Origin of the sequence: Mycobacterium sp. MAC_080597_8934, assembly GCF_000523975.1 — a bacterium.
Lineage (GTDB): Bacteria > Actinomycetota > Actinomycetes > Mycobacteriales > Mycobacteriaceae > Mycobacterium > Mycobacterium avium.
The window spans coordinates 1-56954 of record NZ_JAOS01000049.1 but is presented as its reverse complement, the minus strand read 5'-3'; the positions used below and the strand labels follow the sequence as shown (position 1 = coordinate 56954).

The window sequence follows — 56954 nt, the reverse complement described above, 5'->3', positions numbered from 1 at the left end:
CACCATCGCCGGCATGCTCGGCGCCAGTTCCCCAAGGTCGAAACCATGTTGCGCGAGCCCGCGCCGACATCACCGCCTTCACCGACTTCCCGGTGGCCCACTGGAAAAAGATCTGGTCAACCAACCCACTATCCGTTAACCGGCTCTCCGGGGACACGGTTCGGGCTGCAGCGTGAGGTTCACGCACAAGCGCTGAGCACGGATGGATGCTGTCTGCATCTCGGTGGGGGAAGGCGGAGCGGCGATGCGGGTACTCAAGAGCGACAGCGGATATGTCCTGGAGGGCGACTGGGACGGGCAGGACGCGGTGAACGCGTTTCTCAACCATTTGGCGGGACGGGGGTTCAGCGCGGCCACGGTGCGGGCCTACGCATTCGACGTCGCCAATTTGAGCCGGTTCCTCGTCCAGCAAGCGGTCGGGCTCGCCGCGGTCGATGCGCCGTTGGTGTTCGACTGGATCGACTGGCAAGGCGTCCGCCGAACGGACCAGCCCACCGGCGGTCACCGCTCGTCGACCCCGCCGGCAGCTTCGACGGTGAGCCGCCGGGTCGCGGCAGTGCGCGCGTTATTCGAGTATCTGGTGATGACCGGTGTCTGCACCGACAATCCGGTGCCGTCGCCGCGGCGGGACAGGGGCTGCGCCAGTCGCAGCGGGGGTTGCTCGGTCATCTGGGTCCCGGCGTGCACGCAGTGGCGGTAGGTTGGTGCGTCAGCCGCAGCGTCTTCCGGAATCGTTGTCCACCAACGATGTCGACGCGTTCCTGGCGACACTGGCAACGCACCGGGACCGGGCGATGGTGCTGGTGATGCTACTCGGAGGGCTGCGTTCGGCCGAGGCGCGTGGCCTGCTGCTCGCCGACGTCGATATGGGCCGGCGCCGGCTTCGGGTGATCGGCAAGGGCGGCAAGGAACGTCATGTCCCGGTCGATGCGGCGTTCTTCACCGAGCTCGCCGCCTACCTGCGATGGGAGCGGCCGCCGGGTTGGCGACGCCGCAGTGCTTCGTAGTGCTGCGCGGCCCGACGACCGGTGCACCGGTCAGCGAGGCCGGGCTGCGCAGCCTGTTCCGTCGGCACCGGGAGACCTCTGGCGCCACAAGAGTCCGCCCGCACCGTTTACGGCATACCTACGGCACCGAATTGTCGGCGGCCGGAATCGATCTGCTGGCGTTGCGGGCGTTGATGGGGCATGTCTCGCCGGAGACCACGGCCCGCTACGTGCATTTGTCGATCGAGCAGCTCGCCGCCGAATACGGTGCTGCTCGTGCGACGTTGGCCGGAGCCCGGCAGTGACCACGGTGTTGGTCGGCCAACCCGTAGGCGCCGACGAGGTGGTGGCGGATTATCTCGACCACGTCGCCACCCTGGGTTTGAGCGGGCGGGCGGTACGCGACCGGATTCGGATCGCTCGCGACTTCACCGCACGCCACCGCGACCTGCACGCCTGGATGACGCTGCCGGCAGCCGAGCGGATCGCCGAGATACGGGACACCGGGGCGTGGCCGCTGATCTGTCACACGATCGGCACCGGCCGGTTACGGCTGGACGTCGAGCTGGCCGCGGTCAAACAGTTGACCGGGCTGGGCCGCGCAGTGGAGGACCGGGATCCGAGCGGATTCGCCGCGTTGCGGAATGCGGGAATTCGGTTGGGCTGGAGGAGTTCCTGGGTCGAGACGGTCCTCGGCGAATGTCTGGCGGTAGTGCTGGCACACCACGGCGGAATGGTCGCCGACCTGACCGGCGACGCGCTCGACGACTTCGACGCCGCGCTGTCACGTACCGTGGTGCCGCCATCGTCGCGGCGGGCATACAGGGGGCGGCTGGCCAGCCTGCGGCAGCTGTTGTTCGAGACCGCGGTCATCGACACCGCGCCGAAACGCCGGCGGTGGGCCCGTAGCCTCGAGCAGCGCTTCACCGAGGTGGAGATGCCCGACCCGATCCGTCAGACGTTGCTGCGCTACATCGGCGTGCGCGCGGCGGTGCTGCGGCCCAAATCGGTCGAGTCGCTGATCAACGACCTGCTGCCCTTCGCCGAATACCTCACCGCTCACCATCCCGACGTCATCAGCCTGCGTGAACTCGACCGGAGCTGCATCGAGGGCTACCTGAAATGGAATCGCACCCGGGGCTGGCGTGGTCAGCGCGCCGCCGCGGGCGCCGGGCGCACCGTCTCGGCCGCGGTGGCCCAGTCGGCAGTGCTCAGTCTGCGCAACCTGCTCGACGACATCACCGCCTGGGGCTGGGCGCAGGCCCCACCACGGCGGTTGGTATTCGCCGCCGACGTCCCCAAACTCGACCAGCCGTTGCCACGCGCGCTAGCACCCGATGTGGACGCGGCAGTGATGAACGCCGTTGCCCACCTGCAGGATCCGTTCGCCCGCATCGGCCTGACCGTGCTGCGTGGTGCCGGCCTGCGGGCGGGGGAACTGCTCGACCTCGAACTGGGCAGCATCATCGACTACGGACCGGCCGGAACCTGGCTGAAGGTGCCACTGGGCAAGCTCGCCACCGAACGCATGGTCCCGCTCTCCGCCGCGACCCTCGCCGCGCTCGACGAGTGGGTCGCCCTCCGCGGCACGCACCGGCCGCTGCCGCACCCACGCACCGGCGTGCTCACCGACTTTCTGTTCACCCGGCACGGACGCCGCCTGGGCTACACCCGGCTGCGCAACGGGCTGCTCACCGCCGCTGAATCCGCCGGGTTGCACCGTCCCGACGGCGGCGTCCTGATGGTCACTCCACATCAGTTGCGCCACACCTGGGCCACCGAACTCGCCAACGCCGGGATGAGTCTGCAGGCCTTGATGTCCTTACTCGGGCACGTCACTCCACAAATGACGATCCGCTACGCCACCCTGGCCTCGCCCACCCTGCGCGCGGCCTACGACGAAGCGATGGGCAAGATGCGCCGCCAGTTCACCCTCACCCCGGTCGGCAAACCGATCCTGCCCGACAAGGTCGGCTGGCTGCACAGTGAAATGCTGAAAACCCGCGTTGCACACGGATACTGCGCTCGCCACGAATCCGCGGGCGCGTGCCCTTATGCCAACATCTGCGAAACCTGCGACAACTACGTCACCGCCCCCGAATTCCGCGACACGCTCACCGACCAACTCGCCGACGTCCAGGCCCTCAGAACCGACGCCGAGTGCCGCGGCTGGACCGACGAAGCCGCCCGCCACGACCGCGTCGCCCACGCCCTTACCGACCACCTCCAGCGCCTCGATCGATGAACATCCCACCCCGACGGGTTGACCCGCCCCCGAGGGCCGGATAAAAGAACGACTCAACAAGGAAATCCGCCGGCGCACCGACGTCGTCGGAATCTTCCCCGACCGCAACGCCCTAATCCGCCTCGTCGGCGCGGTGCTGGCCGAACAACACGACGAATGGGCCGAATCCCGCCGCTACCTCGGCCTCGACGTCCTCAGCAAATCCCGCGCCGACCACACGCCATCAACAGAACAGGAGGACACCCCGGCGGCACTGACCGCCTAAACCACCAAGTCGAAGAATCACACGACGACGTCGTACACCACGTCCCTGGACTTGACCGCAATCTGCATCGTCCCTCCGCAGGTTCTTGCCTCCTGGACGACTGCAGATAATCACGTCCACCACGCAGAACCTGGGATCTGAACGCCTCGTGTCGGACATCAAGGACACCGCCCGGAGGACTCCAGATAACAATTGCGTTGGTGCTACACAGAACCCGCCGAATCTCGGTGTCGTAATCCAGGAACGGGATGAACTCATTCCAACACGACTGCCACAGTCGGATCAGGGCCGGATATCGGCTGCCCCAGCGGTCGGCGAGCGCCTCGAGCGCCGCTTCTGCGGCCGCCGCTGTCGGGGCGGTGTAGATCGGTTTGAGATCGCGGCGCAGGGCGTCCCAGTGCTGGCGCGGTACGTAGCGGAAGCTGTTGCGGATCAGATGCACGGTGCAGGCCTGCACGATGGTGGCCGGCCACACCTCACCGACAACGTCGGGCAGCCCCTTAAGTCCGTCGCAGATCAAGAAGAACGTGTCGGTGACGCCTCTGTTGCGCAGGTCGGTCAATACGGCGAACCAGAACTTGGCTGATTCCCCGGCGCCGTCGCCGGCCCACAGTCCGAGCACGTCCTTGTGCCCGGCCAGATCGACCCCGATCGCGGCGTAGAACGGTCGGTTGGCGACCTGACCGTCGCGCACTTTCACGCTCAGCGCGTCGATGAAGATTGCGGCGTAGACGGAGCGGCCGCGCGGTCCACTCCGCCATGTCGGCCAGGACCTTGTCGGTGATCCTGCTGATGGTGTCCGGGGAGATCTTGGCGTCGTAGAGCTCGTCGAAGTGGGCGGCGATCTCCCCGGTGGTCAATCCCTTGGCATACAACGACAACACGATCTCATCGACCCGGGTCAACCGGTGTTGATGCTTTCTTGACGATCTGGGGCTCGAAGCTGCCGCCGCGGTCGCGGGGCACGGCGATCTCGACCGGTCCGACCGTGTCGGTCAACACGGTTTTGGTGCGGGTGCCGTTGCGTGAATTCGGCGCCCCCCGCCCGGCCGGATCGTGCTTGTCATAGCCGAGGTGATCGGCGAGCTCCTCTTCCAGCGCGGTCTCGACCACCGTCTTGGTCAGCGCCTTAAGCACCCCGTCAGCGGTATCGGCGAACGACACCCCGCGGGCCTGGGCCGCCCGCACCAGCTCGCGGGCCGTCGCCAGCTCCTCCGGTGTCGGAGAGCTGACCATCACTTCATCATCGTGGACATCGGCTGTTGCTGTCACAGCCCTCATCGTTTCGGTCATCGTGGACCTTCCCCGCCAGGCTCACACCCGGCGTGTCGGGCCACTTACACCGAATTTCGGATACTCCCTCGCGGTGGTGTAGCGCCGCGCGGTGTTGTGGGAGATGCCGAAAACGAGAGAGACAGATGCAGCAGGTCGGGGCCTGCGGTCAGCGCTTCGTGAAGGATTCGGTCGGCACGGATGCGTTCGATCGTGAACCCATTGTCGCTCAACGATTGTTTCACCGATGTTTGACTCACCGGCGTTGTGCGCAATGCAGTTTTCGTCGTGAGTAGAACGTGCCGGTTCGGAGTGTGGGGCCATCTGTCCCGGCGGTGGTCGAGCCATGTGATCAGCGCTCTGTGGGTGAGCTCGCCGAGCCGTTGGTTGTCCAGCAAGGGTGATCCGCCGGTTCGGCAGGTCAATGTCGTCGAGCACCAGTTTGCGTATAACGCTTGTGCGGCAGGCATGTTCGACGCTCAATGCCACAACTAGGCGTGCACGCGGTTCGCTCGCGAGCTGTTCGATCGAGCGCACCTCATCATCGGTGATGGGCACGAGGTCTTGGTCTACTGGTTGGCTCTTCAAACCCGCTGTTGGGTTGCTGAAGACCAGACCATTCTTCTTGGCGTGCCGGAACAGCGACCGCAGCGCCTTGATCAGATTGTGGCACTGGTTTCCCTGAAACGGCCGCAGCGTCGCGTCGACGTCGGCCCTGGTGACCTCCCTGAGATGGTCGTAGGAGGTGGACCAGTGCGCGAGAAGGGGCCTGACCGCGCCGAAGTAGCTGTAGAGGGTCCTGGGCGATCGTGGGCGAGCACGTGCGCCGCCGACCAACAGGGTAAGGAGCCAGTGGTGCGACGGCTCGGCGAACCCTGGCGGAAGTTCCGCGGTGACGCGGTCGATCCAGGCACGGATCGGAGGTTCGGTGTCGTCTGTCAGCAGGTCGAAGTGGGAGAGGATTTCGACAAGCCTGCGACGGGACGCGAGCCGATGCGGCCGTGTTCGAACCTCTTTGAGCGGCACGCGATCACCGGGGGGCCGACCGGCCAGAAGGGTGACCAGGGCGTCGAGGCATCGGTTTGTGGTCTCACCGCACCAATCGTGGGCGGCAGCGCGTTCCCGGGCGTATACCGCAGCGGCCACGAGCACGGGGTCGTCGGATTCCAAGGCTGGATGCCGCCGGGGCGGGCGAGCAGGCAGTCCCGCCTTTCCGCGATAGTAGTGCGCTTTTTTTGAACAGCTTCTGCCGCAGTATTTTTGGTCGCGGCGACCGTTGGCTGGCAGTTCGGCTCCGCATTGCAGGCAATTCATCGCGGCGGCAGCGACCTTCCCGTCCGAGCGCGCGGGGTGACGGGACGTGCCTCACCGGCCGCAGCGGCGGCCTCCTCGCTACCCTTCGGCGTGGGTGCGGCCACGGTTTCGGGCTCGGGGATCAGCAGTTCGTCGATGGCGCAGTCGAGCACGGCGCAGAATACATCGAGATCGTGGAGCTTGATGGCGTTGGGGTTGCCCGACCACAAGCCCGACATCTTGCCGGCGCTGATCACCAGGCCGCGCTCGGCCAGCATCCGTTGGAGTTCGCTGGCCTTCCAAATGCCGCGGTTGGCCGCGGTCAGGCGTAGATTCCACTTCATTGAGCCAATCCTTAAGTTCGTAGGTGCAGTTACTTCGTGTTGTTACGTTGTGCTGTGACCCAGGCATCTTCGACGTGGGTGGCGTGGACGTGGATATATCGAGCCGTCGTGGCCGTCCAGGCGTGACCACATAATTCCTGGATGGCGAACAGGTTCATTCCGCCGAGGTAAAGCTGGGACGCGCAGAAGTGCCGCAGCACATGCGGGGTCAGCTTCCCCGACCACGCAGGCAGATGCCGGTCCGCCGCCTCCGCCAACGATCGGCGATAGACGTCAGCTGTCGCGCGCATGCACGTCCCGTCGATGTTCTTGCGTTCGGACGGAAACAGTGGCGCGGCATGGCTATTCGGGTCGATATCGAACAGTCCAAGCACGTCTTCGATGAACCATCTCAGGCTGCGGTCGGCGCCGTTGATCAGCGGCACCAGTCGCGGTTTGGGGCCTTTGCGGCGTGATCCCTTGCCGTGACGGACGTTCAGCTTGCCGAACCGCCCCAGCTCCCACCGCACATCGTCGAGGTCGAGCATCCGCGCCTCGTTGATGCGCAGTCCCACGTCGGCCGCCAGCCGGGCGACCGCGTAGTTGCGGGCGGCCGGGGCGAACTTGCGGCAGGTGACCAGGCTGGATTCAATCGGTCGTTGCAACACCGGCTTGCTGAAGTGAGTGTAGGTGTTCGTTGAACGCTTCGGCCGGGGTGCGCCATCCGAGGGTCTTGCGTGGTCGGGTGTTGAGGGTGTGAGCGATCGCCGCGATGTCGTCGGCGTTCCACCGGGATAGGTCGGTGCCCTTCGGAAAGCATTGGCGCAACAGGCCATTGGTGTTCTCATTCGTGCCACGCTGCCACGGACTCTTCGGGTCGGCGAAGTACACCTTGACCCCGGAGGCGATCGAGAACTGGGCATGCGCCGACAGTTCCTTTCCCCGGTCCCAGGTCAGCGACCGGCGCAGTTCCTCGGGCAGCGAGGTGATCGTCTGCGCTAGGGCGTTGGCCATCGTGAGGGCGCCGTAGCCGGCCAGAGCCGGCCCGTTCTTGGTCCGCGGAATCAGCCCGTATCCGGCCTCCCGCGGAAGATGGATCAACATCGTGAACCGACTGCTGCGCTCGACCAGCGTGCCGATCGCGCTGCGCTGCAACCCGATCAGCAGATCTCCCTCCCAGTGTCCCGGGACCGCGCGATCAGCGACCTCCGGCGGCCGAGCGCTGATCAACGTCTCCGGCGTGACGTGCGCCCACGCTTTCTGCCGAGACCGTGCCCGCGGCACCCGCAATGCCCGACCCCGGCGCAGGCAGGTGATTAAGTCCCGCTTGAGCGCACCGCGGCTTTGCACGTAGAGCGCTTGGTAGATGGCCTCGTGGCTGATCCGCATGGATTCATCATCAGGGAAGTCAAGCTTGATCCGATGGGCGATCTGCTCAGGACTCCATGCTGTCACCCAGGCCCGATCCCCTCGGTGCGGCTTGTTGCGTCCCTTCCACGGCGTCGCGGCCGGACCAGCCATGATCTGCCCGTAAGCGCCACGAACGACACCGGAGAGCTTGTCCTGGACGTACTGGCGCAGCCGGTCGTTGCCGACCAGCTTGGCCGTCTTCGGGCGCCTCGCCCGCCTTTCGGCATGCCACTGCGCGACCGAGGCCTTGTAGTCGAGCCGATACGTGCGCGTCGAGGCGTTACGGCGCAGCTCACGCGAGATGGTCGACGGCGCCCTGCGCAGCCTCCTGGCTATCTCGCGCACTCCGGCACCATGGGCACGCCATAAAGCGATGTCTTCGCGCTCATTCGAGGATAGGTAGCAGCCCGAAACAGTTTCTGGCAAGCGTGGATTCACGCCGCCAGCATGGCGGAACCAGCGGAACCCGACCGGCGAAGACACGCCCGCTTCGGTAGCGGCGTCCTCGGTCATCGCTCCGGCAGCGATCCCCGCCCAGAACCGGACCCTGTCCTGCCGCCAGGCCACCGACGGCCGCCCCGGGGAGGGCATCTGCCCCCGATACGCACGAACCTCCAACTGCCGCTTCCCATACGCCACCACACACCTCCGAGGAATCGAGGTGTTGCAACGACCGATTGAATCCAGCCAGTTCCTGGCGCCACCCGGCGAACAGCTGCTCCACCTCGTCGGCGGTCGGAGGGATACGCAGCTGCGGATCGACCGAGGCTCGCGGCCGGTTGATCTCGTCCAGCGGGCACTCGACGACCCGACCTGTCATGTTGTGCAGGTCGATCTTGTGCCGAAGCTCCAAGAACTGGAAGTACACGGTCAGTGCCGCCGCCCGCCCGGTGCGAGTCGAGGGGTTGGCGTCGCGCAGCACCTTGCCGAAATAGACGTCGACATCGGCGGGCCGCATCTCCCACAGCGGCCGGCCGAACCAGTCGTGGATCAGCTCGAGGTGGTTGATGTCGTTGCGGATCGTGCTGTCGACCAATCCGGCCGACGCCCGTGCCAGCACGAACCCGGCCAACACATCGGTCTCGAAGTCGGCAAGCTCCTCCTCGCTCGCCGGTACTCGATGTTCCCGCAGATCGCGGACCACAGCCAGAGCCAACCCACGCCTCCTCGACTTCACCTAAAGTGAAGAAACATCATCTGATCAACTATTCAGTCAGCAAGAATGATGCCGGTTCATCAGAGAGTTTTGATGGAGGGACACGCCAACAACGGCTGTTCCAGGCGTTGAAAGGGCTAACGGGCGATACCCGTGGGCTCAGGAACTCGTCGACTGTTGGCTAACGTGACTAAGCCTCTCTCTCTCCGACTCCGACTCGGAGTGACGAAGACGAAACTGCGTTCACGCTCGTTGCGCATCTTGCAACGCAGTGCCTGGCCCACCGATGCCACCACCCGCCGCTCGCTCAGCCGCGATTTTCCGTGTTCGTTCACATGGTCGACGACGACGCGGACACTGTCCTGCACGTTGATTCTCTCCTGGAGTTGTGGGATCCAATCAGCAACTCTGACGGCCGGACATCACCTCGGAGGCATCCGTACTGCGCCATCGAGACGGATCGTCTCGCCGTTGAGCATCGGATTCTCAACGATGGCTACGACCAGGTGTGCGTACTCGGCAGGATCACCGAGTCGGTTTGGGTGCAACGTCAGCGCCTTGAGAGCGGTTAGCGCAGCCTCTGGAAGTGAGTTGAGAAGCGGGGTTTCGAACAGCCCCGGAGCGATCGTGTTGACCCGGATCAAGTACGACGACAGATCACGCGCGATCGGCAGCGTCGCCGCCATCACACCTCCCTTGGAAGCGGAGTAGGCCGCCTGCCCGATCTGGCCGTCGAAGGCCGCGCCGGAGGAAGTGTTGACGATCACGCCACGCTCGCCGCCGACGGGGTCGTTCTGCGACATTGCGTATGCGCCCAGGCGCACGACGTTGAAGGTCCCGATCAGGTTGATCTTGATTACTTTCTCGAACGCGTCGAGCGGGAAAGGGCCCTTCTTGCTGACGGTCTTGGTGCCATCGCTGACGCCGGCGCAGTTGACGATGATACGCAATGTCTTGTCCGCGTTGGCGATCTCGATGGCCCTGGTCACTGCATCCTCGTCGGTGACGTCGGCGGGCGCGAACCGGACGGTGTCGCCGAGGAGGCTTAGCGCGTCCGTGTTTGCATTGGGCAGGTCGACGGCGACCACCCGCGCTCCGGACCGCGCCAGCGTCTCCACCGTCGCCAAACCGAGCCCGGACGCGCCACCGGTGACGACCGCGCTGCTAGCTGCGATGTCCATTCGGCTGCTCCTTTTGTGTGTCTGTCTACAGGCTTCGCGCGATCAGCACCTTCATGATCTCGTTGGTGCCGCCGTAGATCTTCTGCACCCGAGCCGCCGCATACATCTGCGCGATCGGGTATTCCATCATGTAGCCGTATCCACCGAAAAGCTGCAGGCACTTGTCAGTGACCTCTACTTGTTTGTCAGATCCCCACATCTTGGCTATCGATGCGGTTGCGGCATCGAGTTTTCCGTCGAGGTACCGGCCGGTGCAGTAGTCGATCAGCGCCTTGCCGGCCAGCACCTCCGCCTTGCATTCGGCCAGCACGAACTTGGTGTTCTGGAAGGCGAGGAGGGGCTTGCCGAACGCGGTGCGCTCCTTGACATAACGGATCGTCTCTACTACCGCCGCCTCCGCCATCGCGATCGCCTCGACCCCGATGGTCAACCGCTCGCGCGGAAGTTGCTCCATCAACTGGGCGAAGCCCTTGCCCTCAACGCCGCCGAGCAGGTTTGCGGCCGGCACCCGCATGTCGGTGAACGCAAGCTCCCGGGTGTCCTGGCCGTGCTGGCCGACCTTCTCCAGAACCCGGCCGCGCTGGAAACCCGCCAGCCCTTCGGTTTCGGCCACCATCAGCGACAGTCCGGACTCAGTTTTGGCCACGATCACCACCAGGTCGCAGTGGGAACCGTTGGAGATGAAGGTCTTCGAGCCGTTGATGACGTACTCGTCGCCGTCGCGAACCGCGGTGGTGCGAATCGACTGCAGGTCTGACCCGGTGCCCGGTTCGGTCATCGCGACGGCGATCACCATCTCCCCGCTGACCATCTTCGGGATCCAGCGCTTCTTCTGCTCCTCGGAGGCATACTCGGCGATGTAGTGGGAAGCCAGCGTCGAATGCACGGAGAAACCGAACGCGGTGTCGTGCGCGTAGGCGCGCTCCTGCATCACCACCGCCTCGTGACCGAAACTGCCGCCACCACCGCCGTATTGCTCGGGCAGGTCGAGGCCCAAAAGCCCGGCAGCGCCGGCTTTGTTCCAAAATTCTCGGTCCACCTTCTGCTGTTTCGCCCACCTGGCTTGGTTGGGAGTCGCTTCCTTGCGGAAGAACTCGGCGGCGTGCTTGCGCAGGAGTTTTTGATCCTCGGTCTCCCACGGAACGACGTAGTCCGGGAATAAGAGTCCGGGCATGCTTTACCTACTTTCCGGTGAACTGGGGCGCGCGCTTGGCGAGGAATGCCGCCTGGCCCTCGTGACTGTCGGCGGAATGCACCGCCACGTAGAAATTCCGTTTCTCGTGTTCGAGTCCCTGCGTCAGTGATGTCTGAAACGCGTGCACAGCGGCATCCTTGGCCAGCGCCACCGCTAGCGGGGAGTTCGTCGCGATCCGTTGCGCCATCGCCAGCGCCCGTGGCACGGCCTCGCCGTCGGCGACGACTTCGGCTACCAACCCTGCATCGCACGCCTCCTGGGCCTTGATGGAATCGCCCGTCAAAAGCATTGCCATAGCCTTGGATTTGCCGATCGCCCGAATGAGGCGTTGAGTTCCGCCAGCGCCAGGGATTGCGCCGATCTTCACCTCGGGAAGTCCGAATTGGCCCGACTCGCCGGCGATGACAATGTCGCAGGCCAACGCCAGCTCACAGCCGCCCCCGAGTGCGTATGTCTCGACCGCGGCGATGACCGGCTTCGGAAACGCAGCCAGTATCGACCAGAAGCTCTCATTGGACTCTCCGGTGACCAGTGGCCGGGCCCGGATCTCGTCGAACGCCGTGATGTCGGCGCCGGCGCAGAACATGCCGTGGGCGCCCGCGATGACCACGGCCAACACGGCCGTGTCGGACCGCAACGCCGCCAGCTCGGCCCCCATCGCGCCCAACAGCTCGTCGTTGAGGCTGTTCTTCGACTTCGGGCGATTGATCTCCAGCAGGGCCACCGCACCGTCGCGAGTCGATCGCAAAATTTGTTTGTTCACGTGACCGCATCCCGGTAAACGTCGGCGTGTTCGGCCCGCAGGATCTTCTTGTCCAATTTGCCGACACTGGTGCGCGGCAACGCCTCGACGAAGAGAACCGCGTCGGGCATCTGCCACTTGGCGAACTGCCCCTGCAGACAACCGACGATGTCATCGCGGGTCAGCACGCCACCTTCGACGGGCACGACGATGGCCAGCGGACGTTCCTGCCACTTCGGATGGCTGATCCCCACAACCGCGGCCTCCTTCACCAGCGGATGTCCGACGATGGCGTTCTCCATATCGATAGAGGAAATCCATTCACCGCCGCTCTTGACTACGTCCTTGAGGCGGTCGGTGAGCTTGAGATACCCGTTCGGGTAGATTGTGCCGACATCGCCGCTGCGCCAGTAACCGTCGAGGAAGCGGTCGGCGTTGTCGTCGTCGTCGAGCTGGTGGTATCGCTCGATGACCCAGGGCCCACGCATCAGTACCTCGCCGACACTCTTACCGTCGTGCGGCAGGTCATTGCCGTTGTCGTCGACGATCCGGATGTCGATACCGGAAGCGGGCAGCCCTTGAAAACGCTTGAAATCCCATTTCTCGTCGTCGGTGATCGTGCCCTGCAGGGACGGTTTGATGCCCATGTTCATCGTGATCAGCGGCGTCGTCTCGGTCGCACCGTAGCCCTGCACAAAATCGGCGCCGGTGAGCTCGTGGAAATCGCGCATCAGCGACTTCGCCGGCTCGGTCGCACCGGACAGCAGTCTCGTCCTGCTGAAATCTGGCTTCACAGCAAGGGTCTTGATGTAGTCCAGCATCGGCTGGAAAATCGCCGGTGCGCCGTTCGCGACGGTCACATTCTCCGCGATCATCACGTCGACGAGCATTTGCGTGTTCTCGGCCAGGTAGCGGCCGGGTAGGATCACCTTCGCCGCGGTCCACATCGCGGTGTGCGGAAGCCCCCACGACTGGCCGTGAAACATCGGGGTGATGAGCATCGCGGTGTCCTCGCGACGGAGATTGATCGCTGCTGCCATCGCCATCGCGTGTAGGTAGCTGCCACGATGCGAGTAGTAGACGCCCTTCGGCCGACCCGTCGTTCCCGATGTGTAACACGCGCTGTAAGCAGAGGTTTCGTCGATGACCCGCCAGTCGATCTCGGTGTCGGACTCGGCCATCAGGTCCTCGAGGTGAAAGACGTTTTCCAGCGTGGTGTCGATCTCGGTGAGCGGCTTATCCGACATTACGATCCAGCCCTTGACCTTCGGCACGTGTGGAGCCAACGCCTCGGCGACCGGAAGGAGTGTCTCGTCGACCAGGATCCATTGCGCCTCGGCGTGGTCAGTGACGTAGCTCAGGTCTTCGGTGGCCAGCCGCAGATTCATCTGCAGCATCACCGCGGCGATGCCGGGAATGGCCCAGCTGAGCTCAAAGTGCCGCTTGCTGTTCCAGTCGAGCACTCCGACTGTGTCGGCCGGGCCGATCCCTATTCCTCTGAGCGCGTTCGCCGCCCGCTTGACCCGAACGTACAAGTCTGCGTAGGTGTACCGCTGCCAGTCGCCCTCCGTGGTGCGGTAGACGACCTCTTGCTCGGGATAGGTGCGCGCCGCATGTCTGATCAGGTTGGTGGTGTTGAGCTGGTAGTGGTCGCCGTGCGTCGACGGCACGCCCTTCACGATTTCCCTGACCATGTCTGTGCCTTAGATTCGTTCGATGATGGTGGTGTTGGCGGTTCCGCCGGCCTCGCAGATGGTCTGCAGGCCGTAGCGCTGTCCGGTGCGCTCGAGTTCGCACAGCAGATCGGTGAGCATGCGGGCCCCGGTCGACCCGAGCGGATGCCCGATTGCGACCGAGCCTCCGTTGACGTTGAGCTTGTCATCGGGAATGCCGAACTCGCGTTGCACCATCAGCGGCACCCCGGCGAAGGCCTCGTTGACCTCGAACAAGTCGATGTCGCTGACACTCAGGTTGGCGCGCTCGAGCGCCCTGTGGGTGGCGTCCAGTACCGCGGTGAACTGCAGTACCGGGTCCGCCGCGGCGACCGTCATCGCCAGGAACCGCGCCCGCGAAACCAGCCCGCTGCGTTCTGCGTAGCCACGCTCGGCGATCAGCAACGCCGCTGCCCCGTCGCTGATCTGGGAAGAATTGGCCGCGGTTGTGCGGCCGTCGGCCGCGAAAACAGGCTCCAGCGACGCGATCTTCGCCGGATCCAACTGCTCACGGATTCCTTCGTCGGCACTGACGGGCGCCGCCGACGGATCCAGCGGATCGACGGTGATCGGCACCAACTGCGCGCGAAACTTTTTCGCCCGGGTCGCGGCGAATGCTCGCTCATGGCTTCGGATACTGAATTCGTCGAGTTCCTCGCGAGAAATACCGAACTTGGAGTTCAGCAACTCCGACGCCGCCCCTTGCGCCACCAAGTTGTCGTCGTAGCGGGCCAACTCCACGGGCGAGTACTGCGGACCGAGCGGCGCGCCCGGCATGAACGACGCAGGCATCGGCACCTGCGACATCGACTCCACACCGCACCCAATCGCCAGCTCGTAGATGCCCGCGGTGACGCCGAATGCAGCGAAGTTGACCGCCTGCTGACCGGACCCGCATTGGCGATCAATGGTGACCGCCGGCACCGATTCGGGTAGACCCGCAGCCAGCACCGCGTGCCGCCCGATATTTCCGGACTGGTGCTCATGCTGCATCGCACAGCCGACGATGACGTCATCGATGTCTTTGGCATCGATCGCACTGCGCTCCACCAGGTTTCGCAAGGTGTGACCGAGCAAGTCGGCCGGATGCCACCGGCTCAAAGCGCCACCTCGTTTACCCACCGGCGTGCGCACCGCCCCGACAATCACTGCTTCGCGCGCGTTCAATGTTCCACTCCTCCTTGTTCCGGTGTACGAATTCCAACGATGGGGATGTCAACCGTCTCGGCGACTTCTTCCCAGTGGCGCGTGCTTTGTCCGGCAAAGACTCGTGCGAGATCCTCGTGGGTATCTGCTGCGCCCAGGACCTCGAGGGTCCGCTTCTGGAAATGCGGTTCGATTGCGCCCAGGGCGATATAGCCGTCGGCACTGGCGTAGATCCCGTAGGTCGGAGTCGCGCCACCGAGCGGGTCGCCGGGCCCTGCGACGCCGTACCGCACGGCTGCGCCGGCGTCGGCTGCGGCGTCCGCCAGTACGATCCGGACGTGTTGGCCGGCACCGGAATTCGGCCTATCAAGCAGCGCCAACAGGGCCCCGGACACGGCACGTTCGGCACCCAGGAGGTCCACGACCGGAACCGCCGGCATCAACGGGGGCTGCAGGGTGCCGTGCGTGGCCTGATAGGTCAGGTCGTGGCCAGGACGCTCCTCGAGGTCACCGTCGTAGCCCACGATTTCGACGTGACAGAGCCCCGGATACCTGACATGCGCGTCGTCGAGCCCGAGCCTGCGTAGCGCCGAAGGGCGCATGGCGGTGAGCAACACATCGGCGGAAGTCAGCTCGACGTCCAGCTTGGCGCGGTCGCCGGCGTCCTTGAGGTCCAGAACCAAGACCGTCTGCTTGCTGGCGAGCTCTGCGTACCAGCCGGGCGCGACCGCGGCCAAGGGATCTCCGGTAGGGGGCTCCACCTTTGTTACCGACGCGCCGAAGCGCGCCAGCCGTGCCGCCGCGAGCGGGCCCGGGATGTTCACCGCAAGCGACACGATGCGAACGCCGTTCAGACTGCCCTGCACCATGTGGTCCTTCAATTGATACCGTACGACTGTACAGGAAGCTTCCTATCTGTACAAGAAGTGATGTTCACTGTACACTTGCCCGGAACGAAGGAGACGCATGGGACCGTTCGCCGATCCACGCGCAGGCGCAGACGACCTGACCGCGAAGGCGCGCATTCGCAACGCCGCGATGGACCTGTTCGCGGAGTTCGGGGAGGACCGCACGTCGATGCGAAATATCGCCTCGAGAGCCGGCGTCACGGTCGGGCTGGTTGTCCACCACTTCAAGACCAAGGACGGAATCCGCCGCGCCGTTGAACAACTCGTCGTCGACTACTTCGCGCAGACGATCGCGCAGGTCCCCGTTGATGGAACACCAAGACAAGTCGCCACGGCGCGTGACGTGGCTGTGAAGGAGATGCTCGAATCGAACCCAGCCGTCGTCAACTATCTGCGCCGCGCGCTACTGGACCCCGCAGGGTCTAAAGGCCAACTGCTCCAGCGATTGACAGAGCTGACCCGAACGGAGCTCATCAAAGCCCGCGACGCCGGTATCGCAAATGCGGAGCGAAGCGGATCCACCCAGATCATCGACATCATGGTCCGACAGCTGGGACAGCTCTTCCTGCAACCGATGATCGACACCATGTGGGATCAAGTCTCCCGCCCAGACGAGTCAGACGACGACAAACCGACACTGCACGTCGCCGTTCGCTCCAGTGGCCCAGCACCTTCAGCGCGTCATAGGAATACTTCGGCTTGCGCTGCCGGCGAGGTCGTTTGGCGACCTGCCGGCCCGCTCCCGGCGGCCGGGCCGCGGCCGTCAACCGGCGCCGAGCATTGTCACGCGACCAGCCGGTGACCTCCACCACCTGATCCAGAATCTGCCCCTTATTCGCCTTCGACGCCTTCACATACGCCTTGGCGAACTTCGCGGTGATCTCGGCACGAGACGACATCGACAGCCCACTCTCCATGCCTGGCGGGGATCACCGTTTCGCGGGCATTCTTACGTGATGCACCGAGGGCGTTTCGCGGGCACTTTTCGTGATGCTTGCCGGATGCTTGCCGACCTCGTGGATCCGCAGTAGCGTGGTTCCAACACCTAGTACTATTGGTACCTGGAACTACACGTCACACGTTCAAGGAAGGGGCTAGCATTCATGGCGAGTGACCACGCAAGGCAAGAGGCAAAGTCGGTGACCGCAGCGAGCGCTGGATCCCGTTATCCGAGGACCCGACGGATAAGCTTTCCGTTTGGCGGCGACGGCGGCACACACGGCAAGTACTTCGTCAACGACGACATCGTGTTCAGCCACTTCGTGGCGAACCTATCGGGTGCGTTCCCGTCAGGGGAGGAGTTGTTTATTCGGTCGGTGCGTCGATTCTCAGATGAGCCCCCTGTTTCCCTTCGGGTGACGCCTCGCAGGCGTGAAAATGGGGGTCGGGTTGCCTGCCGACGCCGACGTTAACTTGGGTTTTGTGAGCCTGTTGATGAGCCTGGTGCCGGGGCCCGACCTGGAAGGGTCACGCACTGTTGCTTCGAGCACGCCGGTCAGAATTTCGATTCCCTGAACCGAGGCCCCCGGGCGGCCCGCCTTGTTGAGAGCGTCGATGTTGATGGAGGGCAAGCGAGTTGAAGCAGCAGCAGCCGGAGGAGATTGCTGACACCGAGCATGAGTTGGTGATCGAGCGTGTGTGCGCGATCGATGTAGCCAAGGCCTCGGGCAAGGTGTGCGTGCGTGTGGGCAGCCGCGCGGGCAGGCGGGTCAGCAAAGTGTGGGACGTGGCCGCCACGTCCGGCGCAGTCGGTGAGTTGACCGACTACCTCGTTGACGAGCGGATTGAGAAGGTCACTGTGGAGTCCACGTCGGATTACTGGCGGATCTGGTACTACCTGCTGGAGGCGGCCGGGCTCGACGTGCAGCTGGTCAACGCCCGCGACGTGAAGAACGTGCCCGGTCGGCCCAAAACCGACAAACTCGACGCGGTCTGGCTAGCCAAGCTCACCGAGAAAGGTCTGCTGCGGCCAAGTTTCGTGCCGCCGGCGCCGATCCGCGAGTTACGCGACTACACCCGGTTACGGATCGATATGACTCGCGAACGTTCCCGGTACTGGCAACGGATCGAGAAGCTGCTCGAGGACGCGCTGATCAAGGTGTCGTCGGTGGCCTCGACTCTGGACACCCTGTCGGTGCGCGACATGCTCAAGGCGCTGATCGCTGGCGAGCGGGACCCGCGCCGGCTGGCCGGGCTGGCGCGCGGCAAGATGAGACCCAAGCAAGCCGCTCTGGTCGAGGCGCTGACCGGCAGATTCGACGATCACCACGCCGAACTTGCCCAGATGCTGCTCGATCAGATCGACGCGCTGGACGCCAAGATCGGCAGGCTCACCACCCGCATCGACCAACTGTTGGCTGCAATGGAGCCCGAACCTGTCAACGGTGGGGACGCCACCGGCGGAGCAAACCCCGCTTCGCGCAAAGCCGGCGAGTTGACCACGATCGACCGACTCGATGAGATTCCCGGCGTCGGCCCGGTGAACGCGCAGATCATTCTCGCCGAGATCGGGCTCGACATGAGCCGGTTCCCCACGGCCGGACACCTGGTGTCGTGGGCAAAACTGTGTCCACGCACCATCCAGTCCGGTCCGGTGCAACGTTCGGGCAAGGCGGGCAAAGGCAACCCATATCTGAAAGGTGCTCTCGGCGAAGCCGCGACAGCCGCTGCCAAGACCAACACCTTCCTCGGTGAACGCTATCGGCGCATCGTCAAACGCCGCGGCAAGCTCAAGGCCCTCGTCGCTGTTGCCCGATCCATCCTGGTCATCATCTGGAACCTGCTGCACGACCCCACGGCCCGTTTCCACGATCTCGGTGCCGACTACCACGCGACCCGCATCAACACCGAACGCCGGACCCGTAACCACGTCGCGCAGCTCGCAGCCCTGGGCTATCGCGTCACCCTCGAACCCGTCGCCTGACACCGGCCAACTCCCACAACACAACCCGACAACTGCGAGAAAGAACACCCGGCTGCGCCGGGTGGCTCCGCCGCGTCCGGTCACCTGGGTCTATTTTCCGGTCAGGTCACCGATCCCACGTTGAAGAAACGGGTGGCGGGCTTCATCGGCCAGGAATCGGTCCACGGACAGCAACACCGCCTGCTGAACGAGAAACTCATCGACATGGGTTACCCGATCGCTTGGTGGGATTCGAAGAAGTTTAACGACTGGGTCAAGCGACTGGAGGAGCGGCTGCCTGCGCGGCTACCCCTGGCGGTAACAGCAGCTGCAGAACACTTCACCGCCGTACTTGCTGAGCGCACGCTGGGCGAAGAGGAAATCCAGGCGATTCCGGGCGAGTTGCAGGTGTGGAACGTGCTGAACTGGCATGCCGTGGAGGAACTTGAGCACAAATCGGTCGCATTCGATGTCTTCCGCACGGTGGCGGGAGGTACGGAGCGGATGCGCAGGAGTGTGATGGCCGTGATGATTCCGACCCTGCTTCTCCTCATAGCCGTCACATTGGTTTACTCGCTGGCGCACGACCCGGATGGGCGTCGTCAGCCGCTACGGGTGATACGGGAGGCCTATCGGCTGTACCGTGGCCCCATCTTCCGGGGTTTGATCCCAGACCTTACGAAATATCTGCGACCGGGATTCCATCCTGACGACATCGACACGAACGCGTTGTTGGAGCACTGGCAAGAGGAACTCTTCGGCACCGACGGAGAACTCGTCGGCTACCTGAAGTGATTGCGAACATCCACAACAAAAGGGATTGCCATGGTAGCTAGTCAGGCAATGGCTGCGAAAAGCGGAACAGCAGCCGAAAAAGTAGCCGAGAGTACGTATCCTAAGGCTCGGCGGATTCGGTTTTGGTTCGGCGATCCCGAGCCGATGGACCACCATTTCGTTGAGGGCAATATCGTGTTCAGCCACCTTGTGGCGTTGCTGTCCGGCGTGTTTCCGCCAGGTGAGGAGTTGTTTATCCGGTCGGTTCGGCGCTTTGCCGATCAGATGACCGATCCGGTACTGATGAAGCGGGTGGCCGGATTCATTTGGCCAGGAGTCGGTGCACGGCCAGGAACACCGCCGGCTCAACGAGAAGCTCATCGAGATGGGCTACCCGATTGTCCGGCTGTTTATGTTCCCGCATGACAGCCGCCGGGAGCCGGTTGATCGTGCGAATTGAGAACCTGCTGCCAGCGCGGGTACCCCTGGCGGTCACGGCGGCGGCCGAGCACTACACCGCGACACTGGCTGAGCGCATGCTGGGCGAAGAGATACAAAAGATTCCTGGCGATCCCGAGGTGCGAAACCTGCTCAACTGGCACGCGGTGGAAGAGCTGGAACATAAGTCGGTGGCGTTCGACGTCTACCGGGCCGTCGATGGGCCGGAGTGGCTCCGGATCGGGGTGATGGCGGTGCTGTACATCCTGACGATCCCGGTGGTGTCGATCGGGGTGCTGTTGTCTATTTTGGCCGATCCGCGGGGATGGCGCCCGATCAAAGTGGCGCGTCAAACGCGTGCGGTGTTCCGGGACCCGTTGGTGCAGGGGCTGATGGCCGATCTGCGCATGTACCTAAAGCCGGGCTTCCATCCCGACGACATCGACACGACCGCGCTGGTGCAGCAGTGGCGGCAGGAGCTGTTCGGCGACGACGGTGCCCTTGTCGGTCATCTCAAGTAGCAGGAAGGCCATGAGTTCAAGTTGAGTACAACGATCGACATCGAGCAGTTACCGACTGTCGAGCGTGTCACTCCAGACCATGAAGTCGTGATCGTCGGCGCTGGATTCGGCGGTATCGGTGCTGGTATCTCCTTGCAACGCAGAGGCATTCACGACTTCGTGATTGTCGACAAGTGGGATCAGGTGGGCGGCACCTGGCATGCGAACACTTATCCGGGTGTGGCGGTGGATATTCCCTCGTTTGTCTACAGCTTTTCCTACGAGCAGCGTGGTGATTGGTCGCGGATCTTCGCTCCGGGTTACGAGCTTCGCGATTACGCCAGCGACCTTGTGGACAAGTACGGCCTAGCTCAAAAGTTGCGGCTGAACACTACGATCACCTCGGCGGTGCTCGATGAGCGCAATAGCCTATGGCGATTGACTACCGACGCCGATCAGGAGATTACCGGCCGAAATGTAGTCATGGCGGTCGGTGGCCTCGAACGCCCGAAGATGCCTGATATCCCGGGTCTCGACGAGTTCGGGGGTGTGCTCATGCACACCGCACTCTGGGACCATGACGTGGCGCTGGCGGGCAAGCGCGTCGCGGTCATCGGCACTGGCGCAACGGCGCTGCAGGTCGTCCCGGCCATTGTCGACGAAGTCGAACATTTGACAGTCTTCCAACGAACACCGATATGGGTGTTCCCAAAACCTGACAAGGAGGTCACGTCCGCCATCCGGTGGGTTCTGGGGCGTAAGCGAATCCGTTCGGGTATCCGCCTGGTGGGAACCGTCGCAACCGAGGTCGGCATGGCCGGGATGTGGGTCGGTCCACAGTGGCTGACGAACGCGAGCCGCCGGATGCTTGAGGTTCCTACCCGCCGCTGGATGCGCCGCCAGATCGATGACCCGGTCGTTCGGGAGAAGCTGATCCCACGCTACGGGTTAGGCTGCAAGCGCCCGTCGATGTCAAACGACTACTTGCGTACCTTCAACCGCGACGACGTCAGCCTGGTCACCGATGCGATCGAGTGCATTACCAAGAAGGGGGTACGGACGGCGGACGGCGTGGAGCACGAGATCGACGTGTTGATCTGCGCGACCGGGTTCAAGCTGTGGGAGGCGGGCGCGGTGCCTCCCTTCCCCGTCATCGGGCGGGGCGGCGTCGATCTCGGGCGGTTCTGGAGTGAGCAGAGATACCAGTCGTACCAGGGTGTTTCGGTTCCCGGATTTCCGAACATGTTCTCAATCACCGGGCCCTACGGATTCGTGCTCGGCTCGTACTTGTGGATGATCGAAGCGACATCGGCTCACCTGAGCCGCGCCATAGCCGAAGCGAAGCGCCGCGGTGCAACGGTCTGCGAGATTCGTCAGGAAGCCCACGACGAGTATTTTCGGAAATGCCTGAAGCGCCAACAGAATAACTTCCTGTTCACTCCGGCGTGTGCGGGTTCGAACACCTACTACATTAATAACCAGGGCGATTCACCGTTTCGGCCGTCGACGCACGGCGAAATGTACTGGCAGAACCGCTATTACAACCTTGATGTCTACCGATACAGCAGGGCCGTTGCGGTTCTGGACGCAGCCGCGGCCATGACGAAGGAGAGCCTGTGAAGTTCAACCGATTGCGACCGCGCCTGGTGGTGGTCACCGGGGCTGGAAGCGGCATTGGCCGGGCGACAGCGATCAGGTTCGCTAAGCTCGGCGCCCACGTCGTGGTCTCCGACATCGATCTGGATGCGGCACAAGCGACCACCGCGATGATCCGCGGTTACGGCCTCGGCGCGTCGGCGGCGCAGTTGGACGTCACCGACCCCGACGCCTGGGCGGTGTTCGGTCGCGATGTGTTAGCCGATCACGGTTACACCGATGTATTGGTCAACAACGCAGGTATCTTGGTGGGCGGCCACTTTTTGCAGCTGAGTCCCTCGGATTGGGACCGCCAACTCGGTGTGAACCTAATGGGTGTCGTCCACGGATGTCGTGTGTTCGGCGCCCAGATGGTTGAGCGCGGCGGTGGCCACATCGTCAACATCGCGTCAGCGGCGGCGTTCACACCCACGCCGGTGATGGCGCCGTACTCGGTGTCCAAGGCGGGCGTGAAGATGCTGACCGAGTGCTTGCGGCTCGAACTCGGACCGAGAGGCATCGGCGTCAGCGCCGTGTGCCCGGGTGTGATCAACACCAACATCGCTGATCGCGCGATCGTAGTCGGCGTCGATCAGAACCTGATCGAACAAGGAAAGCAGTTCACGAAGAAGCTCCAGGAATTTAGCGAGAAGTTTAGGGTCTCGCCGATGAGCTCGGACCTCGTAGCTCGTGCCGTCGTACGTGCGGTACGGTTTGATTTGGCGGTCGTGCCGGTGCGCACCGAGGCCTGGCTGGGCTATTTCATGCTCCGTATCGCCCCTGGTGTCAACCGCCGTATGATGCAGCCATTCTCGGTGGACGCATTTCAGCGGCTGGGTGCTCGCCTGTCAAAGACAGTGGGTGCTGCGGACCAGGGTGAGCTTGCCGCCGGTGGAGCCGAGGCGGCGGCACCGGTCACCAGCACGGGAAAGTAGGGTGCGGGCTGATCAGCGGCCAATCGTAGGTGCTCTGCCGTCAATACGCCGTGCAGCTCGGGTGAAGGGGTTCCCCTGATTCCGTGGGGACTTGACTTGTAGTGATCTTGATTCCTGCTGCCCCCGGCTAGGTGCGTGGGTCGGTAACGGATTTGTCGGGTCGGCAGGTGGATTTGTCCTGGACGGAGGGCATCGGGCGGCGTTTTGTTGGCCTGGTGGTGTGATCGGGCGGGCCGCATTCCGCGGGATGGCGGATCGGTGGCCGTAACTCGCTGCGCACGACCCTTTCAGCCGGCCGCAGCCTGCGCTGCAATGTTGTAGTAGGAGGGTTCGCAGGTTGTGGCAGGCGGCGAGCAGGCGCCATTCGGCGCGGGCGTGATGGTGGCCGCGGAGCAGGAGTCGACTCGCCCCCTGGGTGGTCTTCATCTGCCCGAACACCGGCTCGACGATCACCTTGCGCCGCGAATATGCGGCCTTGCCCTTCTTGGTGCGAAGTTTGCGGGCCATCCGCGCCTTTGGTGTCGCATTTTTCGGTGTCCGTCCCCGTGGCGCGTCGGGAACCTGCTCGCCGTGGGCGAGCCGGCCGGTCGCGATCAGCGGATCGGTGCCCGCCTTGTGGGCGGCGTCGATGTTGTTCTCACTGAAGTAGCCGGCGTCGGCGAGCGTCTGACGCGGTGTGGTCGCGGTGTTGGTGATGGTCTGGGCGAGCAGCTCGCCGAATGCGGGGTTGTCGGCGCCGGATTCGGCGAAGTCGGTCGCAACGATCACCTGATGTTCTTCATCGACGACGGCCTGCGCGTTGTAACAGTAGTGGAAGCTGCCGTCGGCGGTCTTCATGATCTGGGCGTCAGGGTCGGTGAAGTTGCGCTGCGCCTTGGGCTTGACGGTCGCGCACTGTGCTGCCTGCTCGGCGGCCCGCGCGGCCGCGTCGTCATCATGGCCGGCGTTTTGCGCCCTTGCCCGGGCCTTGTCCGCGGCCTGGTCTTTGGCGTGTTGTTCCAGGTCGGCCTTGGCCTTGCGGATCTTGGCCAGCCGGCTCTCACGGCGGGCCAATTCGCCCTGCAGGTCACCGCCACGATTGTCCGGGCCGTGGGCCTGGTCCTCGTCGATATCGACGCGTTCGGCCTCCCGCATGATCTGCTCGACCTGGGTTTGCAGGGCCGGCTCCGCCTCGCACATCCGGTCATAGCTCATCGCCTTGTGACGGGAGGCATTGGCCTTGACCTTGGTGCCATCGAGGGCCACCCGGCCCATCGTGACCATGCCCGCCTGCTGGCACAGGGTCAGCGCCTGCAGGAACAGGGCTTCCAGCGCGGCGAGGTGACGGCGCCGAAAGCGGGCGATGGAGCGAAAGTCCGGTGCGGTGTTGGCGGCCAGGTACCGAAACGCCACATCGTCATGGCAACGGGCTTCGATCTTGCGAGATGAACGAACCCCGCTGGTGTACCCGTAGAGCAGCAGCTTGAGCATCAGCCGCGGGTGATACGGCGGAAAGCCCCGGGCCTCGCTGTAGGAGGCGAAAAACACTGCCAGATCAAGCACCTCATCGACCAACTCGGACACAAACAACGCCAGATGATCGTCAGGCAACCAATCCCGCAACGACGGCGGCATCAAAAACGACTGATCCTGGTCATAGGCCCGAAACGTCTTGTCCACCGAAACCTCGCCCGGTGACGATGACGAGCGAGGCCGCGCGGACTCGGTCTCAAACAGCTGATCCTGGGCCGTCATCAAATCCATGGACACAGTTTTCCCGACCATCCACGTCGCCATCAGCGTGACACACCAACAACTCGTGGATACCGACCCACGCACCTAGGTGAGCGGGGGGGTAGGGCGCAGAGCGCGCTACCTGAGCAGAAGCGCGGCGAGCTGCTTCACGTGGGTGCGTCCGCGGTCGCCGTCTTCGAGTGCTTCGAGCCAGCGAGCAGGGATGGATTCAACGCCGTCGCGGGCGCCGACGATCGCTCCTGTCATGGCCGCTACACCCGCGTGGAACGCGAGCACCTGCAGTACTACCTCGACGAGTTCACCTTCAGATTCAATCGCCGCAGGTCAAAAGCCCGCGGAATGCTCTTCTACCGACTCCTGCAACAAAGCGTCAACACCGATCCCCACCCACTAGCCGACCTCATCGGCGCCGCCGAAGGCCAAGAGCAAACTCTGCGAGCAACTGCTAAACCACTGCCCGGCAGTACTTTTGACGAATTTTTTTAAGCAAACGAGTCCACTTAAGCAGATAAGCAATAAGTATGTTCGACTTAGGCGAGCTGTTTAACGGGTCTAAACACATTCTTAACGCTCCTGGCCTACCGCCCCGGAGGTCCCGCGCAAATACTGGTACAAGTGCGAGAAACGAGGGGCGGGGACTGCGCATGGCGCAAGCGATAACACTGGATACGGCGTACCTGAGAGCTCAAGATCCCGATCAGTACGCCAGCCTGGTGATCGGCGCGGTCGCCATCGTCGATGGTGGCGTCCCCGATTACGCACTGCTGAAACAGCTGCTGGCGGAACGGATTCAGTCGATACCGCGCTGCACACAGGTGCTGCGGACGCAGAGCTTCGAGTGGATCGACTGTCCCGGATTCGACCTGGCCCATCATGTGCGCTGGGTGGCGATTCCGCGCCCGGGCGACGACGCCCAGCTGTCCGGCGCGATCGCCCACGCCCTGGAGCGTCCCCTCGACCTGGACCGTCCGCCGTGGGAGTGCTGGGTGATCGAGGGCCTGAAAGGCGGCCGGTGGGCAATCTTGATGAAGATCCACCACGGCTTGGCCGACGGGAACTCAGCCGCCCACCTGCTCACCCGGCTTTGCGACGACGCCGACCACGATGCATTCGCGAACGGTGTTGGCGACAAACATGATTCGCCGCCGCAGGCCTCGAAGCGCGGCTGGCCCCTGGAGTGGGCTGGGGCACTCGCCGGCAACTTCGTCGGGGCGATCTGGCCGACGGCACGGCCCTCGGTCGACCCGGTCCTGCGGCGCTACAGCACGGTGCGCGTCCCGATTGCCGACGTCGAGTGCGTGTGCCGCAAATTCGGTGTGACCGTCAACGATGTCGCGCTGGCGGCCATCACCGAGGGCTTCCGAAGGGTTCTGCTACGCCGCGGCGAAGAACCGCGGGCGGACTCGCTGCGCACCCTGGTGCCGATGCCGGTACGTTCGGCACTACTGCCATACCTGCCCGTCGAGCATGACGACCCGGTCCAGCAATTGCGGACCGTGCACAGCCGGTGGAAAGCGCAGCACGCCGACAAATCTCCGCCCGGTATCGTGGAGTCTGCGATCAATTGTCTGCCAACTATGCTGCGCGGCAACCTCATACAACTGTTACCCAGGCTCCCGCAGCGCGGCCTCGTAACGCTGGCGAACCACGCGCCCGGGCCTCGCCATCAGCTGCGGCTGATGGGCCAGACGATGGAGCGCCTGCTGCCGATCCCCCCGATCGCCTTGCAGCTGAGCACCGGGGTCGCGATGCTCAGCTACGGCGACGAATTGGTATTCGGGCATCACCGCCGAATACGACGCCACGGCCGACGTCAAGCAGCTGGCAGCCGGTATCGAGCTGGGCATGGCACGGATGGTGGCGCTCAGCCAGGATTCGGTGTTGCTGTTCAGCAAGGACCGCCGGCGCACGCGCGCGGCGCGCGCGTTTCCGGGCCAGGCGCAGCGGCCGCGACCGTCGGCACCCACGCCGGCACGTCACTGACCCGCTCTCACCGGCGTTGAACACCGTGAGAAGGTTGGTCAATGCCGGTCACCATCGACCCGCGCCGCCATGACGCGGTGCTGTTCGACACCGCGTTGGACCGCACCCAGGCGCTGACCCGGCGATTGCGCGAAGCCGGCGTCGACACCGGCGTCTTCGCGTCGAACGGTAACGTCCGCGACACCCTGAGTGAGGCAGCAGACAAGCTGTCGGTCCGCCCGGGGCGATGCGCCGTCCTTACCGACAACGCGGCTTGCGTCCAGGCCGCGCGCGACGGCGGATTCGCGTTGGTCATCGGCCTCGACCGAACAGGGCAAAGTGACGCCCTGCGGCGCGTCGGCGCCGACGCCGTGGTCGGCGATCTGGATGAGGTCGCCGTGCGCACCGGGGACCACCGGATGTCCCAGCTACCCGATGCTGTGCAGGCCCTCGGTGCCCTCACCGACCGGAGGCCGGCCATATGTTCTTCGACTTCGACGGCACGCTGTCGGACATCGTCGACGATCCCGCCGCGGCCCGGCCCGTCGCCGCCGCGGTCGAGGCGCTGCGGAAGCTGGCCGCGCAATGCCCGGTCGCGGTTCTGTCCGGCCGCGACCTCGCCGACGTGTCACAGCGCCTCGGTGTGCCCGGGATCTGGTATGCCGGCAGCCACGGTTTCGAGCTGACCGCACCCGACGGCACACACCACCAGAACGACGCCGCGGCGGCGGCCACACCGGTGCTCGAACAGGCCGCCGCCGAGCTGCGCGACCGGCTCGACTCGATCCCCGGAGTTATGATGGAGCACAAGCGATTTGGCGTTGCGGTCCACTACCGCAACGCCGCGCGGGACCGCGTGGGCGAGGTTGCCGCGGCGGTGCGCGCGGCGGGCCGGCGGGACGGACTTCGGGTGACGACGGGTCGCGAAGTCATCGAGCTGCGTCCGGACATGGACTGGGACAAGGGAAAGACGCTTCGCTGGGTGATCGATCACCTGCGCGAGGCCGACGCGCGTCCGCTGGTGCCCATCTATCTCGGCGACGACATCACCGACGAGGACGCGTTCGACGCGGTCCGCGATGATGGTATCCCGATCCTGGTGCGACACAGCGAAGACGGCGACCGCGCCACCGCCGCGCTGTTTGCGTTGGACAGTCCCGCGCGCGCCGCCGAGTTCACCGAAAGGTTGGCACAGCGGTTAAGTGACGCCCGCGTAAATTAGCGACGGCAACGGTTCTAACGGCGCTCAGGGTGCCAACATTCGAGTGATCCAGCACGACGGTGTCCCCATTCGGCGGTGGCACGAGGTTGGCGCGACATGCCGGGACATGAAGCGTTGGCCGCCTCACGCGCCACCCTAGGTAGCCGATCAAGACGGGGCAATCACTGCCATGCCGAGCGCCTCGGCGGCGTCGCGCATGCGGTCGTCGTAAGTGCACAACCGGCCAAGATCCATGCCGAGCCGCTGGGCAGTCGCCAGGTGAATTGCATCGAGGGTGCGTAGCTCGATTGGCAGCAGCCCACCAGCAAGATCGAGCAATCGGTTGTCGATGCGTAGTAGGTCTAGGCTCGCGAGCGCCCGGCGTCCGGCTCTTCGGGCTGATTCACCCTTGTGGAGCAGAGCCCGCATGACCTCCGTCCGCGCAAGGGCACTCGACACCCGCGGCAGCCGGGTGCGAAGGTAGCGACGCAGCGCATCCGACTCTGGCTCACGAACTGCAAGCTTGACGATTGCGGACGAGTCCAGGTAGATGGCCGCCATCAACGCTCGTGCTCACGCAGGCGCGCAAGCGTCACGGACGGCAGCTCGATACCCGTTTTGAGTCGGACCGGCTCGGGAAGGTCATCAAAGTCAAGCGTCGCACGTTCGATCCCGCCGCTTGCCAGCATCTGCTGGTACGGACCGCCCTCCGGCATCGGCGAGAGAAGGGCGATAGGCCGACCACGGTCGGTGATCTCGATCGTCTCGCCGGCCTCGACCCGACGGAGGAGTTCGCTGGCCCGCTGCCGCAGCTCACGAACGCCCACCGTAGACATGTGCTAACTGTAGCACATAGCTGTTTAGCTTAGCGCCCGAGCGATCCCCCCGAAGCCCGCCGAATGCGGGACAGGTCATGGCTGGACGGCAGGCCAGGCGCACCAGTGAACGCCTGCGCGCCGGGGCGACGTACCGGGTTCTAAGCCATCGGCTAGGCCTCCGCGTACTCCACCGCGCCGTCGTCCAACACGATCCGCGCGTTCGCGCTTTCGGCGCCACAAGCCTCCGTCCGAAACACCGCCTTGCCCGGTTCCGTCCGCCAGATCAGCGTGGTCAGCGTCTCCCCTGGAAACACCGGCGAGGTGAATCGCGCCGCTATCGACGTGACGTTGGCGGCCACGCCCTTGCCCAGCTCGGCGACCAGCGCGCGGCCCGACACCCCGTAGGTGCACAGCCCGTGCAGGATCGGCTTCGGGAAACCGGCCATGTCCCTGGCGAACCACGGGTCGCTGTGCAGCGGGTTGCGGTCACCGGAGAGCCGATAGATCAGCGCCTGGTCCGCACGGGTGGGCAGCGCGATCCGGGCATCGGGCTCGCGGTCGGGAAACTCCGGCGCGATCGGCCGCTGACCCGGCACTCCCCCGAACCCGCCCTCGCCCCGGATGACCAACGTGGTGAGTGTCTCGGCGATCAGCTCCCCCGAGTCGGGGTCGGTGCCGCGGCCGCGCAGCACGATGATCGCGTTCTTGCCCTCGCCCTTGTCCTGGATGTCCGCGACCTCGGAGACCACGGACAGCTTGCCCGCCGGCGGCAGCGGTGCGTGCAGCCGGATGCCCTGCGACCCGTGTAAAAGCATGGCCCAGTTGAACTTTCCGATCTTGCCCGCCGCACCGAACGCCGGGCAGCAGATCACCGCATAGGTGGGCAGCACCTGCTGGGTGATGTCGTGGCTGTTTTCGGTGGTGAACGATAGGTCGTCAGTTCCGGCGCCGACACCGAGCGCGTAGAGCAGCGTCTCCCGGTCCGTCCATTCGAACAGCATCGGCTCCGTCGTCGCACCGACGGCACTCGGGTCAATCGCCATACGAGTCTCCCTTCAAGCTTTTCTGCCACCCAACCATCGCAAACCCTTCCCACCGGCACCGTCGGCGGGGCAGGCTATCGCCATGCGCAATCCCAGCTTGATCAGGAAGGCCTCAAAAGCGGTAGCCGTGCTGGCCGCAACGGTAATCGTCGGCGCCTGCGGCGGGTCACCGCAGGCCCACAGCATCACCGTGACGTTCGTCCGGCACGCGGAGTCCGAGACCAACGCCAGCGGCGTCATCGACACCGACGTGCCGGGCCCGGGCCTGACCCCGGAGGGCAAGGGGCAGGCCGAACAGGTCGCGCACCAACTCGCCCACAACAAGTACGACGCCGTCTACGCCTCCACCATGGTGCGAACGCAACAGACCGCCGCGCCGTTGGCCGCCGAACTCGGCAAGCAAGTCGAGGTGCTGCAAGGCATCCAAGAGATCAACGCCGGCTGGTACGAGGGCAAGCCCGTCTCGATGGCCCCCTCGACGTACCGGCGGACTGGCTCAACGGCGACGTCGGAGACCGCATCCCCGGGTCGATCACCGGCAAGGAGTTCAACGACTGGTTCACCGCGGCCGTGCAGAAGATCTACAACAGCGGCCACAACCAACCGGTGGTGTTCTCGCATCTGTACGCCATCGAGTACTGGACGCTGATGAACACGAAGAACGCCAAGGACAGCCTGGCGACCAGTCATCCGCTGCCCAACGTCGGCCGCGTGGTGATCACCGGAAACCCGATGACCGGCTGGACGCTGGTGGACTGGGACGGCATCCGCAACTTCGCCGGCTGATGCCTGGACAGCATGGTTGACGTGCGCGGTGTGACCCGCCACGATGGCTTGCATGCGCTATGTCGTTACCGGCGGTACCGGGTTTATTGGTCGCCGCGTCGTACCTCGCCTGCTGGAAACCCGGCCGGACGCGCAGGTGTGGACCGCTACAGCCCGCAGGTGCGTGCCGAGCTGTTGGCGATGAGCAGCGCGACGATCGACCGCTACCTGCGTGCGGTCAAGGCGCGCGACCAGATCAAGGGGAAATCGACCACCAAGGCCTCCCCGTTGCTGCGGTCTTCGATCAAGATCCGCAAGGCAACCGACGAGGTCGAGGGATCTCCGGGGTTCTTCGAAGGCGACACCGTCGCGCACTGCGGTCCAACCCTCAAAGGCGAGTTCGCCCGGACCGTCAACCTCACCGATATGCATATCGGTTGGGTCTTCACCCGCACCGAACGCAACAACGCCCACACTCACATCCTCGGCGCCCTCAAAGCCGGTGTCCATGAAATACCTTACGAGGTAACCGGTTTGGACTTCGACAACGGAACCGAATTCCTCAACAAGGCCGTCATCAAGTGGGCTGCGCAGATGGAGATCTTCTTCACCAGGTCGCGGCCGTACAAGAAGAACGATCAGGCCACAATCGAGTCCAAGAACAACCACCTCGTCCGCAAGTATGGGTTCTACTACCGCTATGACACCGACGAGGAACGTGCGGTGCTCAACCGGCTCTGGAGGCTGGTCAACGACCGGCTCAACTACCTGACGCCCACCATCAAACCGGCTCTGCGGAAATGAGCGTGCAGCAGTGGTTGGCGGATATCCGCGGTGGGGGTTCGTGTCGTTGAGCTGAGGTGGGGCCTCGGTGGGTGACGATTCAGGTTCCTACACGCCGCTTCACCAACACCACCGAGGTGACCCTTGCCTGAGGCTACTGCCTGCCCGCCGTCTGTTGTTGCCGACACGATCATGCGCACCATCGAGTTGGGGGTGACGATCACCGACGCCGCGGTCGACGAGAAGACGACGACGATCTTCTGCAGGCCGGTGGCCTGTGACGCCAGGTGTCCGGACTGCGGCCGGGAGGGCCGCTACCGCGACACTGTGACTCGGCCGTTGACGGATCTGCCGGTGGCCGGCTACCCGCTGGTGCTGCAGGGTGCCCTACCTCGCTACCGCTGCACAACGCCAGCGTGTGGGCGGGCAGTGTTCAACCAGGATCTGGGCAAGTTGGCGGCCCCGCGCTCATCGACGACGCGGCGCTGTGCCCGGTATGTATTGCGGCGGTTGATGATCGACCGCACCACCATTTCGGCGATCGCCGCCGAACTCGGGGTGTCCTGGCATACTGTCAGCTCCATCGCGATGCGTGCGACCGCCGGCCTGATCGCCACAACCGGGCCGGATCGGCTGGCCGGGGTGACGGTGATCGGTGTCGATGAGCATCGCTGGGCGCCTCGGCGTCGCGGCACAGAGGGGTTCGTCACGCTGATCATCGACCTCACGCCTACCCACGACCAGACCGGCCCGGCACGCCTGCTCGACCTGGTCGAAGGACGCTCAGCGACCGCACTGGCCACGTGGTTGGCCGCCCAACCCACCGACTTTGCCCGGGCCGTGGAGGTCATTGCGATGGACGGGTTCGCCGGCTACAAGACCGCCGCCACCGAGGTCATCCCGGACGCGGTCACCGTGATGGACCCCTTCCACGTTGTGGCTTTGGCCGGGACCAAGCTCGACCTGATCCGCCAACGCATCCAGCAGCAGACCCTGGGTCGGCGCGGACACACCGGTGACCCGCTCTATGGGATCCGGCGCATCGCCCGAACCCGCCTGCAGCTGCTCTCCCCACGCCAATACACCCGGCTGACCGAGGTGCTCGACGGCGACGACCATCTCGCCGTCAAGGTCGCCTGGCTGATCTATCAGAAGATCATCGCCGCCTACGCCGACCCGAACCGACGTCACGGCAAGAAGGCAATGACCAGGCTGATCGAGTCGATACGGCGCGGCGTACCCGCCGGATTGGAGGAGATCGCCCAACTCGGCCGCACGCTATCGCGCCGCCGCGCCGACATCCTGGCCTTCTTCGACCACCACGTCTCCAACGGACCCACCGAGGCCATCAACGGCCGCCTGGAAGTCGGCGCGGCGTACCCGCCGGATTGGAGGAGATCGCCCAACTCGGCCGCACGCTATCGCGCCGCCGCGCCGACATCCTGGCCTTCTTCGACCACCACGTCTCCAACGGACCCACCGAGGCCATCAACGGCCGCCTGGAAGCATTGCGCCGCAACGCCCTCGGATTCCGCAACCTCACCCACTACCGTTGGCGCTCACTACTACACAGCGGAGCACTCCACCAACTTGTCAATGCACTCTGAATTACGAAGAGCCATCAAACCCATCGGCTACGGCGCTGGCCGCGACGGCCAGCGCCGCCGCCTCTACGACGAGCCCATGACCCCACTGGACCGGCTGCTGGCAGCCGGGGTCCTCTCGCCAGCCCAAGAATCGGAGCTGCTTGCCTACCGCGACACCCTGAACCCCGCCGCGATCGCACGCCAGATCGCCGATCTACAAGCCGCCCTGCTCAGACTCGCCAAGAACAAGACCGAACACCTCTACCTCGCCGCCATCCCCACCGCCCTACCCGAGGTCAGATCCGGCATCCGCATCCAGAACAAGACCGCCAGTTGACCTCGTTTTCGCGGGCATTCCTTACGTGATGCATGGATCAGGTTTCGCGGGCAACTTGACGTGATGCATCACGCCCCCGACGCAGCATGTGAGAAGTTTCCTTACTGGAATCAAGATCGCCGAGGTCGGCAACGTGGGCTGACGGCGTTGCCGGATTCCGGGATTCACGTCGTGAGAACGAATCGTGGCGAGAGGACAGCTGCAGCCGGACACTCCTCGTCCGCGAATAAGCCCTGAGGCCAGGGGGAACCGCGGGAGCTTGACGGATCCGCCGTGTCCGCCGATACGGCACCGGGATGGCTTTTGTCTGCAGTGGAGCTTGCCTGTCTCGAATAGCAGATCCTCATCTGCGTTGATACACCGGGCGTTCGGTCGTCGCTATCTTGTCAAAGCGACCTCGAAATAATCTCTTTCATTATTTCGTTAGACCCCGCGTAGATTTTCTGTACTCGCTGATCAACCCAGAGACGCGAAATCGGATACTCCGTCATGTATCCGTACCCGCCGTGCAGCTGCAGGCAGTCGTCGAGGACTTTCATCGCCCGTTCCGTCGTCCACCATTTGGCCATCGCGACAGTTTGCACGTCGAGCTTACCGTCGAGATGCAGACAGATGCAGTGGTCGAGGAACACTCGCGCAATCCTTGTTTCGGTGGCGGCTTCAGCGAGGGTGAACTTGGTATTTTGGAACCCGAAGATCGTTCGCCCGAATGCTTCTCGTTGGCGCGTGTATTCGATCGTCTGGTGCAAGGCCAATTCCATGGCGGCAACCGCTCCGACCGCGACGATAAGTCGCTCCTGCGGCAGTTGCGTCATCAGCTGAAAGAAGCCTTGCCCCTCGGTGTCGCCTAGCAGATGCGTCTTGGGGACGCGCACGCCGTCGAAAAACAATTCAGATGTGTCCTGACCGCGCTGACCTATTTTGCTGAGGACTCGTCCTCTCCGGAACCCGGGGCGATCGGCTTCCACGACGATCAGCGAGATACCGCTGGCGCCTTGGGTATGGTCGGTCTTGGCCACGACGACGACGAGATCGGCTTGCTGACCATTGGTGATGAACGTCTTCGAGCCGGTGATGACGTACTCGTCCCCATCGAGGACGGCGCGCGTCTTCACGCTTTGAAGGTCAGATCCGGTTCCAGCCTCCGTCATCGCAATGGCACCGATCAATTCGCCCGACGCCATCTTGGGCAACCACTGCCTTTTCAGGTCTTCCCGTGCGTAGTGCAGGATGTAGTGTGCGACGATGCCGCTGTGCAGGCCGGCGCCCCACGAACTGTCCCCGATTCGAGCTTGCTCTTCGAGCAGAACTGCTTCGTGCGCGAACGTCCCGCCGCCGCCGCCGTATTCGACCGGCATCGACATGCACAGCAGGCCCAGCTCGCCTGCTCGTTCCCACACCGCCCGGTCGACATGGTGTTGCTCGGCGAAGCGCTCTGAGTGGGGTGCAATCTCAGTGGCAACGAACTTTGCGGCGAGATCACGAAGCGCTTCCAATTCCGGGCTGAGCCAAGGTGAGGCGACTGTCATGGTGTCCTTTCGGTTAGGTGCTGCTGACGACGTTGGCGGCTTTTCGGGTTAGCCGCAGTACACGACCTGGTATTCGCCGGCGCCGTGGCGTGCTCTCAGCAATTTTTTGTCGTATTTGCCCACACTGGTTCGGGGAACCTCAGCAATGAACGCCCAGCGCTCCGGGATCCACCACTTGGCGACCGCGCCGTCCAGGAAGACCCGCAATTCGTTGATATCCAAGCTGGTTTCGGTCTTCGTGACGATCAACGCCAAGGGTCTTTCCTGCCACTTCTCGTCGGGCACGCCGATCACCACCGCCTCATGCACGGCTGGATGGGCAACGAGCGCATTCTCCAAGTCGACCGAGGAAATCCATTCGCCACCTGACTTAATGACGTCTTTTACCCGGTCGGTAAGCGTAAGGTAGCCGTGTTGATCGATGCGACCCACGTCGCCGGTGCGCAGCCATCCTTCGTCGAGCTTGTCGGAGTCGTTGTCGCCGAAGTACGAGCCGGTGACCCACGGTCCGCGGGCCTGGATCTCGCCGATAGACCGTCCGTCCCAGGGCAGGGTACGGCCATCGTCGCCACGCAGCCTAATCTCGACACCGCAGACGGGACGACCCTGACAAGCGCGTAGCTCCCATTGGCGCTCGCCGTTGGTCCCCTTCGGCGCGCGCGCCACGGTTGCCAGCGGCGAGGTTTCGGTCATCCCCCAGGCCTGCAGGATCGGGACACCGAATTCACTCTCGAAGTGCTCCATCAGTGACCTTGGAACGGCCGACCCGCCGCAGGCGACCAGGCGTAGCGACGAAATATCGTGCTCCGGTTCGGATTCCAGGAAATGCTGCACGTCATTCCAGATCGTCGGTACCGCACCGGCCACGGTCGGCTGCGTGTCCTCGATGATGGCAACCAACGGTGCCGCCTGCAGGTATCGGTCGGGCAGCACGAGGTCGGCTCCACACATCAGCGCGGAATAGATCAGCCCCCATGCGTTCGCGTGAAACATCGGGACGATCGCCAAGACGCGGTCTTCTTCACCGATGGACAGCACGTTGGGTGTGCAGCCAGTCAGCGAGTGCAAATAGGTGGAACGATGACTGTAGACAACACCTTTCGGGTTTCCGGTAGTGCCGCTGGTGTAGCACATCGCCGCGGCCGACCTCTCATCGAGCTCTGGCCAGTCGAATTCGCCGTCTTGATCAGCAAGCAGGTCCTCGTAGCGCAGCACGTTTTTACCGCTGGCCAGCAGCGGCTCCAGGTCGCCGTCGCCCGCTGCGATCACGGTGTGCACCGACGACATCGTCGGCAGTGCCTTCGCTAGAAGCGGTGCCACAGAGACGTCCGCGATGATGACCTTGTCGTCGGCGTGATCTGAAATGTAGCCAAGTTGTTCTGCGGTGAGTCGAAGGTTGAGGGTGTGAAGCACCGCGCCCATCGACGGCACCGCACAGTAGGCTTCCAGGTGTTCCTGATTGCTCCATTGGAAGGTGGCCACGCGCTGATCGTCAGTTATGCCCAGACTCCGTAGTGCGTTGGCCAACTGGCTGATTCGTCGCTTGAGCGCACCGTAGGTCGTTGTGCGGTAGCCCGATCCGGTCGGCGTGACGACTTGGCTGTCAGCGTGGATGGATGTCGCGTGCCTGACGATCGAGGCTACGGTCAAGGGGATATCCTGCATGGTGCTTTGCACAGGCACAATCCTTCAAACTGCTAGTTGGTGAATGAGTCCGGCACTGGAGGAGGTTCGTAGATGAGTTCGCCGTAATTGTCGCGCAGCGCGTCGATGATTTCCGTGAGGGGAAGGTCGTCGAAAACACCACGGTCATGGAGGTATTCCAGGTGTTGAGAGCCGTCGCCTGTGTAGGCGTGCAACATGGCGTCTCGCTGACCGTCGAATTCGATGGGAGCGACGCGGAAGCGCGCGCATAACTCGCGGTTGAATGCCGGTGTGGCCTTGACCCACCGACCATTCAGCAGTATTTGACTGTAGCCGTGGTAGACGAAAACGTCCGAACCACCCATCCGTTCACGGAGACTCGCGGTCTGTAGATGGTTGCGGACGTCGGCGAAACCCAACCGCGCCGGAATCCCCGCGGCGCGACATGCAGCCGTCAAGAGCACCGCCTTGGGGACACAGTAGGCGCGCTCGGCGACGGCGACCGCGCTGGCTCGGTACTGGCGCGGGTCGTCGGAGACGGAATACGGGTCGTACCAGATCGAATCACGGACAGCGGTGAAGATGCGGCACGCCTTATCGACGGAATCGGTGGCGTTGCGTGTCGCCGATTCGGTGAACTGCTGCACGGCATCGTGTTTCCAGTCGAGGAATTCGGTGGCTGCGAGGAACCGCGCAAATTCTGTCTTCATCGGCGGCGCAGCGTGATCGGTAACCCGTCGACCGGGATCGGCAGCGATGTGTTGTCCCAGCGGATGCGGTAGTCGGTGTCGAGGCCGAAGGTGAACGTGCGCAGCATCTGGTGCAGGATCGCTTTGACCTCGAGGGTGCCGAAGTGCATGCCGATGCATTTGTGCGCGCCACCGCCGAAGGGCAGCCACGCGAAGCGGTGAGCTTGGTCCTCGCGGCGCGGGTCGTCGAAACGTAAGGGGTCGAAGCGATCCGGGTTATGCCAGACTTCGCGGACGAAATGGTTGACGGCGGGAGTGATCGCCACAAGCGTGTCGCGGGGAATGTAGTGGCCGTCTATTGCGGTGTCTTGCACTGTTTTGCGCATGACTAGCGGGACCGGCGCCACGAGTCTCATGGATTCCTTGATCACCAGATCGAGCGACCTGAGCGCTTCCAAATCGTCGATCTCGGGTGATCGGTCGCCGAGAGCATCGCTTTCGGCGCGAACCCGATCTTGCCATTCTGGATGCTTTGCCAGGTAATAAGTTACCGCGGTGGTGGTGATGGTCGATGTGTCGTGAGCGGCCATCATCAGAAAAATCATGTGGTTGATGACATCGGAGTCACTGAAACGTTGTCCGTCTTCGGTGCTGGCATGGCACAGCGCGGCGAACAGGTCATTGCTGTTGCCGGCCCGGGCGGCCGGCAAGTGCCGGGCGAAGTATTCCTCGAGCACCCGTCGGCCGCGGATCCCGGCGCGATAGCGGGTGCCGGGAAGCGGCGCGCGGACGAGTGAGCTGGCCGCGCGTACCGTAGCGACGAACGCCTGGTTAATGGCGTCGCTGCTGTCTTTGCCTCGGCCACCCATGAACACATCGGTGGCGATGTCGAGGGTCAGGTTTTTCAACAGCGGGTACATGCGGACGGACGGGCCGGTCGGCCACGTGGGCAGGGTTGCGCGGACGCAAGGGGTCACTTGGGTGACGTAGCCGGCCAGTCGCGGCCGCGTGAAGGCCTCCTGCATGATGCGCCGGTGCATGAGGTGTTCGTCAAAGCTCATCAGCATCAATCCGCGGTGGAAGAACGCGTCGATGAGAAAGGCCCAGCCGTCTTGCGAGAACGCCTTTGCGTTGGTGGTGAGCGCCTCCTGGGTAGCTTGGGGGCCCGCGATGACCGCCATTTTGGTGCCGAACGCTCCCATCCACGAGACAGATCCGAACCGTTCGTAGCGCTCTCTGCCCAGGTCGGACCCAAACCGGATGTAGTCGAGGGTGTGCCCGACCAAGGGGAGCCCGGCATCACCGAGAACCGGTCGCAGTCCGCTTCCGGCCGGGGGCGCGGCTAGTTCACGCACTGGCCACCGCCGACTCCACCGGCGAAGTCCGTCGTCCACCCGTTGCGGCGCGGGAATCAAGATGACCGAAGATAACCGTTCCCGGGCTTTATCGACGGGTGCGTGTAGCGGGTTAACCATTGTCGCTCCCCGGCCTGTGGTCGTCGTGGGATGGAGGATCGACCAGCTGTTTACAGTTGGGCCACCAATGTTAATAGTTATACATAATTGCCCTGTTTGTCAAACGGGTCCTTCGCGGTGGGGCGTGACAAAAGCGGTTGCTGCGCGCTAGCCGCCTGCCTGCGTTCGGCCCGTGCGTCAAGGAAACGTGTCTTCGGCCCTGTCTGTGAGAAACGCTCCGCTGAGGTGCAAAGCGTGACGCGCCTCGGGCAAGAGTCGAAACAGGGCTTGGAACACGTGAATCTGGCCGCGAAACACCTGAAGCCGCACGGATGCTCCTGCGGCGCGCATGCGCTCGGCGAGTTGACGGGAGTCGTCGAGCAGCATCTCCCTTCCACCGACCTGGATCAATGTCGGCGGCAAGCCGGTGAGATCTGCGGCGAGGACATTGACGCGGGGGTCGGTCGGGTGGGCATCGCCTACATAGAGGCTGAGCGCACGCGTTGCGGACCGGGCCGATGCGAAAGGATCGCGGCGGCGAGTTTCACGTGCCATCGCCAGCTGGCACGTCAGATCGACGACGGGGGACATGAGTAACATGCCATCGGGCGGCGGGGAGCGATGTGCGAGCGCGCCCAACGAGGTCGCGACGGCGAGTTGGCCGCCCGCCGAATCTCCCGCGATCGCCACCGTGCGGTTTGACGCCGATTCTTCAGAGCCGGTCAACCACCGGTAGGCCCTCAGTGCGTCGTCGGCGGCCGCGGGATACGGGTATCGCGGAGCCAGGCGGTAGCGGACGGCGAACACCGGCCTGAGCGACGCGGCAGACAGTTCGCCTAGCAGACCACGATGGGTCTGCGGGGAGCACATGGAAAAGGCGCCGCCGTGGATATAGAGAATCGGCGGCCCGTCCGGGTCGACGTCCGGGGCAACGATCCAGTCGCCTCTCACCCGATCGCCAGCAAAGACGGTGTCGACCTGTTCAACTCGCAATCCGCGCCGCGGGCGGGACGCAATGAGCGCCGCCCGAAGCACCCGGTCCATTACCGCGAGCCCGTACTGGTTAGACGGTAGTGCTTGCGTCAGTGGGCGCAGGATCCCGCGGGCCGACGTCGCGATGAGATAACTTGCCGTGCTCGGATGCTGTTCCGAGTAAAGGGTTGTCACGATGAGCTAAGTACCTTTTCAGTGGTGCGCCGCTCGAACGAATAGTCACCAAGGTCGAAGGTGCGACTACGCCAGAAAGATTCGAGGGTGGTCGTCGGGCGTAGCGGTACGTCGCCGTGTTTGTCGAAGTAGTAACTATTGGCGGTTGCGCAGCTGGGTTGCCAAAAGACTTGGCGGTGGCGGCGTTTGAGCATTTCGGCGAAGAAGCGGTCGTTGGCTTGCCGGGTTATTTCGACGTAGTTGGCGTGCCGGGACCGCGCATGGTGAAGGCATCGCACGATGTGCCTGGTCTGGGCTTCAATGAGCGTGAAGTACGAGGAACCGTTGTATCCATAGGGTCCGAAGATGGAGAAGTGGTTGGGGAATCCGGGCACGCTGACGCCTTCGTACGCTTGGAGCCGATTCTCGTCCCACCACTTGGCTTGATCGAGTCCACCGATCCCCCTGAGCGAATAGGTCGGCATGTTCTCCGGTTCCATCACTTTGAAGCCTGTGGCGAGGATGAGGACGTCGATCTCGTGCGATCGGCCGTCGACGGTGTGGACGGCGGCGGCATCGAAGTGGCTTATCGGACTGGTCTCGAGGTGGACGTTGTCTCGGTTGAATGTGGCCAGGTACTCGTTGTGAAAGCTTGGGCGCTTACACCCGAGCGCGTAACGGGGGGTCAGTTTTTGACGGACGGCGGGGTCGGTCACCTGGCTGCGCATGTACCGCAACGCGGCACGCTCGATGAGTGACGCCAAGGGAATGGCGGTGTGGAAGTGAGCGGCGACAGGGAACGTGACTTCGACGAAGGTTTGACTCGCTGCGCGCGCCGCGAGTTGTCCGCCGGGAGCGTATTTGAGGAACCCTCTTGCCAGCCGCGGCACCGGGAAGTCCAGTTTCGGCAGGCACCAGATCGGTGTGCGCTGGAACACGGTCAGCGCCTTGACGTCTTTCGCGATTGCCGGGATCAACTGCACTGCCGACGCGCCCGTTCCGATGACAGCCACCCTCTTGCCGGCGATGTCTTCGTTGTGGTCCCAGCGGGATGTATGCATGGTGATCCCGCCGAAATCATCGACACCGGAGATATCCGGCCGCTTGGGGCGTGTCAGGACGCCCGAGGCGTTGATCACGAAGCGCGCGGATAGGTCCTGTCCTGCGGCCGTGTGCAAGCGCCACAGGGTCGCGTCCTCATCGAACCAAGCTTCAGTCACCTTGACGGCGAAGCGGATTCGTGGGCTAAGACCGTACTTGTGCGCGCAGTGTCTTGCGTAGTCCTTCAACTCGTTGCCGTGCGCATACGTCCGCGACCATGACGACCGTTTTTCGAAGGAGAATTGGTAGCTGTACGACGGAATGTCGACGGCGATGCCCGGATAGGTGTTCCAATGCCACGTTCCGCCTACGTCGTCTGCCTCATCGACAATAAGAAAGTCCGAAAAGCCGGCTTTCAGGAGTTTTATCCCCATTCCGATCCCGGAGAATCCTGCACCGATCACGATGATTTCGAAGCGGTGCTTATCGCTGTGGTCCATACCGTCCTTCTGGCTTATCTGGGGGCTGATGCCAGGCACCTGTCGCCGACTGCCTAGCCGGAGCCAGTCGCGGCTCAAGCACGATCCACCATCCGCGGTGATGCTGCCTCGGGTGAAGCGGTTTGCGCCGAGAAACGAACACCTTCGCGCTTGTCGACGGACACGCGATCGTCGTTGCGCTGCCGTCCTCCTTTGCTTGCGCCGTGCGAACTCTCCGCGGCCAACTCGGGCCGCGCCCGCCTGGGCTTCTTGCGGGGAGGGGGCTGTGAACTCATCGAGTAATCGTCGAGCTCGACCCTCGCTAGTTGTCGGGCGAATTGGGTGGTGAAGCCGGGATACATGGTCCCGTTATAGCCGTCTTCGGTGAGGTACCAGCTCTTGCATCCGGAGTTCCACGTCGTGCCGGCAAGCCGACGCTGGAGTTGGGCGTGATAGCTGTTCTGCCGGTCCTCTTTGACGTCGAAGGTCTGAATACCGCCTTCGATGATTATGCCGATGGCGTCGACGATGTAGCGGATCTCCGCTTCCAGGTAGACCAAGGCCGAGTTGTGTCCTGGCCCGGAATTCGGCCCGAAGGTGAAAAAGAGGTTGGGATAGCCTGAGACGCTGACGCTCTTGTAGGCGTAGGCGCCGTTAGACCATTCCTCCGCAAGCTTTCGACCGTCCACGCCGGTGATGGGAAACGGTGTGCCGGCCTTGCACACATCGAAGCCGGTCGCGAATACGATGCAATCCACCTCGTGTTCGATGCCGTCCGCGGTGCGAATGCCGATGGGCGAGATGGTCGCGATCGGCCAGGTGATGAGTTTGCAATTGTTCTGTCGGAGAGCCGGATAGTAGTCGCTGGTCATCAGCATGCGCTTGCAGCCGGGCCGGAAGTCGGGCGTCAGTTGTCGCCGCATCCACGAATCTTTCACCTGGCGACGAAGGTTCGCCTTGGCCGCCCAGGCGATGGCGGTAGTGGCCGGGGTGTTCCACACCATGCCGACGGCCATGACTTCGTGCGCCCAAAACCATGCCTGGCGAGCGGCGCTCTGCAGAATCGGTAGCCGACCAAACGCGGCCTTGGCAACACTGGGGTGCGGAAAATCAGGCCGGGGAAGCACCCAACCGGGCGTCCGTTGAAACACTTTGACTGATCGCGCCGTCTTCACCAATTCCGGAACAATCTGCACCGCGCTCGCCCCGGTACCGATTACCGCAACACGTTTGTCGCTCATGTCATAGTCGTGATCCCAGCGCGCGCTGTGGATTTTGTGGCCTGCGTAGCTGTGCAGTCCGCGAATGTCAGGAAAATTTGCATTGGCCAGTGGGCCGCTTGCCATCACCACCGTGCGCGACCGGTAGCTTGACCCGCCATCCGTTTCGACGGTCCACGTGCCGCTGTCTTCGTCGAACGCCAGGCCGGTCACGTTGACGTGGAAACAGATGAAGCGCGCCAGCGCGTGCTTGTCGACCATGGCCTTGATGTAGGCGAGTATCTCGCTGCTTCCCGAGTACGCACGCGACCAGTCCGGATTTGGTTCGAAGGAGTACGAATACAACAATGACGGAATGTCGCAGGCGGCACCGGGATAGCTATTGTCACGCCAGGTTCCTCCGACCTCGCCCGCGCGCTCCAGGATGACGAAATCGTCGATACCCCGCTTGAGTAGTTGGATCGCCGTGCCAAGTCCGGCAAAGCCGGCTCCGATGATCAGAACACTGGTCGTGTCGCTCATCTGGCCACCGGTTCATAGGTCAGCTCATCAGTCCATGACGGCGTCTTGCCGAGCACTTGCGTGGGGAAGTGGTCGATCACCCTACCGAGGCGCTGCGAGATGAAGTGCAGCGGTTGGGAGTGCTTGATCGTGGCAGACATATGGGCCTTGAGGATGTGATAGGGGGGAACACGGCGGGTGTGCTCGCTGCGATCGCCGACGTTCGAGTAGCGGGTGACTGCGTTGTACAGCCTTTCCTCGGACAGGCCCCAGGCGTTCAGGTTTATCAGCATCCGGGTCAGCAGCGGGATGTAAAGCAACGCACCGGTAAGTACCCTCGGGTCGATAAGAGCTCCCACCGTCTGAATCGCATGGATCCTCATTGGGCTGGCGCCCAGGTCGTTGAGCACCTGAAAACCCACCGCCAGGTGGCGAGACTCGTCGCTGTTGACCTTGGCGAAAACTTCGCCGCACACGGGATCTGACACCTCGTCCACCAAAAACTTCAACAGTGCTCCGTCCAGAGCGGTTTCTAAAGCCGGTATGGCAGCACCGATCACCGTCAACGGAAGTGCTTCGGCGTATCGGTCCAGCCATTCGATGACCAGCCGGATGTTCTTGTTCGGCACCGGAGTCTCGCCCTCCTCGAGCATCCCCCAGCGATGCATGAGAGCGAGCTCCACGTTGGCGTGCCGCTGCTCTTCGGCGTGGAAATACCTGTAAATCTCACCCAACGCGTCGAACGGCGCCTTGGGGGCCATGGCCGCGAAAGCGCGGGCACCGACATGCTCGATCCATACCACGTCTGACATGAACTGTTTCAGGCTGGGGCGCTGTTCGTCGGTGATCAACTCGGCACCCGGTGCGTCCCAGTCGATGTCGGCCAGCGCCCACTGGCGGTCTTTAATCGTCTGCAGCATATCGCCGTATTCGAAAGCCATGTCTCCTCCTAGGTTGTGTCAACGCGTTATTCGCTGGATGAGTCCCATCGCGTGGGTGAAGGTACCCGGCATGGTTCTCTTGAGCTGCCAGAGGATTTTGGCGTCGAGTTGCGGCAGGACGTATAGCTGGCCGCGGTCGTGCGCATCCAGGGTGGTTCGTGCTACCGACTCTGGTGATACGCCGGTCCACTTCATCAAGTTGGCGGCTAGCGTGGCCGCCGATTCCTCGATGCGTGGATTGTCGACGATATTTGTTTTGACGAAGGTGGGGCATAGGACGGTCACCGTGACGCCGGTTCCGCTGAGCTCGGCTGCCAAGGTTTCGGACAGCGCGAGTACGCCCGCTTTGCTCACGTTGTAGGCGGCCATGCGGGGGGCCGCACCGAAGCTTGCCGCCGACGCGACGTTGATGAGCCCTCCGAATCCACGTTCCCGGAGCCGCGGGACAAAGACTTCGCAGCCGTGGATGACTCCCCACAGATTGACCGACAACGTCGCGGACCAATCGCTCGTGGATGTCGCACCGACGACGTTGCCTCCAGCGCCAATTCCGGCATTGTTGATCACCAGTCCGGGAGCGCCGCCGAACCACTTCTCGGCCGAATCGGCAAGATCCCGGACCTGATGCTCGTCTGAGACGTCGCAAACAACGCCGATGCCATGACCGCCCAGCTTGGAGATCAGGTCCGCTGTCTCCTTGGCGCGAATGCCGTCGATGTCGGCGCACACCACACGGCCGCCCCGGCGCGCCAGCTCGACGGCAAATGCGCGGCCAATGCCGCTGCCTGCACCGGTGATCACCGCGTCGGCACGGTCACTCCGGCGGGGGGGATTCCCAAACGGCAGCAGCCTCATCGGAGTATCCGCCGTTGCTGCGATCTGACGGTTGATTCCGTCGCTGCCTCGAAAGCAACTGGTGGCACCAGCCACCATTGTGGGCACATGCCGTCAGTTTGGTGTGACCTACGTTGCTTTGTCAAGATGGAAATGTGCGGACGAAGGCGAAACGATGGGGCGGGCGTACCGGCGCGGAACGCCGCGCGGAACGTCGGCAGCGTCTGATCGATGCCGCGACCGAGATCTGGAGCGAAAGCGGTTGGGCCGCAGTCACCATGAGGGGCGTTTGCTCCCGGACCAGCCTGAACGACCGCTACTTCTATGAAGACTTCAAGACCCGCGACGAGTTGCTGGTTGCCGCCTGGGACGGGGTACGGAACGAGATGCTCGGTGAGGTTTCCGCGACCCTCGCAGAACGCGTCGGGCAGCCGCCCCTCGAGACTATTCGCATGACCATCTCTATGGTGGTCGACCGCATCACACAAGATCCCGGCAGGGCAAAGATCTTGCTGACCCAGCACGTGGGCAGCTCACCGCTGCAAGACCGGCGCGCTGTTGCCCTGCAAGAGGCGACGCACCTCGTGGTCGCGGCGAGCAAGCCCCATCTGAGACCGGATGCCGATGAAACCGCGCTCCGCATGGACACCTTGGTGGCGGTTGGGGGCTTCGTCGAGCTGATCACCGCCTGGCATGCCGGCTTGCTCGACGTAAGTCAGGAGGAGATCGTCGAACACACCAGTCGGCTCGCCGAAACCCTAGCTGAACGTTATCTGGTGCACGCGCTCAGCGTCGATGACGTGCCCGGGACGCTACCGTCCTGATCGTGGGCGTCAAACCGGACACGCACTCAGCATCGCCGGGCGTGGCCGCGAGCCGATAGAGCGTTTGCCGATGCCCCGGATTCAGGAACCGGCGCCTCGCCTATGTTCTGCAGCAGCACGTAGGTGCCGAGGCTGCCCAGGAAACCTGCGCAGTGTTGGACGAGTTCATCAGTACTGAAGTCCAGTTCGCCGTCCAGCCAGCGGCGCAGAACCTCGAAGAGTCCTCCGACACCGAGGGTTGAAGCCAGATGCGCGACGCCCACCGCAGAGTCGGCGATATCCAGGTGAAGTCTGGCCTCGCGCAGCACGAGGTCGGCGAAACCGGCCATCAATTGGCTCCGCAACTCGCGAAGGAGTGGCTCCGTTGCGGATTCAACGAACAAAATGCGGGCCAGCCGAGGATCGTCTTCGATCATGTTGACCAGTGCGCGGATGGGGGCATACGCCAACACGTCGGGTGGCGCGCCGGCGTCTGGGATCGCTTGGACTATTACGTCTTGGAAGGTGGCATAGAGCTGCTGGTAGACGGCCCGCAAGAGCGCGTCGCGGTCGGAGAAATGCTGGTAGAAGTAACGCGAGGTGACACGTGACTCGGCGCAGACGGCAGTCACGGTGGTGGCGGCCACGCCTCGGGTACCGATCAGCTCGATAGCGGCGTCGATGAGACGTGTACGCCGGTGCTGATGGCGCTGCTCTGCAGACACTCCGCGATACACCCGGACTGAACGCATAGACACAGTTTGTCATCTAAATCTGACTAGGTATAAAGTCAGATTATTGAGGTCCGCTTGGAGATGGGAGTAGCACATGACCAGTGAGTCGCCCACACGGCCAGCAAAGAGGGTGCTGCCAAAGGCTCGCCGTGTCCGTTTCGCAATGCCTGCTGGGACCAGTCGCCAGCACTTCGTCGACGGCGACTTGGTGATGAGCCACTTTGTCTCTACCTTGTCGGCAACGTTCCCCGAGGGCGAAGACTTCTTCATCCGATCGGTGCGCCAGTACCGTGACCAGGTCAGCGACCCCGACCTCCAAGAGGCGGTCAAGGGATTCATCGCGCAGGAGGCCACCCACCGGCACCAGCATCGGCTGCTTAACGAGCGGCTCCAAGCGATGGGCTATCCGACCGACGGGATCGATCGGCACATCAAGAAGTTGGTTGACCGGCTCGAGAAGCGATTCTCTCCGAAGATGCGCCTGGCCGTGACGGCTGCCCTTGAGCACTACACGGCGACGTTCGCCGAAATCATTCTGACCAGCGACGAGGCACAAGAGCTGATCGGCGACACCGAGGTCCGGCCGATTCTGCTCTGGCACGCTTTAGAAGAATCCGAGCACAAGGCCGTCGCTTTCGACGTCTTCGAGACGGTCGGTGGAACCGAACGCACCAGGGTCTGGGGAATGCGGATTGCCACAGTCATCTTGTTCACCGAGTTGGTCATCCAGACCACTCGCTCTCTGGCGGGTGACCGCGCAGCCTACAACCCACTGCGCTTACTGCGCAGCCTTCGAGCCTTCCGTCGTTCCCCACTGTTCAGCCCGGACGCGGTGCAGCGCTTCCGTTCCTACACCCGCGCCGGCTTCCACCCCGACGACTGGGACAGCACCGAAGTCCTCGAACGCTGGGCCAAAGAACTCTTCGACTCCGATGGCGCCCAGCGAATCGGGAGCCGCGTCTAGCATCAACGGTGAGCGCGAGCAGAGAAGCACTGGCACTAGGTGGCTTACGAACTCGTCGTCGAAGGCGATCCCTACGGTACCGGCAGGAGCACACCGTCGATGAACCGGTCATTTCGAATTAGACGGGAGACTCATTCACCGCCGCGGGTTGTCGTCGACACAGACGCTGGCGCACCTACATGAACCGGGATGTTACTGGCCGGGGGCGCAGTGCTTGATCATCTCACCGAGGTTTTGGCCGACCCGCTCAGGTGCGATACCCACCGACGGCGGGTAGAGCATGATGTGGTCGAGTACCCCCTCGTAGCGGCGCAGCCCGGCGCGCACCTCGCTGGCGGTGCCAGCGACGCCCATCACGTCGATCATGTCGTCCGTCACCGCGTCGAACATGGCCGCAAAGTCACCGCGTGCGAAGGCTTCTCGGATAACGGCACCCTGTTTGGCGAATCCGCAGAAGTCGAGCAGCGGTTGGTAGGTTCTGACTGATGCGTAGAACGCGATCTGTTGCGCGACCTCGCGACGGGCGATTTCCGGGTCGTCGTGGATGGAGCACATGACCATTGACACAATCTCGACGTCGTCGGGATCGCGCCCGGTGCGTGCGGCGCCCTTGGCCACCGCGGGCCGCACGACTTCCTCCACGTAGGCGGTCGTGAAGAGCGGATGCCCGGCCAGCCCGTCAGCGACCCGGCCGGCGGCTTCGCACATCCGCGGGCGCACCGCGGCGGTGATGATCGGAATATCGCGCGCAGGCGGGTCTACCGGGCCGCTGGGGATGAGATTCATCTGGTAGAAGCGGCCTTCGTGGCGGACTGGTCCCTCGTGCAGGTTCCAGATGCGCCGAATAAGGGGTACGAGTTCCTCGACGCGCAGGGCGGGGGCGCTGGTATCGGCGACGCTGTGCCAGTTGCTCATCATCCGTTTGGTGCCGTTGCCGATGCCGAGCACGATGCGACCGCCGGACAGTTCGTCGAGATCGCGCGCCTCGGTCGCCAAGACCAGCGGGCTGCGTCCGACGCCGTAGAGAATCGACGACCCGATGCGACACCTGTCAGTCGAGGTGGCCATTGCCGCCATCGAGATGGATCCCGACCGGGTATAGAACTCCGATGCCCACACCGCGTCGAACCCGGCCTGGTCGGCCGCGGTGGCGGTGACCTTCATCGCGGCAAGGTCAGGGGCTAGGACAGAGAGTCCAAAGGTACTCACTACTGCGGCTCCATTGCGTTGTGTTGTGCTCCTGAGCGATGTCGGCGAGCCCGTTGGACGAGGAGCAGTCATCGTGGACCGGCCGGAAGCCAGTGCCGAACAGCTGCACCGGATCTCGCTGCTGCCAGTCTGTCAATCGTGCAACGCGAGCGCGCCTGTGGGGCAACTCGCCACGGCATCTTCGATCAGTGCCCTGTGACATTCGGGTGGCCCAGGATTCAGGATGTGGAGTTTCCCATCGTTACTGACCTCGAAGAAGTCGGGAGCCAGGCCTTCACACATCCCGATTGACGAGCATCGATCGCGGTCGACTGTGATTTTCATGCCACGCTGCCTCACGTAGTCGGGGTGAAGCGGACGGGAAGATGATTCACCCCGTGGAAGAAAGTGCTAACGGTATAGCTGGGTGGCCCGCAGACTTCAATATCAGGCAGGCGGTGCAGCAATTCCCGGAAGAGCGCGGCGAGTTGCTGCCGCGCCAGCTGATTGCCCAAGCAGTGGTGGATACCTCCACCTCCGAAGCTCACGTGCGGGTTGGGGTCCCGTGACAAATCGAACTTTTCCGGGTTGGTGAACACTGTGGTGTCCCAGTTGGCCGAGCTGTAAAAAAGTACGACCTTGTCACCTTCGGTGATCTGTTGTCCGCCCAGGTCGCAGTCGCGAGCTGCCGTTCGGCGGAAGGTCATGATCGGGGTGGCCCACCGGACGAACTCTTCGACCGCTCCTTTGATTCGTCCGTCGAAATCCTCCATCAGCCACGCTCGTTGATCGGGAAAGTCGGTCAAGGCTTTCATCGCATGACTGGTGCTTTGGCGCGTGGTGTCGTTCCCAGCGATCGTGAGAAGTATGAAAAACGAGACGATCTCATCTTCGGTGAGTTTTTCACCGTCCACTTCAGCCTGAACGAGGTTCGTCATGAGGTCGTCTTCGGGCTGCCGGCGACGTGCAGCGATGATTTCGCGGGCGCCGTCGCCTAGGAATCCCATCGCTTGGAAAAGGCGAGGTATGACTGGGTCGTCGCCCATCACCTCGGGGTCGCTCCACCCACCGGCATACCGTGATTCCCACGCGATGTCGCGGCGCATCGAGTCCGGCACGCCCATCATGTCGAAGATGTTGTGCATCGGCAGCAACGCCGCGCATTCGTCGACGAAGTCGGCCTTGCCCTGTGGAGCCAGGTCGTCGACGACGCGCTTCGCGTTGGCCTCGATCTGATGGTGGATCAGTCGCATCTGCTTCGGCGTGAATGCGGATGCCAGCAATCGTCGAATCTTGGTATGACGCGGCGGATCCATCGCAATGAAGCCTTGAGCGGTGTCGAGCAATTCCTGCGGGATCGACTCCATGACAATGCCCTGACCTGACAGGAAATCGTCGTGTCGCCGGGTCGCCTCGACAAGCAACGGATGCGTAACCACAGCCCAAAAGCCCCGGTCGTTCCCGTCGTCGATCATGGTGTGCTCGACTCGCGGGTGCCAGCTGATGGGAGCACGTTTGCGCAGTTCGGCGTATGTCTTCTCCCGGTCGGCGGCGGTGCCGGCCCAAAATGCAGTCGAGGACAAGTCGGCAGAATCATATGGACGTGCTGAACGCCGCTCCGCCGACGTTTTCAGTGCGGACGTCGTGCTGGCAATCATGAGAATCTCCTAAGGTTCGTGCGGCCCCACTCCAAGTGTTTACAATTATTCCTTCAGAGTCAACATTTGAACATAAAATCCTTAGTGTTAACGCGCCTCGCCTGCGGAGGAATGAACGCCCAAATAGCGAAGTGCGATCCGCGAGATGCGCTCCCCGGTCGTCTCGGCGTCGGCGGTCGGAAGCACGACGTGACTCACCGTCAGCCTTACCAGTGCATCGGCGACATCATTGACGTCATTGGCGTCCAGGCCTGAAAAGTGCTCGTTGAACCAGGTCACGAGGGCTGCCGAGGACAGCTCCAGTAGCGACGCAGAGGTCGGCAGGAGCGGCAACATACCGGTTGACTCAGCGACCGTCCTGTCCGTAGGCCGGTTCGATGTCAGCACCGCCTTCAAGAGCGGGCTCGCTTCCGCTTCCTTCAGTGTGTACGACACCGCAGCGGTGATGCCCCCGCCGACGTCTCCGGCGTGTTGTGCCAAAACTGCGTGAATGCCATTCAAGAAGCGTTCGCCTTCGGCCACAACCAGCGCGTCGCCCAGTCCCTGCTTATCGGTGAACTCCTTGTAGAGCGTCGGGCGGGACACGCCGACAAGCTCTGCGACTTCACCCATGCGAACGCGATCCCAGCCCTTCTCGATAGTGAGGGTCCGGGCAGCCCTCAAGACTTGCTCACGCATATGCCGGCGAAACGAGAGGCGAACGGACTCTGTTGGCATGGTGAGCAGGATATGCGTCTTGCACAAGTGTTCCGTCGGGGCTATCGAGGACCACGCCGACAACAATGCACTTCGCCGGTTTGGCTGTCCGGGTTCCGCTACTTCTCACCATGGCACTGTCATCATCCGGTGGAACTCGCGACATCGGCTTGGCGACCGCCACGCTTCGAGCTGATGCCAACGTCGCGATCGAAGTCTGGGGTTCCCCTGAAAAAATGGACACGGATAACTTGCTTCCGCGACAGGGTTCAGCGTCCGCTCGTAGTCGATAGGTGAGCGCGTCCCGATCGCTTAATGCCTTGGTTGATTATTGTAGAAGTTCATCCAATTGTCAACTCCTGCAATCAATTCCGCTTTGGTCGCGTAGGGTGTGCCGGTAGTAGCATTCCTGTTTGAAACTCGACCACAGCGACTCGGCGCCGACGTTGTCCCAGCATTACCCGCGCAGCGCCCACCGCGCGCGAACACCCCCCGCTGCACGGCCACGGTGACCAACTCGGTGCGCATGTGATCATCCACAGCCCAACCCAGTGCCCGCCGCGAGTGCTCGTCGCGGATCGCGCACAAGAACATGTCGCCCTCCCCGCAGCCCAGATAGGTGTAGGGGTCGGACCGGGGCGCGGTGTCGGCATTTCTACCGATCCGTTTCCCCGGCCCGCCCTCCGAACCCGCCGAGCGAATTTCTCCGCAACGGGCTCTCCACGGATTCAGGCCACTGGTGCAGTGATGTCCGTCGGCCTCGCTGTCCAAGGGGTGATGATTTTCGTGCCCCGGTAGCGGTATCGGGTGACCTCTACCTTCTGCGGCCGAAACATCGCCGTCTTGCCTTCGCGGATTTGCCAATTGGGCAGGAACCGTCGATGGAAGACGCCCCACGCCAGCCCGTGGTGCCGTTTGCGCATCCAAGTCACCACCCGCCACCATGTGAAGTGGTCGAGGTAGTCGAAGGTGCGTTTGGACACCCCGTGCTGGAAGTAATTGCACCATCCCCGCAGGACGGGGTTGAGTTGGCGCAGCAGATCAGCGAGCGTTCGATGTTTGTGTCGCCGCGTCAGATTCCTGACTTTGTCGGTGATGGACATAAGTGCCTTCTTCGACGGCCAGGTGTAGACGTAGTGCTTGGTCGTGCCCCTTTTGATCTGCCGTTGGATGCGGAAGCCGAGGAACTCGAACCCCTCGTCGACGTGGCAGATCCTGCTCTTCTCGACCGACAGGCGCAGGCCCATCGGCGCGAGCACTGCTGCGATCTCGTCCCAAAGCGCTTCGGCATCAGCGCGAGTGCCGTGGACCATGACACAGAAATCGTCTGCGTAGCGGACGATTTTCATGGTCGGAACTCCGGCGCGTCGATGCTTGGCACGTGTCCATTCCGGGCCGAGCGCCTTCCACTTCGCGGCGAAGTGCTCGTCGAGAACGGACAGGGCGACATTGCTGAGCAGTGGTGAGAGGATTCCGCCTTGCGGAGTGCCGGTGATGGTGTCCCGGTAGCCGAGATCTTTCGAGAGAATCCCGGCTTTGAGGAACGACTTCACCAGGGCCAGAACGCGTTTGTCCCCGACACGTCGCCGCACCCGGCCCATAAGGGCCGAATGCGAGATTTCATCGAAGCACGCCGTGATGTCTCCCTCGAAAACCCAGTGATAGGCCCGTGAGCCGCTGGCGAGGTGATGGATCTCAGCGATGGCGTCCTGGGCTCGCCTGCCCGGCCGGAACCCATATGCGCACGGATGAAAGTCCGCCTCGAAAATGGGCTCCAGCACCAGCTTCAGCGAAGCTTGCACGACCCGGTCGGCGACGGTCGCGATACCCAGGCGGCGGAGCTTGCCGTTCGCCTTCGGGATCATCACCTCCCGCACCGGATCCGGCCGGAATATCCGCTCCTTGAGTTCCTCGCGGAGCCGCTGAAGCAGTCCGACCGCCTCTGCCGCACCGACAGACCGCGGTGCGGTCCCATCGGCACCGGCTGAGCGCGCACCCTTGTTCGTCCGCACCCGCTCCCACGCGAGGGTGAGGAATGCGGGGTCATAAACGAGGTTGTACAAATCATCGAAACAGCGGTCGCTTTCATCAACCGCCCAATGGTGCAGTTTGCGTTGCATCCTGCGTACCCGCAGCTCGGCCGTGTCCGGGTCGGGCCACAAAGCACTCGTATTCACAAGTGACCTCCACAGTCTGCGTACTCGCCGCGAACCCGCTGGAGCCCTTTGCCATGCGACCGGCTTTCCCGGCCTCGGACTACTACGGCTCCTCCGCCCCACCACACCGGCATCAGCCGACGACTGCCTACCCCTCCAGCCCGGCTGGCTGCCGGATCTGACCGGGGACCGGCGCGGTGGTTCCCGTGTTCACTGTCAACCGTTTGACGGGTGAGGTGTCCAGCTATGCCCCTGCGACCTCGTCACGGCTACGCCGCAGTCCTTCACCGTGACCTCCCGAACCGGCGACATCAACCGGCCCACGAGTTCCCCGCCCTCAGGGCGGGTGCGCGTCGCTGCCCAGCCCGCATCCGCCAGGTTGGAGCTGGTGGTCTTCTCTTAAGAGGCGTTCAGCCGCTGGTTCCTCGCGTACACCTTCCCGTCTCGCTAGCCGGACCCGACCCGTCTGGCAGTACCAGGCCGTCCCGGCGTTGTCGGGGCTGCTTCCCACCCTCACCAAAGTCTCTTTAGATCAGGCTGCCCCCAGCTTCTACCGGGCCACTGCGATGGCTCGGCGACGGTGGTCTCTCACCTCCGTTCGGTTGAACAGCGCCTCACGGCGCTCGATATCCGAGGACCACACCGCGTCGAGTCGGCCCTTATCAAAGCGCTGGCCGATCAGATCCGGCGGAAACGAGGCCGGATCGACCACCGTGGTGGTCTTAAACCTCCGCGGACTGATCCCCTTGATGCCGAGCTCGGCCATGATTTTGGCGCGGCCAGCCCGGGCTGCGCCAGATAGCCCAGAGCTTTTCACGCTGAAGTGCTTATCGTGCGGTCGAGAAATCCGGCGACGGCTGCGGTGAAGGCATCGTTGTCGTCGCCTGCGACCATGTGGCCGGTGCCGGAGACGTCCACCGCTTGGGCGTGCGGTACGACCTTGAGGAATTCGTCGACCGACTGCTGCGATGTCACATCTGAAAGGACGCCGCGCACCAGAAGAGTGGGTGCCTGCACGCGGCGGGCCCCTTCAACAAGCAGTTCGCTGATCGCGTCGAACTTTTCGGCACCAGTCGCGGGGTCACCTTGCAGAAACTGGAAGTTGGAAGTGATGAAGGCCGGATCCCATCGCCAGATCCACCGACCATCGTCGCGTTGCCGCAAGACTTTACGGAGTCCGTCCGGGTTCTTGGGCCGAGTGCGATGTCTGTTGTATTCGGCAATGACGTCCGCGGCGTCGTCGAGCGTGCTGAACCCGTCAGGATGGGCGGCCATGAACGACACGACGCGGCGTGCTCCGTGAAACTCCATTCGCGGAGTGATGTCGACCAGGACGACGGCTCCCCACAGGTCGGCGGGCGCCAGCAAGTGCGTGCCCAGGACGGTCATGCCGCCCAAGGATGCGCCGACGACGGCCGGCGGGCGGTCGGTGCTCGCGTGTTCACGCACGGCCAGCAGATCGGACGCTAGCCGTCCGAGGTCGTATCTTCCGGTAGGGTCCCACGCGCTGTCGCCGTGACCTCGGGCGTCATACGCGACGACCGTGTACCCACGAGCGTGCAAGCGGCGCGCTGTGGTCGCCCAGGCGTGTCGGTTTTGACCACCGCCGTGCAGGAGCAGCACAACGGCGCGGGCAGCGTCGTGCCGGTAGCAATCCGCCGTGAGGGTGACGCCGTCTGTGGTGCGGAATCGCTCGAGCGTAACGGTCATCGGGTGCGCTCGCCGTTGTGAAGTCGGACGACAATACCATCGGTCCTTTTCATCACGAGGAATTCCCCCTAGGGCTAACGACGGTCACTGTTCCTTGGGCGGCACATACCGCGCGCCCGTCGTTGGTGATGTCGATTCTGGCGACACCGCTGCGCTTGCCCAGCGCGATGATCTCGGTGACGGCGACGCATACTCCGCTTGACACGGGCTGCAGCAAGTTCAGCTTGAATTCGGTTGTGGCGACCCACGATCCAGCGGGGATCACCGGGTAAAACACCACGCCCAAGCAGTGGTCGACCATTGCTGACAGGCATCCGCCGTGCAGATTGCCGAACGGAGTCAAAAGGTCGTCCCGAGCATCCATCTGCACAACCAGCCGCCCGGCGGCGAACTCGGTGTGGCGAAAATCCAGGTATTTGGAGAGTCCTCCCGTGGTTGCCGCCGCGTTCTGCAATTCCTTGGCGATCTGCTGATTGAACTGCGCGAACTCCATGGTTAGCGCCCCTTCTCATCCACGGATATCGATGCGATGGTTTGAGACACTACTCTGCACTTGTTGCATCGACGCAAGGCTGGGTGTTGGTGAGCAGAGCTGGAAGCAGGAATCGGCGTAAAAAGGCATCGAGGCCTTCGGGGCTGCGGTGTCTGGGGCCGCGGACCGACAGCAGGCTGAGGACGGTTCGCAGGATCCATTCGGCGGCATCGTCGACCGACACCCCGGGCTCGAGTTGGTCCCAGTGCGCAGCGAAGACAGGTCGAAGGAACTCGGCCACGAGTTCAAACAAAGCCACCGACGTTCCCTTGGCCAACCCCACGCCGGCGAGTTCCTCGTCACTGCCGAACAGCAATCCGATTGTCGGCTCGCGATGAGCGGCGCGTACCGTGACCTCGACGAAATCGAGTATTGCCGTGCCCAAATCGCGATGTACTGCGATCCGTCGACGCATGCGGTCTAGGTAGCGTTCGGCCGCACGCAGGATGACACCGGAAACGACGGATTCACGACTTGGAAAGTAGCGGTACACCGTGGCGCGCGACACCCCCGCCTGTCTGGCGATGTCCTCCATGGTGGTGCCCGGCAGCCCCTTGCCCTCCAGGCACGCTTCGGCGGCATCGAGCAGGAGGTCTCGGGCGACGTCGCGGGTCGTGGGAGGTGCCGTGCCCCAGCGCAACGATTTCTTCGTCACGAAGCAAGTATGCAGCCTCGGACCGATCGTGAATTAACGACCCAACCGGTTGTCGCATGGCTACTTATGTGACAATATCGCAAATATGTCGCAACAAAGGTGCCGACGATGAACGTGACCTGACCGTTGGCGATTCCGCCCCGCACTCCCGTTGTCGTCGCGGTCGGTGAGATCACGCACCGCGGCGACAGCGTCGTCGATCCCATCGATTTGGCTTGCGAAGCCGCGCGTCGAGCATTGCAAGACGCGGGCGCTGCGATCGGGCATCGGATCGATACGGTGGCGACACCGGGCATTCTGATGATTCCGCGTGACAATCCCGCGTCGAGAATTGCCGAAGCGGTTGGGCTGGCGCCCCGGCGTCGCATCAGCTGCCCGATTGGCGGCAATACACCGCAATACCTCGTCGAGGTCCTTGGTGGGGACATTGTGCGCGGTATCAGCGATGCGGTGCTGGTCGTCGGAGCCGAGACCGGCGAGTCCGCCCGCAGAGTCAAATCGGGTCATGCGCTCCGCGATCCGAAACCCGTTGATGCACAGGATGAGTCACTTGGCGACACACGTCCCGGATTGAGCCCAGCCGAGATGTGTGCTACCTCACCGACTTTGACTCCCGCCAGTTCAGCGATCGCAGTGAGGCTTTCACCGCGGCCTTGCATCCGGGCCAACGCTGTCGCGCCGGCCTGGCGGTGTTCGTGACGGCGCCGCTCTCCCTCTGCGTGTATCTCGAGGATACGGTTGCGCTCCCACTCGTCGACGGCGGCCAGCCGCCCAAGCTCGACGAGGAACGACGCAGCGTCATCGACATTTTGACGCTCACGCTCCAGACGTGCCTCGTTGGCCTTGTTCTGCGCCTCCCGGACACGCTTGCGCGCTGCCGATTTCGAATTGATGTTCACCACGTGGGAACCATAGGACGCACCCATCGTCGTGCTCTACCATCCTGACCAACATCATCTGTGTCCCATTTGTCCGCACCCTTTGTCGCCAAATCGACTGCCTACCAATGCAACACATCCGCACCGATCCGCACCACTCACCACAACCACCTGTCCGATCCGGGAAACGGTCGGGTGCGCTCGTTCACGCGCTACGACACACTTATGCCAACGAGACCGTACCACAGCAGCCTG

Annotated in this window: 42 protein-coding genes and 18 pseudogenes; 23 read left to right on the top strand and 37 right to left on the bottom strand. The window is 63.4% G+C overall.

Annotation, left to right across the window (positions count from 1 at the left end; all coding sequences use genetic code 11):
- From NF20_RS27780 to NF20_RS26815, 4 genes and pseudogenes are all read left to right on the top strand, one after another.
- A pseudogene (locus tag NF20_RS27780) lies at positions 1–131 on the top strand (transposase); the annotation flags it as partial.
- A 113-nt stretch (positions 132–244) separates the two neighbouring features.
- Positions 245–1291 (top strand): annotated as a pseudogene (locus tag NF20_RS28805) (tyrosine-type recombinase/integrase).
- Positions 1288–3231 carry a tyrosine-type recombinase/integrase gene (locus NF20_RS21040; RefSeq protein ID WP_007172497.1) on the top strand — a complete coding sequence of 648 codons (1944 nt, stop codon included), beginning with the start codon at positions 1288–1290 and terminating at the stop codon, positions 3229–3231. Before NF20_RS28805 ends, NF20_RS21040 begins: the two are co-directional and overlap by 4 nt.
- Before the next feature lie 46 nt (positions 3232–3277).
- Positions 3278–3496: pseudogene (locus NF20_RS26815) on the top strand (transposase); the annotation flags it as partial.
- On the opposite strand, the pseudogene NF20_RS28510 reads toward NF20_RS26815, so the two are convergent.
- The 13 genes and pseudogenes from NF20_RS28510 to NF20_RS20980 form a co-directional block, all read right to left on the bottom strand.
- Positions 3426–4380: pseudogene (locus NF20_RS28510) on the bottom strand (IS256 family transposase). The pseudogenes NF20_RS26815 and NF20_RS28510 sit on opposite strands and share 71 nt — an antisense overlap.
- A gap of 4 nt (positions 4381–4384) precedes the next feature.
- On the bottom strand, positions 4385–4732 hold the full coding sequence (locus NF20_RS28505) for a transposase (protein WP_050485487.1): 348 nt from the start codon (positions 4730–4732) through the stop codon (positions 4385–4387).
- A gap of 78 nt (positions 4733–4810) precedes the next feature.
- Positions 4811–5938 (bottom strand): integrase, encoded by a 1128-nt coding sequence (locus NF20_RS26805; RefSeq protein WP_224112882.1) that lies wholly within the window; start codon positions 5936–5938, stop codon positions 4811–4813.
- A gap of 140 nt (positions 5939–6078) precedes the next feature.
- Positions 6079–6405 carry a helix-turn-helix domain-containing protein gene (locus tag NF20_RS21025; protein ID WP_007168431.1) on the bottom strand — a complete coding sequence of 109 codons (327 nt, stop codon included), beginning with the start codon at positions 6403–6405 and terminating at the stop codon, positions 6079–6081.
- Positions 6406–6434: 29 nt separating this feature from the next.
- Positions 6435–7025, bottom strand: a pseudogene (locus tag NF20_RS21020) (tyrosine-type recombinase/integrase); the annotation flags it as partial.
- A 7-nt stretch (positions 7026–7032) separates the two neighbouring features.
- Positions 7033–8385, bottom strand: a complete 1353-nt coding sequence (locus NF20_RS21015) for an IS30 family transposase (protein WP_046184758.1) — start codon at positions 8383–8385, stop codon at positions 7033–7035.
- Between the two features lie 97 nt (positions 8386–8482).
- Positions 8483–8950 (bottom strand): annotated as a pseudogene (locus NF20_RS28800) (site-specific integrase); the annotation flags it as partial.
- Positions 8951–9372: 422 nt separating this feature from the next.
- Entirely contained in the window at positions 9373–10131 is a 759-nt protein-coding gene (locus NF20_RS21005) for an SDR family NAD(P)-dependent oxidoreductase (protein ID WP_007168427.1), read from the bottom strand.
- 25 nt (positions 10132–10156) lie between these two features.
- Positions 10157–11305, bottom strand: coding sequence for an acyl-CoA dehydrogenase family protein (locus NF20_RS21000; RefSeq protein ID WP_007168426.1), 1149 nt, complete (start codon positions 11303–11305; stop codon positions 10157–10159).
- A 7-nt stretch (positions 11306–11312) separates the two neighbouring features.
- Complete coding sequence (locus tag NF20_RS20995) at positions 11313–12089, bottom strand: enoyl-CoA hydratase/isomerase family protein (protein WP_007168425.1); 777 nt, start codon at positions 12087–12089, stop codon at positions 11313–11315.
- A complete protein-coding gene (locus NF20_RS20990; protein ID WP_007168424.1) occupies positions 12086–13762 on the bottom strand; it encodes a long-chain-fatty-acid--CoA ligase in 1677 nt (558 codons plus the stop codon). Before NF20_RS20990 ends, NF20_RS20995 begins: the two co-directional genes overlap by 4 nt.
- Positions 13763–13771: 9 nt before the next feature.
- The gene (locus tag NF20_RS20985) at positions 13772–14947 is read right to left on the bottom strand and encodes a thiolase family protein (protein WP_019732177.1); all 1176 of its coding nucleotides are present in this window, start codon (positions 14945–14947) and stop codon (positions 13772–13774) included.
- Positions 14944–15795 (bottom strand): CoA transferase, encoded by an 852-nt coding sequence (locus NF20_RS20980; RefSeq protein WP_007168421.1) that lies wholly within the window; start codon positions 15793–15795, stop codon positions 14944–14946. Before NF20_RS20980 ends, NF20_RS20985 begins: the two co-directional genes overlap by 4 nt.
- 97 nt (positions 15796–15892) lie before the next feature.
- Here NF20_RS20980 and NF20_RS20975 point away from each other — a divergent pair.
- From NF20_RS20975 to NF20_RS20950, 7 genes and pseudogenes are all read left to right on the top strand, one after another.
- Positions 15893–16492 (top strand): annotated as a pseudogene (locus NF20_RS20975) (TetR/AcrR family transcriptional regulator); the annotation flags it as partial.
- A 445-nt stretch (positions 16493–16937) separates the two neighbouring features.
- Positions 16938–17171, top strand: a pseudogene (locus tag NF20_RS28795) (metal-dependent hydrolase); the annotation flags it as partial.
- A gap of 239 nt (positions 17172–17410) precedes the next feature.
- Complete coding sequence (locus tag NF20_RS20970; protein WP_007168418.1) at positions 17411–18757, top strand: IS110 family transposase; 1347 nt, start codon at positions 17411–17413, stop codon at positions 18755–18757.
- An 84-nt stretch (positions 18758–18841) separates the two neighbouring features.
- Positions 18842–19531, top strand: coding sequence for a metal-dependent hydrolase (locus NF20_RS20965; RefSeq protein ID WP_080576326.1), 690 nt, complete (start codon positions 18842–18844; stop codon positions 19529–19531).
- A 48-nt stretch (positions 19532–19579) separates the two neighbouring features.
- Positions 19580–20469: pseudogene (locus NF20_RS27775) on the top strand (metal-dependent hydrolase).
- Between the two features lie 21 nt (positions 20470–20490).
- Complete coding sequence (locus NF20_RS20955; RefSeq protein ID WP_033711193.1) at positions 20491–22068, top strand: flavin-containing monooxygenase; 1578 nt, start codon at positions 20491–20493, stop codon at positions 22066–22068.
- Entirely contained in the window at positions 22065–23018 is a 954-nt protein-coding gene (locus NF20_RS20950; protein WP_007168413.1) for an SDR family NAD(P)-dependent oxidoreductase, read from the top strand. Before NF20_RS20955 ends, NF20_RS20950 begins: the two co-directional genes overlap by 4 nt.
- A 300-nt stretch (positions 23019–23318) precedes the next feature.
- Here NF20_RS20950 and NF20_RS20945 read toward each other — a convergent pair.
- Positions 23319–24734 (bottom strand): annotated as a pseudogene (locus tag NF20_RS20945) (IS1182 family transposase); the annotation flags it as partial.
- Positions 24735–25010: 276 nt separating this feature from the next.
- Here NF20_RS20945 and NF20_RS28495 point away from each other — a divergent pair.
- The 3 pseudogenes from NF20_RS28495 to otsB all read left to right on the top strand — a co-directional run.
- A pseudogene (locus tag NF20_RS28495) lies at positions 25011–25238 on the top strand (IS1595 family transposase); the annotation flags it as partial.
- A gap of 158 nt (positions 25239–25396) precedes the next feature.
- A pseudogene (locus tag NF20_RS20940) lies at positions 25397–26735 on the top strand (wax ester/triacylglycerol synthase domain-containing protein).
- Between the two features lie 41 nt (positions 26736–26776).
- Positions 26777–27936, top strand: a pseudogene (gene otsB, locus NF20_RS20935) (trehalose-phosphatase).
- A gap of 147 nt (positions 27937–28083) precedes the next feature.
- On the opposite strand, the gene NF20_RS20930 reads toward otsB, so the two are convergent.
- The 3 genes from NF20_RS20930 to NF20_RS20920 all read right to left on the bottom strand — a co-directional run bounded on the left by NF20_RS20930 (position 28084) and on the right by NF20_RS20920 (position 29776).
- Positions 28084–28476, bottom strand: a complete 393-nt coding sequence (locus tag NF20_RS20930) for a type II toxin-antitoxin system VapC family toxin (RefSeq protein ID WP_007168407.1) — start codon at positions 28474–28476, stop codon at positions 28084–28086.
- Entirely contained in the window at positions 28476–28751 is a 276-nt protein-coding gene (locus NF20_RS20925; RefSeq protein WP_007168406.1) for a type II toxin-antitoxin system Phd/YefM family antitoxin, read from the bottom strand. Before NF20_RS20925 ends, NF20_RS20930 begins: the two co-directional genes overlap by 1 nt.
- Before the next feature lie 152 nt (positions 28752–28903).
- Positions 28904–29776, bottom strand: a complete 873-nt coding sequence (locus NF20_RS20920; RefSeq protein WP_007168405.1) for a MaoC/PaaZ C-terminal domain-containing protein — start codon at positions 29774–29776, stop codon at positions 28904–28906.
- Positions 29777–29858: 82 nt separating this feature from the next.
- Here NF20_RS20920 and NF20_RS20915 point away from each other — a divergent pair.
- From NF20_RS20915 to NF20_RS28985, 6 genes and pseudogenes are all read left to right on the top strand, one after another.
- A pseudogene (locus NF20_RS20915) lies at positions 29859–30562 on the top strand (histidine phosphatase family protein).
- Positions 30563–30614: 52 nt separating this feature from the next.
- Positions 30615–30722: pseudogene (locus NF20_RS27395) on the top strand (NAD-dependent epimerase/dehydratase family protein); the annotation flags it as partial.
- Positions 30701–31345: an integrase catalytic domain-containing protein gene (locus tag NF20_RS20910; protein ID WP_019731991.1), complete on the top strand. Its 645-nt coding sequence runs from the start codon at positions 30701–30703 to the stop codon at positions 31343–31345. The pseudogene NF20_RS27395 and the gene NF20_RS20910, both read left to right, overlap by 22 nt.
- Before the next feature lie 171 nt (positions 31346–31516).
- A pseudogene (locus NF20_RS20905) lies at positions 31517–32646 on the top strand (ISL3 family transposase); the annotation flags it as partial.
- Between the two features lie 138 nt (positions 32647–32784).
- Positions 32785–32931: pseudogene (locus tag NF20_RS28990) on the top strand (transposase); the annotation flags it as partial.
- Complete coding sequence (locus NF20_RS28985) at positions 32921–33247, top strand: hypothetical protein (RefSeq protein WP_033711234.1); 327 nt, start codon at positions 32921–32923, stop codon at positions 33245–33247. The pseudogene NF20_RS28990 and the gene NF20_RS28985, both read left to right, overlap by 11 nt.
- A gap of 386 nt (positions 33248–33633) precedes the next feature.
- Here NF20_RS28985 and NF20_RS20900 read toward each other — a convergent pair whose 3' ends face one another.
- The 9 genes from NF20_RS20900 to NF20_RS20860 form a co-directional block, all read right to left on the bottom strand.
- Entirely contained in the window at positions 33634–34776 is a 1143-nt protein-coding gene (locus tag NF20_RS20900; RefSeq protein WP_033712837.1) for an acyl-CoA dehydrogenase family protein, read from the bottom strand.
- A gap of 48 nt (positions 34777–34824) precedes the next feature.
- Positions 34825–36441 (bottom strand): long-chain fatty acid--CoA ligase, encoded by a 1617-nt coding sequence (locus NF20_RS20895; RefSeq protein ID WP_085981616.1) that lies wholly within the window; start codon positions 36439–36441, stop codon positions 34825–34827.
- 32 nt (positions 36442–36473) lie between these two features.
- A complete protein-coding gene (locus tag NF20_RS20890) occupies positions 36474–37130 on the bottom strand; it encodes a transglutaminase-like domain-containing protein (RefSeq protein ID WP_007168400.1) in 657 nt (218 codons plus the stop codon).
- Positions 37127–38584: a cytochrome P450 gene (locus NF20_RS20885; RefSeq protein ID WP_033712835.1), complete on the bottom strand. Its 1458-nt coding sequence runs from the start codon at positions 38582–38584 to the stop codon at positions 37127–37129. Before NF20_RS20885 ends, NF20_RS20890 begins: the two co-directional genes overlap by 4 nt.
- Before the next feature lie 177 nt (positions 38585–38761).
- Positions 38762–39730 (bottom strand): alpha/beta hydrolase, encoded by a 969-nt coding sequence (locus NF20_RS20880; RefSeq protein WP_007168397.1) that lies wholly within the window; start codon positions 39728–39730, stop codon positions 38762–38764.
- Complete coding sequence (locus tag NF20_RS20875) at positions 39727–41250, bottom strand: flavin-containing monooxygenase (protein WP_007168396.1); 1524 nt, start codon at positions 41248–41250, stop codon at positions 39727–39729. Before NF20_RS20875 ends, NF20_RS20880 begins: the two co-directional genes overlap by 4 nt.
- Positions 41251–41324: 74 nt before the next feature.
- On the bottom strand, positions 41325–42971 hold the full coding sequence (locus NF20_RS20870) for a flavin-containing monooxygenase (protein ID WP_007168395.1): 1647 nt from the start codon (positions 42969–42971) through the stop codon (positions 41325–41327).
- Positions 42968–43891, bottom strand: coding sequence for a hypothetical protein (locus NF20_RS20865; protein ID WP_007168394.1), 924 nt, complete (start codon positions 43889–43891; stop codon positions 42968–42970). The genes NF20_RS20870 and NF20_RS20865 overlap by 4 nt, the downstream gene beginning before the upstream one ends.
- An 18-nt stretch (positions 43892–43909) precedes the next feature.
- Positions 43910–44746, bottom strand: a complete 837-nt coding sequence (locus NF20_RS20860; RefSeq protein ID WP_007168393.1) for an SDR family NAD(P)-dependent oxidoreductase — start codon at positions 44744–44746, stop codon at positions 43910–43912.
- A gap of 134 nt (positions 44747–44880) precedes the next feature.
- On the opposite strand from NF20_RS20860, the gene NF20_RS20855 reads away from it, so the two are divergent.
- The gene (locus NF20_RS20855) at positions 44881–45549 is read left to right on the top strand and encodes a TetR/AcrR family transcriptional regulator (protein ID WP_023900852.1); all 669 of its coding nucleotides are present in this window, start codon (positions 44881–44883) and stop codon (positions 45547–45549) included.
- 26 nt (positions 45550–45575) lie between these two features.
- Here the strand turns inward: NF20_RS20855 and NF20_RS20850 are convergent, their stop codons facing one another.
- Positions 45576–46280: a TetR/AcrR family transcriptional regulator gene (locus tag NF20_RS20850; protein WP_057969459.1), complete on the bottom strand. Its 705-nt coding sequence runs from the start codon at positions 46278–46280 to the stop codon at positions 45576–45578.
- A gap of 76 nt (positions 46281–46356) precedes the next feature.
- Between NF20_RS20850 and NF20_RS20845 the strand changes: the two genes are divergently transcribed.
- Positions 46357–47226, top strand: coding sequence for a metal-dependent hydrolase (locus NF20_RS20845; protein WP_033712834.1), 870 nt, complete (start codon positions 46357–46359; stop codon positions 47224–47226).
- Positions 47227–47418: 192 nt separating this feature from the next.
- Here NF20_RS20845 and NF20_RS20840 read toward each other — a convergent pair whose 3' ends face one another.
- The 9 genes from NF20_RS20840 to NF20_RS20805 form a co-directional block, all read right to left on the bottom strand.
- A complete protein-coding gene (locus tag NF20_RS20840; protein ID WP_033717470.1) occupies positions 47419–48435 on the bottom strand; it encodes an LLM class flavin-dependent oxidoreductase in 1017 nt (338 codons plus the stop codon).
- Between the two features lie 132 nt (positions 48436–48567).
- Positions 48568–48759 (bottom strand): ferredoxin, encoded by a 192-nt coding sequence (locus tag NF20_RS26785; RefSeq protein ID WP_074021704.1) that lies wholly within the window; start codon positions 48757–48759, stop codon positions 48568–48570.
- A gap of 11 nt (positions 48760–48770) precedes the next feature.
- The gene (locus NF20_RS20835; protein ID WP_007168386.1) at positions 48771–50072 is read right to left on the bottom strand and encodes a cytochrome P450; all 1302 of its coding nucleotides are present in this window, start codon (positions 50070–50072) and stop codon (positions 48771–48773) included.
- Positions 50073–50159: 87 nt separating this feature from the next.
- Entirely contained in the window at positions 50160–50750 is a 591-nt protein-coding gene (locus NF20_RS20830) for a TetR/AcrR family transcriptional regulator (RefSeq protein ID WP_007168385.1), read from the bottom strand.
- A gap of 746 nt (positions 50751–51496) precedes the next feature.
- The gene (ltrA, locus tag NF20_RS20825; protein WP_007168383.1) at positions 51497–52945 is read right to left on the bottom strand and encodes a group II intron reverse transcriptase/maturase; all 1449 of its coding nucleotides are present in this window, start codon (positions 52943–52945) and stop codon (positions 51497–51499) included.
- 529 nt (positions 52946–53474) lie between these two features.
- Entirely contained in the window at positions 53475–53690 is a 216-nt protein-coding gene (locus tag NF20_RS20820; protein WP_019732564.1) for a hypothetical protein, read from the bottom strand.
- 47 nt (positions 53691–53737) lie between these two features.
- Entirely contained in the window at positions 53738–54634 is an 897-nt protein-coding gene (locus NF20_RS20815; RefSeq protein WP_007168381.1) for an alpha/beta fold hydrolase, read from the bottom strand.
- 52 nt (positions 54635–54686) lie between these two features.
- On the bottom strand, positions 54687–55127 hold the full coding sequence (locus NF20_RS20810; RefSeq protein WP_007168380.1) for a PaaI family thioesterase: 441 nt from the start codon (positions 55125–55127) through the stop codon (positions 54687–54689).
- Positions 55128–55176: 49 nt separating this feature from the next.
- Positions 55177–55821 carry a TetR/AcrR family transcriptional regulator gene (locus NF20_RS20805; RefSeq protein ID WP_007168379.1) on the bottom strand — a complete coding sequence of 215 codons (645 nt, stop codon included), beginning with the start codon at positions 55819–55821 and terminating at the stop codon, positions 55177–55179.
- A 126-nt stretch (positions 55822–55947) separates the two neighbouring features.
- Here NF20_RS20805 and NF20_RS28790 point away from each other — a divergent pair.
- Positions 55948–56409, top strand: a pseudogene (locus NF20_RS28790) (acetyl-CoA acetyltransferase); the annotation flags it as partial.
- Here the strand turns inward: NF20_RS28790 and NF20_RS26775 are convergent.
- Positions 56325–56723, bottom strand: coding sequence for a hypothetical protein (locus NF20_RS26775; protein ID WP_174814222.1), 399 nt, complete (start codon positions 56721–56723; stop codon positions 56325–56327). The pseudogene NF20_RS28790 and the gene NF20_RS26775 sit on opposite strands and share 85 nt — an antisense overlap.
- Positions 56724–56954 lie beyond the last annotated feature (231 nt).

Coding starts and splice junctions, on each gene's coding strand:
- NF20_RS28505 (WP_050485487.1), bottom strand. CDS start 4,732: ATGGTCAGCTCTCCGACACCGGAGGAGCTGGCGACGGCCCGCGAGCTG.
- NF20_RS21025 (WP_007168431.1), bottom strand. CDS start 6,405: ATGAAGTGGAATCTACGCCTGACCGCGGCCAACCGCGGCATTTGGAAG.
- NF20_RS21015 (WP_046184758.1), bottom strand. CDS start 8,385: ATGCCCTCCCCGGGGCGGCCGTCGGTGGCCTGGCGGCAGGACAGGGTC.
- NF20_RS21005 (WP_007168427.1), bottom strand. CDS start 10,131: ATGGACATCGCAGCTAGCAGCGCGGTCGTCACCGGTGGCGCGTCCGGG.
- NF20_RS21000 (WP_007168426.1), bottom strand. CDS start 11,305: ATGCCCGGACTCTTATTCCCGGACTACGTCGTTCCGTGGGAGACCGAG.
- NF20_RS20990 (WP_007168424.1), bottom strand. CDS start 13,762: ATGGTCAGGGAAATCGTGAAGGGCGTGCCGTCGACGCACGGCGACCAC.
- NF20_RS20980 (WP_007168421.1), bottom strand. CDS start 15,795: ATGGTGCAGGGCAGTCTGAACGGCGTTCGCATCGTGTCGCTTGCGGTG.
- NF20_RS20930 (WP_007168407.1), bottom strand. CDS start 28,476: ATGGCGGCCATCTACCTGGACTCGTCCGCAATCGTCAAGCTTGCAGTT.
- NF20_RS20925 (WP_007168406.1), bottom strand. CDS start 28,751: ATGTCTACGGTGGGCGTTCGTGAGCTGCGGCAGCGGGCCAGCGAACTC.
- NF20_RS20920 (WP_007168405.1), bottom strand. CDS start 29,776: ATGGCGATTGACCCGAGTGCCGTCGGTGCGACGACGGAGCCGATGCTG.
- NF20_RS28985 (WP_033711234.1), top strand. CDS start 32,921: ATGCACTCTGAATTACGAAGAGCCATCAAACCCATCGGCTACGGCGCT.
- NF20_RS20900 (WP_033712837.1), bottom strand. CDS start 34,776: ATGACAGTCGCCTCACCTTGGCTCAGCCCGGAATTGGAAGCGCTTCGT.
- NF20_RS20895 (WP_085981616.1), bottom strand. CDS start 36,441: ATGCAGGATATCCCCTTGACCGTAGCCTCGATCGTCAGGCACGCGACA.
- NF20_RS20890 (WP_007168400.1), bottom strand. CDS start 37,130: ATGAAGACAGAATTTGCGCGGTTCCTCGCAGCCACCGAATTCCTCGAC.
- NF20_RS20885 (WP_033712835.1), bottom strand. CDS start 38,584: ATGGTTAACCCGCTACACGCACCCGTCGATAAAGCCCGGGAACGGTTA.
- NF20_RS20875 (WP_007168396.1), bottom strand. CDS start 41,250: ATGGACCACAGCGATAAGCACCGCTTCGAAATCATCGTGATCGGTGCA.
- NF20_RS20870 (WP_007168395.1), bottom strand. CDS start 42,971: ATGAGCGACACGACCAGTGTTCTGATCATCGGAGCCGGCTTTGCCGGA.
- NF20_RS20865 (WP_007168394.1), bottom strand. CDS start 43,891: ATGGCTTTCGAATACGGCGATATGCTGCAGACGATTAAAGACCGCCAG.
- NF20_RS20860 (WP_007168393.1), bottom strand. CDS start 44,746: ATGAGGCTGCTGCCGTTTGGGAATCCCCCCCGCCGGAGTGACCGTGCC.
- NF20_RS20850 (WP_057969459.1), bottom strand. CDS start 46,280: ATGCGTTCAGTCCGGGTGTATCGCGGAGTGTCTGCAGAGCAGCGCCAT.
- NF20_RS20845 (WP_033712834.1), top strand. CDS start 46,357: ATGACCAGTGAGTCGCCCACACGGCCAGCAAAGAGGGTGCTGCCAAAG.
- NF20_RS26785 (WP_074021704.1), bottom strand. CDS start 48,759: ATGAAAATCACAGTCGACCGCGATCGATGCTCGTCAATCGGGATGTGT.
- NF20_RS20835 (WP_007168386.1), bottom strand. CDS start 50,072: ATGATTGCCAGCACGACGTCCGCACTGAAAACGTCGGCGGAGCGGCGT.
- NF20_RS20830 (WP_007168385.1), bottom strand. CDS start 50,750: ATGCGTGAGCAAGTCTTGAGGGCTGCCCGGACCCTCACTATCGAGAAG.
- NF20_RS20820 (WP_019732564.1), bottom strand. CDS start 53,690: ATGGCCGAGCTCGGCATCAAGGGGATCAGTCCGCGGAGGTTTAAGACC.
- NF20_RS20815 (WP_007168381.1), bottom strand. CDS start 54,634: ATGACCGTTACGCTCGAGCGATTCCGCACCACAGACGGCGTCACCCTC.
- NF20_RS20810 (WP_007168380.1), bottom strand. CDS start 55,127: ATGGAGTTCGCGCAGTTCAATCAGCAGATCGCCAAGGAATTGCAGAAC.